This is a genomic window from Pseudomonas sp. FW305-3-2-15-E-TSA4 (assembly GCF_058787295.1).
Map to the genome: position 1 here is coordinate 55,111 of NZ_JBYSZP010000007.1, position 56,491 is coordinate 111,601.

52 protein-coding genes (1 of these 52 cut by a window edge) are annotated in these 56,491 nt (G+C 61.2%); 28 read left to right on the top strand and 24 right to left on the bottom strand.

Features of this window, described 5'->3' with window-relative positions; translation table 11 throughout:
- Positions 1 to 2,314 carry the 3' portion of a DNA polymerase I gene (gene polA / locus AC3WMV_RS11400; RefSeq protein WP_103367996.1) on the top strand. It extends 491 nt beyond the left edge of the window, so only the last 2,314 of its 2,805 coding nucleotides appear in the window; its start codon lies off the left edge, out of view; its stop codon occupies positions 2,312 to 2,314.
- A 283-nt stretch (positions 2,315 to 2,597) separates the two neighbouring features.
- On the opposite strand, the gene yihA is transcribed toward polA, so the two are convergent.
- On the bottom strand, positions 2,598 to 3,242 hold the full coding sequence (gene yihA, locus AC3WMV_RS11405) for a ribosome biogenesis GTP-binding protein YihA/YsxC (RefSeq protein WP_027610238.1): 645 nt from the start codon (positions 3,240 to 3,242) through the stop codon (positions 2,598 to 2,600).
- A 191-nt stretch (positions 3,243 to 3,433) separates the two neighbouring features.
- On the opposite strand from yihA, the gene AC3WMV_RS11410 reads away from it, so the two are divergent.
- From AC3WMV_RS11410 to AC3WMV_RS11440, 7 genes are all read left to right on the top strand, one after another.
- Entirely contained in the window at positions 3,434 to 3,739 is a 306-nt protein-coding gene (locus AC3WMV_RS11410; RefSeq protein ID WP_027610239.1) for a c-type cytochrome, read from the top strand.
- Positions 3,740 to 3,771: 32 nt separating this feature from the next.
- Positions 3,772 to 4,383 carry a c-type cytochrome gene (locus AC3WMV_RS11415; RefSeq protein WP_103367995.1) on the top strand — a complete coding sequence of 204 codons (612 nt, stop codon included), beginning with the start codon at positions 3,772 to 3,774 and terminating at the stop codon, positions 4,381 to 4,383.
- 200 nt (positions 4,384 to 4,583) lie between these two features.
- Positions 4,584 to 5,225 carry a thiol:disulfide interchange protein DsbA/DsbL gene (locus AC3WMV_RS11420; protein ID WP_027610241.1) on the top strand — a complete coding sequence of 214 codons (642 nt, stop codon included), beginning with the start codon at positions 4,584 to 4,586 and terminating at the stop codon, positions 5,223 to 5,225.
- A gap of 14 nt (positions 5,226 to 5,239) precedes the next feature.
- The gene (locus AC3WMV_RS11425; protein WP_027610242.1) at positions 5,240 to 6,118 is read left to right on the top strand and encodes an endonuclease/exonuclease/phosphatase family protein; all 879 of its coding nucleotides are present in this window, start codon (positions 5,240 to 5,242) and stop codon (positions 6,116 to 6,118) included.
- Positions 6,115 to 8,193, top strand: a complete 2,079-nt coding sequence (locus AC3WMV_RS11430) for a GGDEF domain-containing protein (protein ID WP_103367994.1) — start codon at positions 6,115 to 6,117, stop codon at positions 8,191 to 8,193. Before AC3WMV_RS11425 ends, AC3WMV_RS11430 begins: the two co-directional genes overlap by 4 nt.
- 100 nt (positions 8,194 to 8,293) lie before the next feature.
- Entirely contained in the window at positions 8,294 to 9,073 is a 780-nt protein-coding gene (locus AC3WMV_RS11435) for an N-acetylmuramoyl-L-alanine amidase (protein WP_096797610.1), read from the top strand.
- 76 nt (positions 9,074 to 9,149) lie between these two features.
- Positions 9,150 to 10,763, top strand: a complete 1,614-nt coding sequence (locus AC3WMV_RS11440; RefSeq protein WP_027610245.1) for an EAL domain-containing protein — start codon at positions 9,150 to 9,152, stop codon at positions 10,761 to 10,763.
- On the opposite strand, the gene AC3WMV_RS11445 is transcribed toward AC3WMV_RS11440, so the two are convergent.
- Both AC3WMV_RS11445 and algB read right to left on the bottom strand, forming a co-directional pair.
- Positions 10,760 to 12,550 carry a KinB sensor domain-containing domain gene (locus AC3WMV_RS11445; RefSeq protein WP_027610246.1) on the bottom strand — a complete coding sequence of 597 codons (1,791 nt, stop codon included), beginning with the start codon at positions 12,548 to 12,550 and terminating at the stop codon, positions 10,760 to 10,762. The genes AC3WMV_RS11440 and AC3WMV_RS11445 overlap by 4 nt on opposite strands.
- Positions 12,551 to 12,560: 10 nt before the next feature.
- On the bottom strand, positions 12,561 to 13,907 hold the full coding sequence (algB, locus tag AC3WMV_RS11450; RefSeq protein WP_027610247.1) for a sigma-54-dependent response regulator transcription factor AlgB: 1,347 nt from the start codon (positions 13,905 to 13,907) through the stop codon (positions 12,561 to 12,563).
- A 426-nt stretch (positions 13,908 to 14,333) separates the two neighbouring features.
- Between algB and AC3WMV_RS11455 the strand changes: the two genes are divergently transcribed.
- From AC3WMV_RS11455 to AC3WMV_RS11475, 5 genes are all read left to right on the top strand, one after another.
- Positions 14,334 to 14,618, top strand: coding sequence for a hypothetical protein (locus AC3WMV_RS11455; protein WP_047297449.1), 285 nt, complete (start codon positions 14,334 to 14,336; stop codon positions 14,616 to 14,618).
- A 73-nt stretch (positions 14,619 to 14,691) separates the two neighbouring features.
- Positions 14,692 to 14,856 (top strand): DUF1328 domain-containing protein, encoded by a 165-nt coding sequence (locus AC3WMV_RS11460; protein WP_003177151.1) that lies wholly within the window; start codon positions 14,692 to 14,694, stop codon positions 14,854 to 14,856.
- Between the two features lie 2 nt (positions 14,857 to 14,858).
- Complete coding sequence (locus AC3WMV_RS11465; RefSeq protein ID WP_103367993.1) at positions 14,859 to 15,323, top strand: inhibitor of vertebrate lysozyme family protein; 465 nt, start codon at positions 14,859 to 14,861, stop codon at positions 15,321 to 15,323.
- 702 nt (positions 15,324 to 16,025) lie between these two features.
- Entirely contained in the window at positions 16,026 to 17,357 is a 1,332-nt protein-coding gene (gene gltP / locus AC3WMV_RS11470; protein ID WP_103367992.1) for a glutamate/aspartate:proton symporter GltP, read from the top strand.
- A gap of 203 nt (positions 17,358 to 17,560) precedes the next feature.
- Positions 17,561 to 18,790, top strand: a complete 1,230-nt coding sequence (locus AC3WMV_RS11475) for a nucleoside recognition domain-containing protein (protein ID WP_025112290.1) — start codon at positions 17,561 to 17,563, stop codon at positions 18,788 to 18,790.
- Between the two features lie 121 nt (positions 18,791 to 18,911).
- On the opposite strand, the gene AC3WMV_RS11480 is transcribed toward AC3WMV_RS11475, so the two are convergent.
- The 9 genes from AC3WMV_RS11480 to AC3WMV_RS11520 form a co-directional block, all read right to left on the bottom strand.
- Positions 18,912 to 19,538: an ABC-type transport auxiliary lipoprotein family protein gene (locus tag AC3WMV_RS11480; RefSeq protein WP_097090205.1), complete on the bottom strand. Its 627-nt coding sequence runs from the start codon at positions 19,536 to 19,538 to the stop codon at positions 18,912 to 18,914.
- Positions 19,535 to 20,473 (bottom strand): MlaD family protein, encoded by a 939-nt coding sequence (locus AC3WMV_RS11485; RefSeq protein WP_103367991.1) that lies wholly within the window; start codon positions 20,471 to 20,473, stop codon positions 19,535 to 19,537. The genes AC3WMV_RS11480 and AC3WMV_RS11485 overlap by 4 nt, the downstream gene beginning before the upstream one ends.
- Position 20,474: 1 nt before the next feature.
- Positions 20,475 to 21,278, bottom strand: coding sequence for an ABC transporter ATP-binding protein (locus AC3WMV_RS11490; RefSeq protein WP_095139754.1), 804 nt, complete (start codon positions 21,276 to 21,278; stop codon positions 20,475 to 20,477).
- Positions 21,275 to 22,423, bottom strand: coding sequence for an ABC transporter permease (locus AC3WMV_RS11495; RefSeq protein ID WP_103367990.1), 1,149 nt, complete (start codon positions 22,421 to 22,423; stop codon positions 21,275 to 21,277). Before AC3WMV_RS11495 ends, AC3WMV_RS11490 begins: the two co-directional genes overlap by 4 nt.
- A gap of 54 nt (positions 22,424 to 22,477) precedes the next feature.
- On the bottom strand, positions 22,478 to 23,506 hold the full coding sequence (locus AC3WMV_RS11500; protein ID WP_096797617.1) for a DUF5924 family protein: 1,029 nt from the start codon (positions 23,504 to 23,506) through the stop codon (positions 22,478 to 22,480).
- Positions 23,507 to 23,697: 191 nt separating this feature from the next.
- On the bottom strand, positions 23,698 to 25,086 hold the full coding sequence (locus tag AC3WMV_RS11505) for a M16 family metallopeptidase (protein ID WP_027610256.1): 1,389 nt from the start codon (positions 25,084 to 25,086) through the stop codon (positions 23,698 to 23,700).
- A gap of 177 nt (positions 25,087 to 25,263) precedes the next feature.
- Positions 25,264 to 26,922, bottom strand: a complete 1,659-nt coding sequence (locus AC3WMV_RS11510; protein ID WP_096797619.1) for a Na/Pi cotransporter family protein — start codon at positions 26,920 to 26,922, stop codon at positions 25,264 to 25,266.
- A gap of 494 nt (positions 26,923 to 27,416) precedes the next feature.
- Positions 27,417 to 28,184: a TerC family protein gene (locus tag AC3WMV_RS11515; protein WP_003220266.1), complete on the bottom strand. Its 768-nt coding sequence runs from the start codon at positions 28,182 to 28,184 to the stop codon at positions 27,417 to 27,419.
- Between the two features lie 70 nt (positions 28,185 to 28,254).
- The gene (locus tag AC3WMV_RS11520; RefSeq protein WP_007954069.1) at positions 28,255 to 29,562 is read right to left on the bottom strand and encodes a CitMHS family transporter; all 1,308 of its coding nucleotides are present in this window, start codon (positions 29,560 to 29,562) and stop codon (positions 28,255 to 28,257) included.
- A gap of 323 nt (positions 29,563 to 29,885) precedes the next feature.
- On the opposite strand from AC3WMV_RS11520, the gene AC3WMV_RS11525 reads away from it, so the two are divergent.
- A complete protein-coding gene (locus AC3WMV_RS11525; RefSeq protein ID WP_097090211.1) occupies positions 29,886 to 30,287 on the top strand; it encodes a GFA family protein in 402 nt (133 codons plus the stop codon).
- On the opposite strand, the gene AC3WMV_RS11530 is transcribed toward AC3WMV_RS11525, so the two are convergent.
- Positions 30,288 to 30,614, bottom strand: coding sequence for a DOPA 4,5-dioxygenase family protein (locus AC3WMV_RS11530; RefSeq protein ID WP_096797621.1), 327 nt, complete (start codon positions 30,612 to 30,614; stop codon positions 30,288 to 30,290).
- An 83-nt stretch (positions 30,615 to 30,697) separates the two neighbouring features.
- On the opposite strand from AC3WMV_RS11530, the gene AC3WMV_RS11535 reads away from it, so the two are divergent.
- Complete coding sequence (locus AC3WMV_RS11535) at positions 30,698 to 31,363, top strand: NAD(P)-dependent oxidoreductase (RefSeq protein ID WP_096797622.1); 666 nt, start codon at positions 30,698 to 30,700, stop codon at positions 31,361 to 31,363.
- A gap of 46 nt (positions 31,364 to 31,409) precedes the next feature.
- On the opposite strand, the gene AC3WMV_RS11540 is transcribed toward AC3WMV_RS11535, so the two are convergent.
- Positions 31,410 to 32,360 carry a choline sulfate utilization transcriptional regulator gene (locus tag AC3WMV_RS11540; RefSeq protein ID WP_097090213.1) on the bottom strand — a complete coding sequence of 317 codons (951 nt, stop codon included), beginning with the start codon at positions 32,358 to 32,360 and terminating at the stop codon, positions 31,410 to 31,412.
- A gap of 114 nt (positions 32,361 to 32,474) precedes the next feature.
- Here AC3WMV_RS11540 and betC point away from each other — a divergent pair, with 114 nt between their 5' ends.
- From betC to AC3WMV_RS11555, 3 genes are all read left to right on the top strand, one after another.
- Positions 32,475 to 33,989 (top strand): choline-sulfatase, encoded by a 1,515-nt coding sequence (betC, locus tag AC3WMV_RS11545; protein ID WP_103367989.1) that lies wholly within the window; start codon positions 32,475 to 32,477, stop codon positions 33,987 to 33,989.
- 15 nt (positions 33,990 to 34,004) lie between these two features.
- A complete protein-coding gene (gene choX, locus AC3WMV_RS11550) occupies positions 34,005 to 34,925 on the top strand; it encodes a choline ABC transporter substrate-binding protein (RefSeq protein ID WP_103367988.1) in 921 nt (306 codons plus the stop codon).
- 192 nt (positions 34,926 to 35,117) lie between these two features.
- Entirely contained in the window at positions 35,118 to 36,686 is a 1,569-nt protein-coding gene (locus AC3WMV_RS11555) for a SulP family inorganic anion transporter (protein WP_103367987.1), read from the top strand.
- Positions 36,687 to 36,776: 90 nt separating this feature from the next.
- On the opposite strand, the gene aroE is transcribed toward AC3WMV_RS11555, so the two are convergent.
- The gene (gene aroE / locus AC3WMV_RS11560; protein ID WP_098966439.1) at positions 36,777 to 37,598 is read right to left on the bottom strand and encodes a shikimate dehydrogenase; all 822 of its coding nucleotides are present in this window, start codon (positions 37,596 to 37,598) and stop codon (positions 36,777 to 36,779) included.
- Between the two features lie 9 nt (positions 37,599 to 37,607).
- Positions 37,608 to 38,522 (bottom strand): oxygen-dependent coproporphyrinogen oxidase, encoded by a 915-nt coding sequence (hemF, locus tag AC3WMV_RS11565; protein WP_103367986.1) that lies wholly within the window; start codon positions 38,520 to 38,522, stop codon positions 37,608 to 37,610.
- A gap of 163 nt (positions 38,523 to 38,685) precedes the next feature.
- Between hemF and AC3WMV_RS11570 the strand changes: the two genes are divergently transcribed.
- Positions 38,686 to 39,663: a quinone oxidoreductase family protein gene (locus AC3WMV_RS11570; RefSeq protein ID WP_027610268.1), complete on the top strand. Its 978-nt coding sequence runs from the start codon at positions 38,686 to 38,688 to the stop codon at positions 39,661 to 39,663.
- Positions 39,664 to 39,728: 65 nt separating this feature from the next.
- Here AC3WMV_RS11570 and AC3WMV_RS11575 read toward each other — a convergent pair whose 3' ends face one another.
- From AC3WMV_RS11575 to AC3WMV_RS11590, 4 genes are all read right to left on the bottom strand, one after another.
- The gene (locus tag AC3WMV_RS11575; protein ID WP_103367985.1) at positions 39,729 to 40,400 is read right to left on the bottom strand and encodes a GNAT family N-acetyltransferase; all 672 of its coding nucleotides are present in this window, start codon (positions 40,398 to 40,400) and stop codon (positions 39,729 to 39,731) included.
- 239 nt (positions 40,401 to 40,639) lie between these two features.
- Positions 40,640 to 41,197, bottom strand: a complete 558-nt coding sequence (gene tsaC, locus AC3WMV_RS11580; protein ID WP_003220243.1) for an L-threonylcarbamoyladenylate synthase type 1 TsaC — start codon at positions 41,195 to 41,197, stop codon at positions 40,640 to 40,642.
- Positions 41,198 to 41,252: 55 nt separating this feature from the next.
- The gene (dprA, locus tag AC3WMV_RS11585; protein ID WP_103367984.1) at positions 41,253 to 42,350 is read right to left on the bottom strand and encodes a DNA-processing protein DprA; all 1,098 of its coding nucleotides are present in this window, start codon (positions 42,348 to 42,350) and stop codon (positions 41,253 to 41,255) included.
- 82 nt (positions 42,351 to 42,432) lie between these two features.
- The gene (locus AC3WMV_RS11590; RefSeq protein ID WP_103367983.1) at positions 42,433 to 43,458 is read right to left on the bottom strand and encodes a LysM peptidoglycan-binding domain-containing protein; all 1,026 of its coding nucleotides are present in this window, start codon (positions 43,456 to 43,458) and stop codon (positions 42,433 to 42,435) included.
- 159 nt (positions 43,459 to 43,617) lie between these two features.
- Between AC3WMV_RS11590 and def the strand changes: the two genes are divergently transcribed.
- The 5 genes from def to AC3WMV_RS11615 all read left to right on the top strand — a co-directional run bounded on the left by def (position 43,618) and on the right by AC3WMV_RS11615 (position 48,312).
- A complete protein-coding gene (gene def / locus AC3WMV_RS11595; RefSeq protein ID WP_027610272.1) occupies positions 43,618 to 44,124 on the top strand; it encodes a peptide deformylase in 507 nt (168 codons plus the stop codon).
- Between the two features lie 57 nt (positions 44,125 to 44,181).
- Positions 44,182 to 45,141 carry a methionyl-tRNA formyltransferase gene (gene fmt, locus AC3WMV_RS11600; RefSeq protein ID WP_103367982.1) on the top strand — a complete coding sequence of 320 codons (960 nt, stop codon included), beginning with the start codon at positions 44,182 to 44,184 and terminating at the stop codon, positions 45,139 to 45,141.
- Positions 45,138 to 46,448: a 16S rRNA (cytosine(967)-C(5))-methyltransferase RsmB gene (gene rsmB / locus AC3WMV_RS11605; protein ID WP_103367981.1), complete on the top strand. Its 1,311-nt coding sequence runs from the start codon at positions 45,138 to 45,140 to the stop codon at positions 46,446 to 46,448. The genes fmt and rsmB overlap by 4 nt, the downstream gene beginning before the upstream one ends.
- A 22-nt stretch (positions 46,449 to 46,470) precedes the next feature.
- The gene (gene trkA, locus AC3WMV_RS11610; RefSeq protein ID WP_003220233.1) at positions 46,471 to 47,847 is read left to right on the top strand and encodes a Trk system potassium transporter TrkA; all 1,377 of its coding nucleotides are present in this window, start codon (positions 46,471 to 46,473) and stop codon (positions 47,845 to 47,847) included.
- Positions 47,848 to 47,994: 147 nt separating this feature from the next.
- Positions 47,995 to 48,312: a tetratricopeptide repeat protein gene (locus tag AC3WMV_RS11615; RefSeq protein ID WP_103367980.1), complete on the top strand. Its 318-nt coding sequence runs from the start codon at positions 47,995 to 47,997 to the stop codon at positions 48,310 to 48,312.
- Here the strand turns inward: AC3WMV_RS11615 and AC3WMV_RS11620 are convergent.
- The 3 genes from AC3WMV_RS11620 to AC3WMV_RS11630 all read right to left on the bottom strand — a co-directional run bounded on the left by AC3WMV_RS11620 (position 48,309) and on the right by AC3WMV_RS11630 (position 50,141).
- Complete coding sequence (locus tag AC3WMV_RS11620) at positions 48,309 to 48,548, bottom strand: PilZ domain-containing protein (protein ID WP_095139782.1); 240 nt, start codon at positions 48,546 to 48,548, stop codon at positions 48,309 to 48,311. The two genes, AC3WMV_RS11615 and AC3WMV_RS11620, sit on opposite strands and share 4 nt — an antisense overlap.
- A 107-nt stretch (positions 48,549 to 48,655) precedes the next feature.
- On the bottom strand, positions 48,656 to 49,543 hold the full coding sequence (locus AC3WMV_RS11625; RefSeq protein WP_047596996.1) for a lysophospholipid acyltransferase: 888 nt from the start codon (positions 49,541 to 49,543) through the stop codon (positions 48,656 to 48,658).
- A 40-nt stretch (positions 49,544 to 49,583) separates the two neighbouring features.
- Positions 49,584 to 50,141 (bottom strand): DNA-3-methyladenine glycosylase I, encoded by a 558-nt coding sequence (locus AC3WMV_RS11630; protein WP_027610277.1) that lies wholly within the window; start codon positions 50,139 to 50,141, stop codon positions 49,584 to 49,586.
- Between the two features lie 81 nt (positions 50,142 to 50,222).
- Here AC3WMV_RS11630 and glyQ point away from each other — a divergent pair, with 81 nt between their 5' ends.
- The 4 genes from glyQ to AC3WMV_RS11650 all read left to right on the top strand — a co-directional run bounded on the left by glyQ (position 50,223) and on the right by AC3WMV_RS11650 (position 54,633).
- Entirely contained in the window at positions 50,223 to 51,176 is a 954-nt protein-coding gene (gene glyQ, locus AC3WMV_RS11635) for a glycine--tRNA ligase subunit alpha (RefSeq protein WP_003187265.1), read from the top strand.
- Positions 51,173 to 53,227 carry a glycine--tRNA ligase subunit beta gene (gene glyS / locus AC3WMV_RS11640; RefSeq protein ID WP_103367979.1) on the top strand — a complete coding sequence of 685 codons (2,055 nt, stop codon included), beginning with the start codon at positions 51,173 to 51,175 and terminating at the stop codon, positions 53,225 to 53,227. The genes glyQ and glyS overlap by 4 nt, the downstream gene beginning before the upstream one ends.
- Before the next feature lie 4 nt (positions 53,228 to 53,231).
- Positions 53,232 to 53,771 (top strand): D-glycero-beta-D-manno-heptose 1,7-bisphosphate 7-phosphatase, encoded by a 540-nt coding sequence (gmhB, locus tag AC3WMV_RS11645; RefSeq protein WP_177325594.1) that lies wholly within the window; start codon positions 53,232 to 53,234, stop codon positions 53,769 to 53,771.
- An 82-nt stretch (positions 53,772 to 53,853) separates the two neighbouring features.
- Positions 53,854 to 54,633, top strand: a complete 780-nt coding sequence (locus AC3WMV_RS11650) for a lysophospholipid acyltransferase family protein (protein ID WP_103367978.1) — start codon at positions 53,854 to 53,856, stop codon at positions 54,631 to 54,633.
- Between the two features lie 168 nt (positions 54,634 to 54,801).
- Here the strand turns inward: AC3WMV_RS11650 and AC3WMV_RS11655 are convergent, their stop codons facing one another.
- Positions 54,802 to 56,334, bottom strand: coding sequence for a sensor histidine kinase (locus tag AC3WMV_RS11655; RefSeq protein ID WP_103367977.1), 1,533 nt, complete (start codon positions 56,332 to 56,334; stop codon positions 54,802 to 54,804).
- Between the last annotated feature and the right edge of the window lie 157 nt (positions 56,335 to 56,491).

Sequence of the window (56,491 nt, forward strand, 5' to 3'; positions counted from 1 at the left end):
GAAATTCGGGGTCGCACCCGAGCAGATAATCGATTATCTGGCGCTGATGGGCGATTCTTCCGACAACATTCCGGGTGTTCCCGGCATCGGTCCGAAGACCGCCTCCGGCCTGCTGGTCGGCGTCAACGGCGGCCTGACCGAGTTGTACGCGAATCTCGACATCGTCCCGACCCTGCCGATTCGCGGCGCGAAAACCCTGCCGGCCAAGCTCGAAGAGCACAAGGAGATGGCTTTCCTCTCCTATCAACTGGCGACCATCAAAGTCGACGTGCCGCTGGACATCGGCCTCGATGACCTGCAGATGGGCGCGGAAGACCCGGCCAAGCTCTACGAGCTGTACACCCTGCTGGAATTCAAGAGCTGGCTGAATGATCTGGATCGTGACGCCAAGCGCCAGGAACTGAGCGCGGCCGCCGAACCTGCGCCGGCTGGCGATCTGTTCAGCGCCCCCGCAGAAGAAGCCCCTGCCGCTCCGACCGAAGCAGCGTATGAAACCATCCTCGATCAGGCGCGTTTCGATGTCTGGCTGGAGAAACTGAACAACGCCAAGCTGTTCGCCTTCGACACCGAGACCACCGGCATCGACGCGCAACAGGCGCAACTGGTCGGCCTTTCGTTCGCGGTGAAGGCCAACGAAGCGGCGTACATTCCGCTGACCCACTCCTACATCGGCGTGCCGGAGCAGCTGGATCGCGACACGGTGCTGCGTGCGTTGAAGCCGATTCTGGAAGACCCGAACAAACTCAAGGTCGGCCAGCACGCCAAGTTCGACATGAACATTCTGGCCAACTGCGCCATCGGCGGCGATCAGAGCCAGGGCATCAATGTGCGCGGGATCGCCTTCGACACCATGCTTGAGTCCTACGTGCTCAACTCCACCGCCACCCGCCACGACATGGACAGCCTCGCGCAGAAGTACCTGGATCACACCACCGTGAGCTTCCAGGACATCGCCGGCAAAGGCGCCAAGCAGCTGACCTTCGACCAGATCGCCCTGGAGCAGGCCGGCCCGTACGCCGCCGAAGACGCAGACATTACCCTGCGCCTGCACCAGACCCTGTTCGACAAACTCAGCGCGATCCCGAGCCTGGCCAGCGTGCTGACCGACATCGAGATTCCGCTGGTGCCGGTGCTGGCGCGCATCGAACGTCAGGGCGCGTTCGTCGATGCAGAACTGCTCGGCATCCAGAGCATTGAGCTGGGCAACAAGATGGTCGCGCTGGAGCGTGAAGCGTTCGAGATCGCCGGCGAAGAATTCAACCTCGGCTCGCCGAAGCAGCTGGGCGTGATCCTCTACGAAAAGCTCGGCCTGCCGGTGCTGAAGAAAACCGCCAAGGGCCAGCCATCGACCGCCGAGGAAGTGCTGGCGAAACTGGCCGAGGACGATCACCGCTTGCCAAAAGTGCTGATGGAACACCGTTCCATGAGCAAGCTGAAAAGCACCTACACCGATCGCCTGCCGGAGCAGATCAACCCGCGCACCGGGCGTATCCACACCTCGTACCACCAGGCCGTGGCATCGACCGGGCGCTTGTCCTCCAGCGATCCGAACCTGCAGAACATTCCGGTGCGTACCGCTGAAGGCCGCCGCATCCGTCAGGCGTTCGTCGCGCCCAAAGGCTACAAACTGCTGGCGGCGGACTATTCGCAGATCGAACTGCGGATCATGGCCCACTTGTCCAAGGACGAAGGCCTGATGAATGCCTTCCGCAACAATCTGGACGTGCACACCGCAACCGCCGCTGAAGTGTTCAAGGTCGAGCTGAGCGACGTGACTTCCGACCAGCGCCGTGGCGCCAAGGCGATCAACTTCGGCCTGATCTACGGCATGGGCGCGCAGAAACTCGGCAAGGACATCGGCGTCGACACCAAGACCGCCAAGGCCTACATCGACACCTACTTCGCCCGTTATCCGGGTGTGCGCGAATACATGGAGCGCACCCGCAAGCAGGCCGCCGACCAAGGCTATGTAGAGACCTTCTTCGGTCGTCGCCTATATCTGCCGGAAATCAACTCGAACAAGCCGCAGGAACGCGCTGCCGCCGAACGCACGGCGATCAACGCGCCGATGCAAGGCACCGCCGCCGACATCATCAAGAAAGCCATGGTGGCGGTGGATAACTGGCTGGCATCGTCCGGGCTGGACGCCAGAGTCATCCTGCAGGTGCACGACGAACTGGTACTGGAGGTTCGCGAGGATCTGGTCGATCAGGTGAGTCAGGAAATCCGCCTGCACATGAGCGAAGCGGCGAAACTGGACGTGCCGTTGCTGGTGGAAGTTGGCGTCGGCAACAACTGGGATGAGGCGCACTGAGGCGTCTAGGCCGGGCGTTTGCCGCGACACACTGTCGCGGAAAACGGCCGAAAAGCGCTTATTTCGAATCGCGCTTGCGGTTATTCCAAAGCTTTTGAAAAAAAATCTGAACTAATCTGACAACTCACTACTCAGAGATACTGAATGGCTGGTGAAGCCCTTCGATGCTCCTATGTTGTGTTAAGTGTTGGCAGATATCTGAACCCCGCCCTAGCGGTTCGGAACTTGAACCCCGGAACTTCTCCCTCCCCATATGAAGTCCGGGGCTTTTTTTGCCTGCGATTTACTCAGCAGGCAATTCGGCACCTTTATCGGCCAGTTCCATCCAGCCTGCCAACACAGTGTAGGCCTCTTCCAGGCCCATGCGTTTTGGCGCCGAGAACAGCTGGATTGTCACCAGATCGCCCCAGCCCTTGCGGATTTCCGCCTGCACCTTCAGCAGCGTGTTCTTGGCAGCGCCGTAGGTCAGTTTGTCGGCCTTGGTTAGCAGAATATGCATCGGCATGCCGGCCGCAACGGCCCAGTCGAGCATCAGCAGGTCGAAGTCGGTCATTGGATGACGGATGTCCATCATCAGAATCAAACCCTTCAAACTCTCCCGGCCACCGAGGTACGCCTCGAGGTGACGCTGCCAGTGTTGCTTGAGCGGGATCGGTACTTTTGCATAACCGTAGCCCGGCAGGTCGACCAGACGCCGTTCATCGTCTAGCTTGAAGAAGTTCAACAGCTGTGTGCGACCCGGGGTTTTCGAGGTACGCGCCAGACTGGCGTGAGTCAGGGTGTTCAGTGCGCTGGATTTACCGGCGTTGGAACGACCGGCGAACGCCACTTCGAAGCCTTCGTCGTCAGGGCATTGATCGACTTTGGCGGCACTGAGCATGAACGTGGACTGTTGGCACAGGCCGAGGATGGGATTCTTGAGTTGCATGGGATTTCCGATGTGGGCGGCGCCGGGATTGGGCGCGGAACGCGGTGTCGCTTCCGTTTCAGTGACGCCAGTATATAATGCCGCAGATTTTGTGTGTGCTTTGTCCCAGCGAAGGATGAAGTTCATGAGAGCCAAAGACCTTGATTGCGCATCAGAACGCAGAACGCTCTCAACCCTGAAAAGGTCGTTTTATGACGAAATGGCTGCTGGCTGCCGGAGTCCTGATACCGCTTTGCGGCGCACAGGCTACACAGGAACCGGAAGCCGTGTACAACCGTGTTTGTGGTGCCTGTCATTCCGGCCAACTACCCATGGCGCCCGCAAGAGGCGATCAGGCAGCTTGGACGCCGAGGTTGGCGAAAGGTATGGAGACGCTGGTGCAACACGTGACCCAGGGTTTCAAGGCGATGCCGCCGCGTGGTTTGTGCATGGACTGCAGTGCCGAGGATTACCAGGCCATCATCCTTTGGATGAGCGAGAGTAAACCCGGTCCATAACTCTTAACCCTTAGCCGTAGTTGGATTAGCTGATGAACAAATTGATCGTGAGTCTGCTGTTGACCGTGGGAATTTCAGGCTTCGCCCATGCTGCCGGTGATGCCGCCGCCGGCCAGGCGAAAGCTGCCGTCTGCGGAGCCTGCCATGGCCCGGACGGGAACAGCATGGCGCCAAACTTCCCGAAACTGGCCGGTCAGGGTGAACGCTACCTCGACAAGCAGTTGCACGATATCAAGTCGGGCAAGCGCCAGGTTCTGGAAATGACCGGCCTGCTGACCAACCTGAGCGATCAGGATCTGGCTGACATTGCAGCCTACTTCGCCAGCCAGAAAGGCAGCGTCGGTGCCGCCGATCCAAAGATCGTCGCCCGTGGTGAGGCGCTGTTCCGTGGCGGCAACCTGGAAAAAGGCCTGCCAGCCTGCACCGGCTGCCATTCGCCGAACGGTGCCGGTAACGCTGCTGCAGGTTTCCCTCACCTGGGTGGCCAACATGCTCAATACATCACCAAACAGCTGACCGACTTCCGCAAGGAAGAAGGTGGTCGCGCCAACGACGGCGACGCGATGACCATGCGCACCATCGCGCGCAAACTGAGCGACGAAGACATTGCCGCAGTCTCCAGCTACATCCAGGGCCTGCACTAACCGCCCTGAATCGAGCGTTAACGCTGATGGACATCTCCTGCAACGTTAACGCTCGATTAATCCGTCGCAGCAAGTATAAAAAGGGTGGCTTTGGCCGCCCTTTTTTGTGGCCGCTGCCGTTACACTACAGAACTCATGCCCGCCAGGATCTGTCTGAAAACAGGTCGCGCGAGGCGACCAAAATTGTCCAGGAGTAAAGCATGCGTAATCTGATCATCAGCGCCGCTCTCGTCGCTGCCAGCCTGTTCGGCGTGACCGCCCAGGCCGCCGAAGCACCCGCTGCCCCTTATGTCGAACTGGCCAACCCGGTGCCAGTGGCAGAGCCTGGCAAGATCGAAGTCGTGGAGCTGTTCTGGTACGGCTGCCCACATTGCTACGCGTTCGAGCCGGTGATCAATCCCTGGGTTGAAAAACTGCCGTCCGACGTCAACTTCGTACGCATTCCTGCCATGTTCGGCGGCCCGTGGGATGCTCACGGCCAAATGTTCCTGACCCTGGAAGCAATGGGCGTCGAGCACAAGGTTCACGCTGCGGTTTTCGAAGCAATTCAGAAACAACACAAGAAGCTGACCGACAAGAACGACATGGCTGACTTCCTCGCCACACAGGGCGTGGACAAGGACAAGTTCCTCGCCACCTTTGACTCGTTCGCGATCAAAGGTCAGATCGTCAAAGCGCGTGAGCTGGCCAAGAAGTATGAAATCACTGGCGTGCCAACCATGATCGTCAACGGCAAGTACCGCTTCGACATCGGCTCTGCCGGTGGTGCCGAACAAGCCCTGAAACTGGCTGATCAACTGGTCGCCAAAGAGCGAGCGGCCAACAAGGCAGCCGCCAACTAAGCGCGGTAACCGCCATGCGCCGCTGGGGCACCGAACGCAGCGTTGGCCTGCATGATCCGCAGGTCAACGAGCATCACCTGGAGTCCACGGGCCTGCCCGCAGACCATCGTCTGCGCTTGCTCAGTTTCAATATCCAGGTCGGCATCAGCACCGAGCGCTATCGGCATTATCTGACCCGCAGCTGGCAGCACCTGCTGCCGCACACCGGGCGCTCAGGCAATCTGCAGAAGATCGGTGACCTGCTTGGCGACTTCGATCTGGTCGCCCTGCAGGAAGCCGATGGCGGCAGTCTGCGCTCAGGCTACGTCAATCAAGTCGAACACCTGGCCCACCTCGGCGCCTTCCCCTACTGGTATCAACAACTCAATCGCAACCTCGGCCGACTGGCCCAGCACAGCAATGGCGTGCTCAGTCGCCTGAAGCCGTGGGCGATCGAAGATCATCCGCTGCCCGGCCCCAAAGGTCGCGGCGCGATCCTGCTGCGCTTCGGCGAAGGTCCGGAGGCGCTGGTGGTGGTGATGATGCATCTGGCGCTCGGCGCAAGGGTACGCAGCCTGCAACTGGCCTATATTCGTGACCTGATCAGTGGCTACAAGCACCAGATATTGATGGGCGACATGAACACCCATGCCAGTGATCTGCTACAACAGTCACCGTTACGCGATCTCGGCCTGCTGGCCCCGCAGATGCAAGCCACATTTCCCAGTTGGCGGCCACAGCGATGCCTTGATCATATTTTGCTCAGCCCGACCCTGACCCTGGAAAAGGTCGAAGTGCTGGCCCAACCCATTTCCGATCACCTGCCGGTCGCGGTAGAGATTCGTCTGCCGGGTTCGCTCACGGCCGATGCATTGCCCGCGTTGAGTCCTGCCCCTCGCGGAACCCCTGAATGAGCGACGACGCCCAGCGCTGGAAAGAGAAGTACCTCAAAAGCATCGAACAACAGGACAAGCTCGAACGTCGCTGGGCCGCCCGGCTCGACTTGCTGCGCCGCGGTCTGGTGCGCAGCACGCTGGCCGCTGAAGGCACCGACAAGGTCGTTGATCAGTGCATGAAAGAGATGCGCGACGTGGTGCGCACCGACGACATGGACGCCGGCCTCGCCGCCCTGCTGCCGCGCCTGGAAAAAGCCGTGCTCGATTCCGAGCAACGTCGCGAAACCCGAATCGATCAGGTCAGCACCGCGCTTACCGCGCTGGTCACCCAGCTACAAGCGCTGCCGCTGCCCCGGGAAGTCGCCCAGCCGCTGAAGAAATTCGCCAAGCAACTCGACAGCCGGGTCGGCCAGGCGCGGGAAATGCCGCTGCTGCTGAGCGAACTCAGCGGTTTGCAGGGCAAGGCGTTGAGCCAGCTGGAAACGCCGCCCGAGCCCGACCGCCCGGGCTTTTTGCAGCGCCTGTTTGGCAGCCGCGACAGTGAAGGGGTGCCAGAGTCTTCGGATCAGCCTCAGGCGCCGACGCCGACGCCGACGCCGGCCAACGCTGAACCTGCATCTGAGCCGGTACCCGCGCCAACCGCAGCGGTCGAGCCGATTCCGGCAGCACCCGTCACCGTAGCGGCCATCGCGCAACCACCAGAGGCCGAGCTTAAGCAAACGCCAGCAGTGCAGCCCGAGTCCGAATCACCTGTGTTCGCGTTCGTGTCTCCGGTCATTGCTGCCGAGCCGATCAGCGAACCCGTTGCTGCACCTGCACTACCAGCGGCCGAACCTGAAGCCGAACGGCCGACCACCCCGATCACGGCGCCAGCACCTGCTGCCGCGTTCAACCCCGACGAGTTGATCCACCCGGGCGACATCCCGGCACCGTTGCTCCTCGATAGTCTGCCCCTGCCCGAACCGATTGCCCAGGCTTTGGCCGCCATCGATCCGGAGCAACCCGAGCAGGACATTCTGTACGCCCTGCCCGATTCCCCGGAGCCGTCTTACAGTTCAGTGGCCAAACACATCGAAGACACGCTGATCGGGCTGCTCGACGACCTGACCCTGCCCGAGCGCCATCGCCCGCAGGCTGAGGCGATGCGCGACCGGTTGAAAAATGGCCTGAACTGGTACGAACTGCTGCCGATTCTCGACGATCTGGCGACCTTGATGCTGGCGATCACCGACAGCGGCCAGCACGAATTCGAAGCCTATCTGCAGCAACTCAACGAGCGCCTCGAAGCGTTCCAGAGCAACCTGCAGGCCGCCAGCGATGGCCACGCCGACAACAGCTCGGCGGCGCGGGCGATGGACACGCAGATCCGCGAGCAGGTCGATGGTTTGCAGACCAGCATGCAGGAAGCGGCCGATCTGGATGACCTCAAGCAAGTGCTGGAGAACCATCTGGAAGGCCTGCTCGGCACCATGGATCAACACCAGAAACAACGCGACGCCCGCGAGCAGGAAGTGGCGGCACGCCTCAAGGGTCTGGCCGAGCGTGTGGCGCACATGGAGCAGGAAGCCCTGGGCTTTCGCGAACACCTGGAAGAACAGCGGCAGAAAGCCCTGATCGATCCGCTGACCGGCCTGCCCAACCGCGCCGCCTGGAGCGAACGCCTGGAACACGAGATCAAGCAGTGGCAGCAACACGGCAACACCTTGAGTCTGGCGATGCTCGACCTCGATCATTTCAAGCGCATCAACGACAACTACGGCCATCTGGCCGGCGACAAGGTGCTGAAGATCATCGCCACAGTGCTGCGCAAACGCCTGCGCGCAGCGGATTTCATTGCCCGTTTTGGTGGTGAGGAATTCGTTCTGCTGCTGCCGGCGACCACGCCTGCGGTGGGCGCCAAACTGCTGGAGACCCTGCGCGCGGCGATCGAAGCCTGCCCGTTTCACTTCAAGGGCGAACGGGTGACGATCACCATCTCCATGGGCCTGGCGTCGTTCAGGATGGGAGAACACAGCGATCTGGTGCTCAAAAGAGCCGATCAGGCGTTGTACCGCGCAAAAAACGGCGGGCGCAACCGGGTCGAGCTGGGCTGAGCAATTGTTCCATTTTGTTTAATTCAGCCCGCCGGCCGTCGAGACCCGAGGCAGTACGTTACACTGTTGCATTACTGTCTTGCGTGTACTGCCTTCTGCCATGAAATTTTTTGCCCTCCTCGCGTCGCTGCTCGTTCTGGCCGGTTGTGCCAGCGGCCCGCGTTACGACACCAGCCATCCTTCGGCCAATCACGACAGCCGCGTGCAGTTCGTGATCGTGCATTACACCTCGGCGTCCCTCGCGCGTTCGCTGCAACTGCTGACCCACGGCGAAGTCAGCAGCCACTACCTGATCGGCGACGACAAGGGCGGCACCATCTACAAGCTGATGGATGAAAACCAGCGCGCCTGGCACGCCGGGGAAAGCCAATGGCAGGGCCGCACCTGGCTCAACTCCAGCTCGATCGGTATCGAGATCGTCAATCCGGGCTTCAAGGACACGCCGACCGGGCGCCTGTGGTTCCCTTATAGCGAAGCGCAGATTCAGTCGCTGATTGTTCTGCTCAAGGACATCAGTCAGCGCCAGGGCATCAGCCCGCGCCATATCATCGGCCACAGCGACATCGCGCCCCTGCGCAAACTCGACCCCGGCCCACTGTTCCCATGGAAACGTCTGGCCGCTGAAGGCTTGGGCGTATGGCCTAATGAACAAGCGGTGGCGCGGCAGCAGGTACAGTTCAACGCCGAACTGCCGAGCATTAGCTGGTTCCAGGAACAACTGGCGCGCGTCGGTTACGACACTCCGCAAACCGGCGAGCTGGATGTGGCGACGCGCCACGTGCTCGCAGCGTTCCAGATGCACTTCCGCCCTTCCCGTTTCGACGGTTTGCCGGACGCGCAAACAGCCGCGTTGTTACTGGTACTCAATCAGACAAAATAATGACGCCCGCCCGACGGTCAGGGCGAAATCGAAATCAGCAGCTATAACTCATTGGTAATTCTTCGGATATTCCATGATGGTTGCTACCCGAGCGACGCTGCGTAGCTGGTTTTATCGCCCGTGGTTTTTGGCGATGATCGCGGCTGTCCTCAGTGCAAGCCTGCTGATCGCCGGCGGAATGTTCGTCGCCATGCGCCAGATCGAGCAGAACGAAAGCCAGGAGATGAACGCCCAGGGCGAGCGTTTTCTGGCTCGCCTCGAGCAACTGTTCGGGCAGTTGCGCGAAAGTCTCGACGACCTCCAGGCGCAGCCGTTGCGCAGTTGCGATGAGGAAATGATCGCCACCCTGCAACAGGTCACGTTCAACTATCGCTTCGTCTATGAAGCGGCCTACATGGACGGCTCGCGGATCTGCTCCAACCGCCCCCGGCAGGAGGGACTGTCGGTCGTCCGCGCGCCGGACATCAAGGGCCCGACTTACAGCTACTGGCTCAACACCACCACCGAACCCGATGAAAACCGCGCGGCGCTGATGCTCGGGCGCGGCAACTTCCGTGTGGCGACATCGCGCGGGCATTTGACCGACATGGTCGACCTGCCACCGGACAGCAGCCTGCTGGTGGTACTCGATCATGGCAGGCGAGCGATTCCGGTACTCGGCACCGCACAGACCTGGCCACCGAGCGAAACCTGGCCACCGAAGAGCCGCGAAGCCCTGCAAGTCACCCAGTCACGGCTGATCTACCGCATGCCAACCAACAATCCGGAATACCAATTGGTGCTGATCACTCCGCGCAGTGGCATGCACATTCCCACCGTCTGGTGGTGGATGGTGCCGGCCTGCCTGCTGCTGGGGGCGTTTGCCGGTTTCTTCGTGTTTCTGCTGGTGCGCCAGCGCCAGTCACTGGACGCCGAACTCCAGGGCGCGATACGACGGGGCGAGCTACAAGTGCTGTATCAACCGATATTCGACCTCGACAGCCGCAATTGCGTGGGCGCCGAAGCCCTGCTGCGCTGGCGCCGCCCGGACGGCACCCTGACCAGCCCCGACCTGTTCATTCCATTGGCAGAAAACACCGGGCAGATACGGCAGATGACCGATTTCGTCCTGCAACGGCTGCTGGAACAACTGGGACCAGTGCTGCGCGCCAATCCGCAGCTGTACATCTCGGTCAACCTCGCAGCATGCGACGTAATGGTGCCGCGCATCGGCCAGGTCATGGCCAGGCTGTTGACCCTGCACCGGGTTGCGGCGCGGCAGATCGCCTTCGAAGTCACCGAGCGCGGGCTGATCGATGTGGTGGTGGCGCGGGAGAACCTGCAAGCCTTGCGCGATGTCGGCCATCAAGTGTTGATCGACGATTTCGGTACCGGTTATTGCAGCCTCGCCTACCTGCAAACGTTGCCGGTGGACTGCCTGAAAATCGACAAGGCCTTCATCGACGCACTCGGTCATGACGCGGCCAGCAGTGGCGTTGCTCCGCACATCATTCACATGGCGCAGGCACTGGATCTGAAGGTGATTGCCGAGGGCATCGAGCACGAAGCGCAAGCCGTGTTTCTCAGCAGCGAGGGGGTCAAGTTCGGTCAGGGCTGGCTGTTCGCCCAGGCCTTGAGTGCGGTGCAGTTCATTGAACTGATCACCCGTGGACGGCGCCTTGCCGGACGCCGGCTGGATGACGAAGCCTAGACCGCCAGCGCCATGTAGAACTGCGTGCCCTGCCCCGGCCGCGAATAGACGCCCATGCGCCCGCCATGCAACTGCACAATTTCCTTGCACAAAGCTAAACCGAGCCCGGCGCCGCCCTTCTTGCGCCCGACCTGCACGAACGGTTCGAAAATCCGCCCTTGCTGCCCGTAGGCAATGCCTTCTCCGTTGTCTTCGACGCTGATAATCACCCGCTCGCCATGTCGGCGCGCTTGCAGGCGGATCTGCCCGTCGCGGGCAGTGTGGCGCAGAGCATTATCGATCAGGTTATCCAGTACCCGGTCCAGTTGCGCCTGATCGGCCTGCAGGCGCGGCAACGGCCCCTGCACTTCGACGTTCAAGGCAATGCCTTTGGCCGCCGCCGCATCCGCAAAGCGCGATTGCGCCTGCGCCAGCAAGTCTTCGATGGAGCACGGCGCCAGGGTGAGCTTCTGTAAACCGTTCTGATAACGCGAAAAGTTGAGCAAGTCATTGATCAACTGCATCAGGCGCTGCATCTCTTCATTGACCGTGTCGAGCAAGTCCGCCTCGCGTGACTCCGGGGGAAACTTCGCCCGCTCGCGAAACAGCCCGAACGCCATGTGCATGCCGGTGACCGGCGTGCGCAGCTCATGGGAGGCACGCAGCACAAACTCGCTGCGTACGCGCTCGAAGGCGCGCTGCTCGGTGACGTCATGCAGCACCATCACCGCGCCAAGAATATGCCCCTGGGTGTGGCTGACCGGCGTCAGGCTGTAAGTCAGCAGACGTGATTCGCCATCGACCTCGATGCTCAAATCTTCCGGAGCACGCTCAAGGGTGCCGCCGCGCAACACCAGTTGCAGTTGTGCGTCGAGTTCCGGGCGCTCCAGCGCTGTGCCCAAACCCTGACCGAGTCGATCACTGTCCCAGCCCAACTGGCGCTGGGCCACTGGATTGAGGTGCTCCAGATGCCCTTCGCGATCAATCATCAGCAAGCCGTCGTCGATGCTGTCGAGCACCGCTTGCAAGCGTTGCTGACCGGCCAGCAGCTCGTCGACGTTGGTCGCCTGATGCTCGCGCAGCGCCTCGGCCATCAGCCCGAAGCGCTTGGTCAGCTGGTTCATTTCCATCGCCGAGGAAATCGGCAGCGTCACCTCGAAATTGCCTTGGCCGATGTTGTCCGCCGCTTGCGCCAGCGCCTCGATCGGTGCGCCGAAACGCCGGGCAATCGCATGCGCGGTGACAAAGCCGATGATCAGCACCGCCAGTCCCACCAACCCTAGCAGGCCGGAGACCAGCAGCGCCCTTTCCCGGGCGTCATGCTGCACGGCGTTGATGTTGTCCAGCGCATGCTTGTGCTCGGCAATCAAACCGTTGCGCAAGATGTTGAAGCGTTCTCTGAGGTCGCTGTTGCCGCTGAGCACATTGCCCGGATTACGCGACAGCTCGAACGCCTGGAGAAAACTCAGATAGTCGGCCTTGGCCTGGGTAAACCCGTACTGGCGGCCATCGCCGTCGGCCTCCTGCGAAATGCCTTCATCCAGCAATTGCAGGTAATGCTGCTTTGACGCTTCGAACGCGGCGGGATCGGGTTTTTCGGCCAGCATCAGCACCAACTGGTCGCCGAGGGTCTGACGCAACTTGAGCCCCAGGTCGAGGGTCACGAAGTTGCTGCGGATCGTTGCTTCCTGAGTACCGGCCATCTGCATCACGCTGACCAGCCCGAGCAACAGCCCGAGCAAGGCGACCGTGATCAGCGCAGAAATGCTCAGGAACAAGCGAGTGCGCAACTTCATCGCCAGCTTCATCGTCGGGCGCTCACAGGTTGTACTGCTTGCGCTTGCGATACAGGGTCGACGCGTCGATGCCCAGGGTTTTCGCCGCCTGATCCAGCGTGCCTGCCGTCGCCAGCACCGCGCCGATGTGGGCTTTTTCCAGTTCATCGAGGCTCAGCGCGGCGCCGACTCGAGGTGCGTTGTTCGCCGGCTGCTCGGCCATGCCGAGGTGGCTGATTTCCACGCGTTCCTGCGGGCAGATGATGCTCGCCCGCTCCACCACGTTACGCAGCTCACGAATATTGCCCGGCCAGCGATAACCCAGCAGCGCCTCTCGCGCCTCGTCACTGAAGCCCCGGGCCGGGCGCGCGTACTCTTTGACGAAGCGCGCGAGGAAGCGGTCGGCCAGGGTCAGGATGTCTTCGGCACGCTCGCGCAGCGGCGGCAAATGCAGGGTGATGACGTTGAGGCGATACAACAGGTCTTCACGGAAGCGCCCGTCGCGCACCATGTCTTCAAGGTTGAGGTTGGTCGCGGCGAGAATCCGCACATCGGCACGACGGGTCACTGGGTCCCCTACCCGCTCGTATTCCTTGTCCTGAATAAAACGCAGCAACTTGGGTTGCAAAGTCAGCGGAAAATCGCCGATCTCGTCGAGAAACAGCGTGCCACCGTCCGCCTGATTGACTCGACCAAGCGTACTTTCGCTGGCGCCGGTAAACGCACCACGACTGTGGCCGAACAGCTCGCTTTCCATGAGCTCGGCGGTCAACGACGGGCAGTTGATGGTCACGCAGGATTTCTTCTCGCGCTTGCTCCAACCATGAATGGCCCGGGCCAGTTCCCCTTTACCCGTGCCGGATTCGCCGAGGATGAGGATGTTGGCGTCGGTACCGGCAACCTGCCGCGCAGTTTCCAGCACGACTTTCATCGCCGGGCTGTGAGAGTCGAGGCCGTCCTTGGGTTTGCGGATCTCGCCTTCAAGGGCTTCCAGACGCGCCGAGAGCTGGCGCACTTCCAGTTGCTTGGCGGTAGCCAGACGCAACTGGTCGGGGCTGCACGGTTTGACCAGATAGTCGGCGGCGCCCGCCTGAATCGCGTCCACCGCGGTATCGACAGCCGAGTGCGCGGTGACGATCACCACGCGCATCCATGGCGCCTGAACGCGCATCTGCGCCAGTACATCGAGACCGTTGTCTTCACCCAGACGCAAATCAAGGAAGCACAGGTCGAATACCTGGCGTTGCAACAGTGCATCAGCCTGAGCCGCGCTGTTGGCGGTGGCCACCGTATAACCTTCGTCTTCGAGGCAGTAACGAAAGGTTCGCAGGATGGCGGACTCGTCGTCCACCAGCAGAATGCGGCCTTGATGCTCAGTGGCAGATTCCATTTTTCCTACGCTCCATAGTGATTGATCTTGGGTTAGTCCCGGAAAAATCGGGCAAGTTGCATGGTTGATTCTGAACGATGCGAGCCATGGGAGGGTAGCTCTCTCCTGCCTTGACGGCCAATCCGTTGATTTTGTTGAGTTTTTAAACAATCACCGATTTACAGAGGGTTCCCTGCGTACTTTTCTGACATCCGCGACGTGCTCTCAATTCCATAAGAATGAAATCTCCTACGAAATAATCATGCATTTCGCACGACCGTAGATGCCCCATCGTGCAGGATGCGTCCGTCGCTGAATTTCACTCACTCACAAACCATTGATTTTATTGAATATTTTTCAAATAAAAAACTGGCATGCAGCCTGCAATACCTCATTCAGCCCGGGCAGATTCCACTGCCCCAACCGAATAAGAGTGAGGAACCCAGGATGACTCGCCAACGTGCCGCCCAAGTGCGTATCTCGCCACTGCATATCCAGCAAGGCCTGTTTGGCGTACTTGCGCTGTTGATCACCCTGATCGCCTGCCAGCAATACCTGAGCTGGGAAAACAGCCAGAAGCCTGAGCCGCTGATCTCGATTCAACACAGCACGCAGACGCACTTCAGCGCCGTCAGCAGCAGTCAGGCCGAAAGCGCCTCGATGCGCATGATGGATGTCGATCAGCCACAGCCGCTGGATCAACTGCCACGTGAAGAGCGCTGGGTTTTCTGACGAAACCGAAGAATTCGGGCGCATCGCGCCGGAACACGCAATATCCCTAAATAGAGAAGTAAGGAGAATCACCATGTTGAGCTGGGCAATTACATTCTTGATCATTGCCATCATCGCCGCCGTACTGGGCTTCGGTGGTATCGCGGGCACCGCCACGGGTATCGCCAAGATTCTCTTTGTCGTGTTCCTGGTGATGTTTATCGCTTCCTTCTTCTTTGGCCGTCGCGGCCGAGGTTAACGATGATTGCTTTAAAGACACTGGCAGCCGCCCTGCTTCTGGGCGGTAGTGCCATGGCGATGGCGGCCAATGATGGCCAGGCGCGGGTCAACGAGCTGCTCAGCTCCGACCCGCAATACCGTGAAACCTGGCAAGGCGTTGTGAAGCACGAAGAGCGCCTGCCGGAATGGGTGATGAACCTGTCCGGTACGCCAGACCAGCAGATGAATGCCGTGACTGAAGACGGCGACAAGTACTTGGTCGGCCCGCTCTGTGAATCCGCAGACAAGTGCCTCAACCACCGCTTGATCGTGGCTTTCAGCTTCGACAAGAAAGATGCATATGCCATGCTCGTCGATGTTCCCGAAGGACTGCCGGCCGACAAGTCGCCAACGCGACATGCCACCTACCGCTTCCTCGGCAAACCGGATGAGGGTATGCAGAACCTGTTGATGGAAACGCTGAAGAAAGACCCGAAGTGGTATTGATTCGAACATGAGGGCAGCGCCCCGCTGCCCTTTATTGCGCCTACCCGAGGAAGGCTGGCGCATGACCAAGGGGCCGGGACGTTCTGACTGTTGCAGGGTCGGAGTGACCTACGGGTACAGGGAGTGCCTGCGCGAGGGCCGGGTCAGGGTAAAAGCTGCGACGCAGGTTCGCCGACCCTCAGTGGTTCGACGGACTTGCGCTGAGCTTTATCCGATGCAAAAACATTGATCCAGAGCGTCCTGCTCATCTTTTTATGCCTCACACTGCGCGCGAAAACATTACGCGGTGTTTCCTGGCGACCGTATATCGAGAAAGAGTCCCTTTAAACAGTGGGACATCTAGTCTGCAAACGTGGGCTTTTTCTTAAGATTTCCGTCGAAATTTCTCGTTTAAAAAATAACCAATCTACGCTGCAATGGCCGGTTCACGGCACTTATGCCGGCTGAAATGTCGTAATCGAACCGGTTGGGACGCCAGTTTCAATTAAAAAAGCTCATGCCGATTCGGCATAGGGTAGGCGTTTACGGCATTAGACGGCGCAACCTTGCATCGGAATAGTTGCGCCTTTTTTCGCCTGCCGAAGAGCCGTAAATACGCGCTTCGGGGCACCTTATACGGAGGCAGATGCACAGACTTTTCCGCTGACAGAGCGTTCCAGTTCCTGCATGTGCCTGAGTCAAACGCAAGTAAGGGTAAAGATAATGAAGAAGGCAAAACTCAGCCTCGCCTGGCAGATCCTCATCGGTCTGGTTTTAGGGATTGCAATTGGTGCGTTGCTCAACCACTTCAGTGCCGAAAAAGCCTGGTGGATCAGCAACGTCCTGCAACCGGCAGGCGATATCTTTATCCGTCTGATCAAGATGATCGTGATCCCGATCGTCATCTCCTCCCTGATCGTCGGCATCGCCGGCGTGGGCGACGCCAAGAAACTCGGGCGTATCGGTCTGAAGACCATCATCTACTTCGAAATCGTCACCACCATCGCGATCATCGTCGGCCTGCTGCTGGCCAACCTGTTCCACCCGGGCGCCGGCATCGACATGAGCACCCTGGGCACGGTGGATATCTCCAAGTACCAGGCGACCGCCGCCGAAGTGCAGCATGAACACGCGTTCATCGAGACCATCCTCAACCTGATCCCGTCGAACATCTTCGCGGCCATGGCGCGTGGCGAAATGCTGCCGATCATCTTCTTCTCCGTGCTGTTCGGTCTCGGTCTGTCGAGCCTGCAGTCGGACCTGCGCGAGCCGCTGGTGAAGATGTTCCAGGGCGTCTCGGAAAGCATGTTCAAAGTCACCCACATGATCATGAACTACGCGCCGATCGGCGTGTTCGCCCTGATCGCGGTGACCGTGGCCAACTTCGGTTTTGCCTCGCTGCTGCCGCTGGCCAAACTGGTGATCCTGGTTTACGTCGCCATCGCCTTCTTCGCCTTCGTGGTGCTGGGCCTGATCGCCAAGCTGTTCGGCTTCTCGGTGATCAAGCTGATGCGCATCTTCAAGGATGAGCTGGTCCTGGCTTACTCCACCGCCTCCTCGGAAACCGTGCTGCCACGGGTGATCGAGAAGATGGAAGCCTACGGCGCACCGAAAGCCATTTGCAGCTTCGTGGTACCGACCGGCTATTCGTTCAACCTCGACGGCTCGACCCTGTACCAGTCGATCGCCGCGATCTTCATTGCCCAGCTGTACGGCATCGATCTGTCGATCAGCCAGCAATTGCTGCTGGTGCTGACCCTGATGGTCACCTCCAAAGGCATCGCCGGCGTACCGGGCGTGTCCTTCGTGGTGCTGCTGGCGACGCTGGGCAGTGTCGGTATCCCGCTGGAAGGCCTGGCGTTCATCGCCGGTGTCGACCGCATCATGGACATGGCGCGTACCGCACTGAACGTGATCGGCAACGCCCTGGCAGTGCTGGTTATCGCGCGTTGGGAAGGCATGTACGACGACGCCAAGGGCGAGCGCTACTGGAACTCCCTGCCGCACTGGCGCAGCAAGGAAAAACTGCCGGCTGGCGAGATCTCCAAGCCATAATGCAAACACCCTTGTGGGAGCGGGCTTGCTCGCGAAGAGGCCGGTACATTCGACATCTCAGTTGATTGACACACCGCTTTCGCGAGCAAGCCCGCTCCCACATTGGATCGGCGCATACAGAAGACAAACCCCGGAGCAATCCGGGGTTTGTCGTTTCTGGCGACCCCGCTATCATTCGCCGCATCTTCCGGGGGATTTGACTGATGCTTAATGGCCTGTGGCTTGGCTTCTTCGTCGTGGCGGCAATATCTGCGCTGGTGCAGTGGCTGGTCGGTGGCAACGCCGGGATTTTCGCGGCGATGGTGGAAAGCATTTTCGCCATGGCCAAACTCTCGGTCGAGGTCATGGTGCTGCTGTTCGGCACGCTGACCCTGTGGCTGGGCTTTCTGCGCATCGCCGAGAAGGCCGGGATCGTCGAGTGGCTGGCAAAGGTCCTCGGCCCGCTGTTCCTGCGGCTGATGCCGGAAGTCCCGGCCGGTCACCCGGCGCTCGGTCTGATTACCCTGAACTTCGCCGCCAACGGCCTGGGCCTGGACAACGCCGCCACGCCGATCGGCCTCAAGGCCATGAAGGCGCTGCAGGAGCTCAACCCCAGCGCGACCATCGCCAGCAACGCGCAGATCCTGTTTCTGGTGCTCAACGCCTCATCGCTGACCCTGCTGCCAGTGACAATCTTCATGTATCGCGCCCAGCAAGGCGCACCAGACCCGACTCTGGTGTTTCTGCCGATTCTGCTGGCGACCAGTTGCTCGACCATCGTCGGCTTCCTCTCGGTGGCGTTCATGCAGCGCCTGCGCATCTGGGACCCGGTGGTGCTGGCCTATCTGATTCCCGGCGCACTGATCCTCGGCGGCTTCATGGCGCTGCTGGCGACGATGTCGGCCACGGCACTGGCCGGGCTGTCGTCGATCCTTGGCAACCTCACGCTGTTCGGCCTGATCATGCTGTTCCTGGTAATCGGCGCGTTACGCAAGGTCAAGGTTTACGAAGCGTTCGTCGAGGGCGCGAAGGAGGGCTTCGACGTCGCCAAGAACCTGCTGCCGTATCTGGTGGCGATGCTCTGCGCAATTGGTGTGCTGCGTGCCTCGGGAGCGCTGGACTTTGGTCTGGACGGTATTCGGCATCTGGTGCAGTGGGCCGGGTGGGATACGCGTTTTGTCGATGCGTTGCCGACGGCGATGGTCAAACCGTTTTCCGGCAGCGCCGCACGGGCGATGCTGATCGAGACCATGAAGACCTCCGGCGTCGACAGCTTCCCGTCACTGGTGGCGGCGACGATTCAGGGCAGCACCGAGACCACGTTCTATGTGCTGGCAGTGTATTTCGGCGCGGTGGGGATTCAGCGCGCAAGGCACGCCGTTGGATGCGCGCTACTGGCTGAATTGGCCGGCGTACTCGGCGCCATCGGCGTCTGCTACTGGTTCTTCGGTTAACCACGAATCCCCATTGTGGGAGCGGGCTTGCTCGCGAAAGCGGCGGGTCAGTCGACCTGTATATTGACTGACACACCGCCTTCGCGAGCAAGCCCGCTCCCACAGAGGTTATGTGTAAGGTTCAAGGTCTGGGTTGTTGGGCGAATTGCTGGCCTTGCTGAACAGCCCAGGCGACAACCTTGGCCGTCAGCCGATCACTGGCCTGTCCAAACCCGGCCACCACCGCTGGCACCTGCACATCGTTCAACGGCTGACGCTCTTCGAAGCGGCGGCTGGCGAGAATCTTCTGATCATAGCCGCGCACCAGCAGCGCATCGACGCGCACCACGACGCTGGCCTGATTGCCCTGATACTCGGTCTGAAACGCCTGCAAACTGCCGCCCAGTTCCAGATCCGCAGCGAAGTTGCTGTCATCGGTACTGAGCAGTGTCACCCGACCATCGCGGGCAAAGCCATCGAGCAGCCGATTACGCACCAGCACCGGCGCCGGATCGCTCCAGCGCGACGCCTTGTAGCTGCTGATCACGTCGCCCTGTGGAATCACCGCGATGTTCGGCCGGTTCAGCGCTTCGCTGGCCTGCAACTTGTTCAGGCGCAGCGACCAGTGCTGGGTCGCCGCCAAACTGGCTGAGGCGGGCGCTTGCGCGGCGGGCAGGCGATAGACGTCCGAAGGTTCAGCCTTGGGCAGGATCGAGCAGGCACTGGTCAAAGCGAGGCTGGCGAGGAGAGCGAAATGAATCAGCTTCATGGGGTGAATTCCTTGTTCTTGTCACTGCCCAGCAGGTAGCCGCTGGGGTTGGCCTCAAGGCGTTGCGAAATGCCGCGCAGCGAAGTCAGGGTTTCGCGCAGTTCGCGGATCGCCGGCGCCAGGCCATTGAGGCCCTGCATACCGTTGTCGAGGGAGTTCTGATTCTTGCTCAGCAGGCCGTTGATGGTGGCGCTGCTTTGCTCCAGCGACTTCATCGCCTGCTCGGCACTGCCCAGCGCCTGCTTGCCCTGATCGTTGAGCAGGCCGTTGGCGTTGCGCATCAACGCCGAGGTTTGTTCGAGCATGCTGCCGGCCTGCTTGCCGACGCTCGCCAGTTGCTGCATGGCCTGGCGCAGGTCGCCGCGCTGATCGTTGATCGAACCGGTGGTCTGCTCCAGATGCGCCAGCGTGTTGCTGACGCGCTCGACGTTCTCCGGGGAGAACATCTGGTTAGCGTTGCTCAGCAGCGCGGTGATGCCGGTCATCAGGTCGTTGCTGTCGTTGAGCAGGCGGGAAATCGGCGAGGGCGCCGCGACGATGGTCGGCAGCTCGCCGTCATGCCCACGCAGCTTCGGACTTTCTGGAGTGCCGCCGCTGAGCTGGATGATCGAAGTGCCGGTGATCCCGGCCAGCGCCAGTTTGGCCTGGGTGTCTTCCTTGACCGGGGTGTCACCGCCCAGACGAATCCGCGCCAGCACTCGGCGTGGGTCTTTCGGGTCGAGACGCAGGCTGACCACGTCACCAACCTTGATCCCGCTGTACTGCACCGGGCTGCCCTTGGACAGGCCGCTGACCGCCTCGTTGAAGACCACTTCATAATCCTTGAACTCGCTGTCGACGCTGGACTTGGCCAGCCACAGGCCGAAGAGCAGGGCGCCTGCAACCACTATCACCGAGAACAGGCCGATCAACACATGATGGGCTCGGGTTTCCATGTCAGACCTCGTTGAGCAATTTGGCGGCGTCCAGCGCCGAGCGGCCACGCGGGCCGTGGAAGTATTCGTGAATCCACGCGTCATCGGTTTCCGACACCACATCGATAGGGCCGGCCACCAGCACCTTCTTCTGCGCCAGCACCGCCACCCGGTCGGTGATGGTGTAGAGCGTGTCGAGGTCGTGGGTCACCAGAAACACACTCAGGCCCAGCGCATCGCGCAGGGTCAGGATCAGTTGATCGAACTGCGCCGCGCCAATCGGATCGAGGCCGGCGGTGGGTTCGTCGAGAAACAGGATGTCCGGGTCCAGCGCCAGAGCCCGCGCCAGCGCAGCGCGCTTGATCATCCCGCCGGACAGCGAGGCCGGGTATTTGTCCGCCGCCGACAGCGGCAGCCCGGCCAGCGCCAGCTTCACCGCCGCCAGATGCTCGGCGTCGTGGCGGCTCAGGCCGGCGTGTTCGATCAGCGGCAGGGCGACGTTCTCGGTCACCGTCAGCGAGGAGAACAGCGCACCTTTCTGGAACAGCACGCCGAAACGCCGCTCGACCAGCGAACGCTCATGCTCGGACAGGCTCGGCAGGTTTTGCCCGAACACCTTCACGTTGCCTTCGCTGGGCCGGCGCAGACCGACAATGCTGCGCAACAGTACCGATTTACCGCTGCCGGAGCCGCCGACCACGGCGAGGATTTCGCCCTTGTACAAATCCAGATCGAGATTCTCGTGCACGCTCTGGCTGCCAAAGCGATTGCACAGGCCACGGACTTCGATCACCGCCTCCGAGGGCGCGCGGGGTAGACGACTCACCAGCCCATCTCCATGAAAAACAGCGCAGCCACCGCATCGAGCACGATCACCACGAAAATCGACTGCACCACGGCAGACGTAGTGTGGGCGCCGACCGATTCGGCGCTGCCGCTGACCTTGAAGCCTTCCAGACAACCGATCGTGGCGATCAGGAAGGCAAAGATCGGCGCTTTCACCAGGCCGACCAGAAAGTGCTGAATGCCGATGTCGCTCTGCAGCAGCGAGAGGAACATTGCCGGCGAGATCCCCAGCGACACCGCGCACACCACGCCACCGCCGATGCTCCCGCAGAGCATCGCCAGAAACGTCAGCATCGGCAGCGCCACCAGCATCGCCAGCACGCGCGGCACCACCAGCAGCTCCATCGGGTCGAGGCCGAGGGTGCGGATCGCGTCGATCTCCTCGTTGGCCTTCATCGAACCGATCTGCGCGGTGAAAGCACTGGCAGTGCGGCCGGCCATCAGGATCGCCGTGAGCAACACGCCGAACTCACGCAGGAAAGAGAAGCCCACCAGGTCCACAGTAAAGATCGTCGCGCCGAAACTGGCCAGCACCGTGGCGCCGAGAAACGCCACCACTGCGCCGACCAGAAAAGTCAGCAGCGCCACGATCGGCGCGGCGTCGAGACCGGTCTGTTCGATGTGGGCGACGACGGGGGTGATGCGCCAGCGCTTGGGGCGCAACAGGTTGCGGGCGATGGTTTCGAGGATCAGGCCGATGAAACCCAGCACTTGCAGGGTGTCCTGCCAGACCGTTTCCACGGCGCGCCCGATGCGGGTCAGCAGTTGCACGCTGACACTGACTTCCGGCTCTTTGACCGGCACACAGAAATCAGTCAGCGAGCGATACACAGTCTGCAGCAGCGCGCGGTCAGCCTGGGAAATCGTGCAGTCGGGGTGTTCGGCGGATTTGCCCAGACGCTCGGAACCGAGCAGCTCCACCAGCAACGAAGCGCCAGCGGTGTCGAGCGCACCGAGGCTGTTGAGGTCGACCACGGTATTGGCGTCGTACTGGCCGCGGAGTTTTTCGGTCAGGTGCTTGAGGTCGGCGTAATGGGCAAGCGTCCAGTCCCCGGAAACCCGCAGGCGGGCAGGGCTGATTGACGTGTCCAGCTGGGCATTACCGCTCATTGAGCTGCTGATCATAAGCTCCGTGCTTGTCCGGCTATTAAGCGAACTAACGTAATAGCACGAACCGGATTACTTTTCTTTGATCGCTGTGCTGTCTGTCACTTCGAAACGCAACACGCCGATCACCTGACCATCTTCAGTCAGCACCCGCACCTGCCACTTGCCCGCCGGGTTGCCGGGGAAGTTCTGCTTGTGCGTCCACGCCCGGTAACCCTCCTTACGCCCGCCGTGGATATCGAGAGCGATGCGGTCGACCTCTTTGCCGTCGAACTGCCACACGTGGTAGATCCGCTCATCCAGCCCGCGCGGCGCGTTGATTGCGGTGTAGGCGTAGAGACCGCCGTTGCGGATCTGCTCGGCGCTGACCTGTTCGAGGCTGTCGCCCGGGGTGCGATCCTGCAACTGGGTGCTGATCGCCACGTCGGTCATCCACAGCGTCGCCGGCGGCACCCACGAGCGCAGCGTCCAGCCGACCGCGCCAATGCCGAAGGTGATGCACAGAATGGCCAACGCGTTGCGCACGGTGCGGATCGGGAAGATCGACGCCAGACTCGGGAACGACAACACCACCGCCGTGCCCAGCGCCCATTTGAAACTCTGCGCGGTGGTCAGGTGCATGATCACCGGCAGCGCGGTGAGCAGGGCGGCGAACAGGGTCAGGGTGTGCAACGCGAGAAAAGCCCAGCGCCGTGGCGCCAGCCATTTGTAATAGAGCGGATCGACAATCGAGATCAGCGCGGCGATGCACAGCAGGCCGGTGAAGATCAGTTGACCGCTGTTCCAGGTGGTGGTGATGAAGAAGAACGGCAGGACGAAAAACAGGCTTTCCTGATGGATCATCTGCGTCGCGTAACGCAGCAGCGGCTGGGGGATCTCCCGCTTGAAGATGCGCGTGAACAGGCCGGTCAGGGTGTTTTCCAGCATCAGCCAGATCCAGCTCAGCAGCATGATGATGGTGATCCAGCTCGCCAGTCCCTGTTGGCGATCGACCAGAATGAAACTGCCGACCCCGGAGATGAAACCGCCAAGCGCAATCACCCCGGGATAGCGCTTCATCAGCTCGAGAATGCGCTGGATCAGGAGGGGGATTTTCTGCATGGTGGCGGTTCACGACTGGATAGGGAAAAACCTCGACAGAGTACCGTCCGCCGGGCAACGTGGCGAGGCTCCCGGTCAGTAAAATCAGCACGGATCCCTGTGGGAGCGGGCTTGCTCGCGAAGGGGCCGTGTCAGTCGACATCATTGCTGAATGACACACCGCATTCGCGAGCAAGCCCGCTCCCACAGGTTCAGTGTTTGGCTGGCTTACGACGGTGCAACCGCCAGCCAATCAGCACCAGCAAGACCACGCCCAGGCCACCGGCAATCAGCCACAACACTTCATCATCACTGAGCAACGGCTTCTCGATCCGCAGATATCCCGGCTGCAACAGCAATTCACGCATGGCCTTGTTCGCCGTCTCCAGCGTCACGCCTTGCAGCTCTCGGGCCGGGTTGGCAAAGCGCCCGTCCTCGTAATCACCCAGCGCGCTCCAGTAGTAATCCGCCATGGCACTGTTGCCCTGTACCGCCCAGGCCTGATGGGCGATGGCGGCTTGTTTGATCCGGGCGAAGGTGTCCGGGTCGAGGCCGTTTTTCAGCAGGTCGGCCTTGAGGTCTTCCAGCACCTGTTGGGCTTCGGCGAGGTCATCGCGATCCACGTCAGCGTTGAGGCTCATGAAGCCGACCCCGCCAAACACTTCGCGCTCGGCCCATGGCCCGTAGGACAGGCCGTGATTCAGGCGAATCTGCCGGTACAGCGCCCAGTCGAGGTAGTCCTTGAGGATGTCGAAGGTCTCGTCGTACTGATCGTCGAGCATCGGCTCCGGCACCAGCCAGTGCAACTTGGCGCTGTCGCCGATGAAGCCACGGGTGAGGGTGCGTTCATGGGCGGCGCTGGTGCGGATGTCCGGCAGCTCACGGTGCTCCGCCGGGTCCACCGCTTCGAGCGCGCCCCAGGTGCGTTCCAGATAGGCCGGCAGCAGTTTGTCGAGCTCACCGACGACGATCAGGGTCATGTTGTTCGGCGCGTACCAGGTCTTGCGCACCTTCTCCAGTTGCTTCTGGGTCAGGTGACCGACCTCGGCCCGTTGCGGGCATTTCAAGCCAAGCTCAACCGCCAGTTGATTGCTCGCGGTGTGGCCCAGATCCTGACGGTCGAGAAAGCGTTGCAGGCGGGTGTAGTGGCCGCCGTCCTCGCGCTCGACTACGCGCTTGGCAGCGTTGATCGCGTTGTCGTCGATGCGGGTCTGGGTCAAAAGGTCGAGCAACAGGTCGAGGACCTTGCGCTGATTCTTTGCCGGGGCTTCGATGACGAACGTGGTGTCGGCGTTGCTGGTGAACGCGTTCCACTCACCGCCCAGCGCCTGCATGCGCTCCTCGAGGCCGCCTTCGCCGGTGGCATCGACGCCGCTGAACAGCAGGTGCTCAAGCAGGTGCGGCAGCTCTTTTTCATCGCAGTCGAAATCGTCGAGACCGACGCCCACCACCAGACGAATCGCCACATGCCCGCGCTCGGTGCCGGGCTTGAGCAACAGCTGCAAACCGTTGGGCAGCGCGTAGCCTTCGACCTGAAAGCGATCAACGGCGAAGGCGGGCAGGGAACCGAGCAACAGACAGGCGAACAACAGGCAACGCATAACAGGCTTCCATACGGCTGATTTGGAGATCCGTGTCGTCAGTCAGGGCCCCATCGCTGGCAAGCCAGCTCCCACAAGGATTTGCGGCGCTCACAAAACCCTGTGGGAGCTGGCTTGCCAGCGATGGCGTCCGTGAAGCTGAACTCTGAGTTACTGACTGACCCCAGCCCCAGACGTTCAAGGCGAATGCGTAATGTCGGCAATATCATCCGCTTCCAGCGCCCCGGTATCCGCCGTTTCCAGCACCACGTAAGCACTGCTGCAAAACAGCGAATTCAAGCGCTTCATATCCGCAATCAGCTCCAGATGCAGCGAACTGGTTTCCAGACTCTGCACGATCTTACGTTGCAAACGGCTGACATGGGCATGGGCCAGACGCCGTTCCTGCGCGCGAAAGCGACGTTTCTCGCGCAACAGCTGACGGGCGCTCTCCTTGTCGCCGCTGAGGAACACTGACAGGCCCAGGCGCAGGTTGGCGATCAGTTGCTGATGCAGCCCGGCCAGGTCCTCCAGACCCTCTTCGGAAAACGACCGACGCTGCGAAGTCTTCTGCTGCTGCACTTTGCGCAGCATGCGTTCGATCAGGTCGCTGGCCAGTTTCAGGTTGATCGCCAGCTCGATGGTCTCAGCCCAGCGCCGACTGTCCTGTTCGCCGAGATCCTCGCGGGGCATTTGCGCCAGATACAGCTTGATCGCGCTGTACAGCGCTTCGACGTCATCGGTCAGTCGGCGCATTTCCTGGGTAATGGCGGTCTGCTTGCCGCGCAGCACATCGAGCATCGCGTCGAGCATGTTGTCGATCAGGTCGCCCATGCGCAGGGTCTCGCGGGCGGCGTTGGCCAACGCCAGGCTCGGGGTGACCAGCGCCGTCGCATCGAGATGCCGCGGCTTGGCGGTGCCGTTGACCTCCGGGCGCTCCGGCAGCAGCCAGGCACACAGCCGTGCCATCGGCGAAACACTGGGCAGCAGGATCAGGCAGCGCGCGGTGTTGTAGAGCAAGTGGAAGCCGATGACCATTTCCTGCGGGCTGAAATCCAGGCCGTCCATCCAGTGCACCAGCGGGTCAAGCACCGGGATGATCAGCAGCAGGCCGATCAGTTTGTACAGCAGGCTGCCCAGCGCCACTTGCCGCCCGGCCGCGTTCTGCATGCTGGTGCTCATGAACGCCAGCACGCCGCTGCCGATGTTGGCGCCGATCACCAGACCGATCGCCACCGGCAGGCTGATCACGCTGGCACCGGCCAGCGTCGCGGTCAGGAGCACGGCGGCGAGGCTGGAATAGGAAATCATCGCGAACAACGCACCAACCAGGGCGTCGAGGAGGATGTCGCCGGTCAGCGAAGCAAAGATCACCTTCACCCCTTGGGCGTGGGTAATCGGTGCGGCGGCCTCCACGATCAGTTGCAGCGCGAGAATGATCAGCCCCAGACCGATGCTGACCCGGCCCATCTGCCCGAGCCGCGTCTGTTTGCGCGACAGAAAGAAAATCACCCCGAGGAAAATCAGCAGCGGCGACAGCCACGACAGGTCGAACGTCAGCACCCGCGCCATCAGCGCGGTACCGACGTCGGCGCCAAGCATGGTCGCCAGCGCCGGGGTCAGCGCCATCAAGCCCTGACCAACGAAGGAGGTGACGAGCATGGCCGTGGCGTTGCTGCTCTGCACCATCGCAGTCACGACGATGCCGGCGACGAACGCGAGCCAGCGTTTGGACATGTTCTGGCCGATCACATGGCGCAGATTGGTGCCGTACACCCGCAGGATGCCGGTTCGGACGATGTGCGTGCCCCAGATCAGCAGGGCCACTGCAGAAAGCAGATTGAGCAGGGTGAGCATGCAGACCCCCTGTAGTAGCAGCGCCCCAGAGGGGCAAGTTGACGGTACCGCGCGGTTTCTACGTTTTGATACTTAAGCTGTAGTTGGCTAACGGACTGGGCGCCAGCATTGCACAGCTAAAGTGCGGATTGAAACAAAAGTGTCATGAAAATGGCCTTATCCACCTGACTTGAAAACCCCGATTTCCCTGTGGGAGCGGGCTTGCTCGCGAAAGCGGTGGGCCAGTCAACATTTCTATCGACTGATACGACGCCTTCGCGAGCAAGCCCGCTCCCACAGGTTTTTGTGTCAGAGCTTGAGGGGATTAAACGCAGCGAACTGGCGGTGAACCGGGTGCTGCACAACCTCGTCCCCCCGCCTGAATGCAGAAACAACTGTGGGAGCGAGCCTGCTCGCGAAAGCGCTGGGTCAGCCAACATTGTTGTCGACTGACACTCCGTCTTCGCGAGCAGGCTCGCTCCCACAGGGGTGTTGCGTGATTCAGGACTACCGGGTTATTGCCCCGGAACATCCTTGCGCAGTTTCACCGGATCCTGCTGCTGTTTCTTCCGGGCCATCGCGCCGCGCAGTTTGATGTTGATCGCTTCCACCGCCAGCGAGAACGCCATGGCGAAGTAGACGTAGCCTTTCGGCACATGCACGTCGAACGACTCGGCGATCAGTACGGTACCGACCACCAGCAGGAACGACAGCGCCAGCATCTTCAGCGACGGGTGCTTGTCGATGAACTCGCTGATCTTGCCCGAGGCCGCCATCATCACCAGCACGGCGACGACGATTGCCGCGACCATCACCGGCACATGGGAGACCATGCCGACGGCAGTGATTACCGAGTCCAGCGAGAACACGATGTCGATGATCGCGATCTGAATGATCGTGTAAAGGAAGTTGCCGCCCTTGCCCGAAGGCTCGTCGCCTGTTTCGTCTTCGCCTTCCAGCGCGTGGTACATCTCCTGCGAGCTCTTCCACAGCAGGAACAGGCCACCGAAGAACAGGATCAGGTCGCGCCCGGAAATACCCTGGCCGAACACCACGAACAGGTCGGCGGTGAGGCGCATGACCCAGGTGATCGACAGCAGCAACAGGATCCGCGTGATCATCGCCAGGCCCAGGCCGAAGATCCGCGTGCGTTGCTGCATGTGCTTGGGCATGCGGCTGACCAGGATCGAAATCATGATGATGTTATCGATGCCCAGAACGATTTCCAGGGCGGTCAGGGTAAAGAAGGCAACCCAGATTTCGGGGTTGGTCAGCCAATCCATGTGTATTCCTTTGAGCGAGTGTTAAACCATGACGCCAGCAAGCAGCTGGCGTCATGGTGAGTGAATGCCGTTACAACGTGCTGAACAGCGGGAACGTCCCCAGCAGCAAGGCGGCCACCAGTATGCACAGGCAGACCAGCACTGCCCACTTCAGGGTGAAACGCTGGTGGTCACCGAACTCGATACCGGCCAGCGCCACCAGCAGGTACGTCGACGGCACCAGCGGGCTGAGCAAGTGGACGGGCTGACCGACGATCGAGGCACGGGCCATTTCCACTGCGGTGATGCCGTAATGGCTGGCCGCTTCGGAGAGCACCGGCAACACGCCGTAGTAGAACGCGTCGTTCGACATGAAGAATGTGAACGGCATGCTCACCAGCGCCGTGATCACCGCCAGGTACGGGCCGAGGAAATCCGGAATCACTGCCAGCAGACTTTTCGACATGGCGTCGACCATGCCGGTTCCGGACAGGATACCGGTGAAGATACCCGCAGCGAAAATCAGACTGACCACCGACAGCACGCTGCCGGCATGGGCCGCAACGCGGTCCTTCTGCATTTGCAGGCATGGGTAGTTGACGATCATCGCGATACTGAACGCCACCATGAACAACACCGGCAGCGGCAGCAGGCCGGCGATCAGGGTGCACATCAGCGCCAGGGTCAGCAGGCCGTTGAACCAGATCAGCTTCGGACGGCGGGCATCGGGGAACTGCGACACGCTGATTTCACTGTGATCAATCTCGTCGCCGATCAGGTGCAGCTCACCCAGACGCGCACGCTCACGTTTGCCGTAGAAGTAGGCAATGATCAGGATCGCCACCACACCGGCGGCCATGGCCGGGATCATCGGTACGAAGATGTCCGACGGGTCGACATGCAGCGCACTGGCGGCACGGGCGGTCGGGCCGCCCCACGGGGTCATGTTCATCACGCCACCGGCGAGGATGATCAGACCGGCCATGATCCGCGGGCTCATGCCGATGCGGCTGTACAGCGGCAGCATGGCGGCCACGCAGATCATGTAAGTGGTCGCGCCGTCTCCATCAAGGGAAACGACGAGCGCCAGCACGGCGGTACCGACCGAAACTTTCAGCGGGTCGCCCTTGACCAGTTTGAGGATCTTGCGCACGGCCGGGTCGAACAGGCCGGAGTCGATCATCAGGGCGAAGTACAGAATGGCGAACATCAGCATCACGCCGGTCGGCGCAAGCTTGGTAATGCCTTCGAGCATCATCGGGCCGATCTTCGGCGCGAAACCACCGAACAGGGCGAACAGGATCGGGATGATGATCAGGGCGATCAGCGCAGACAGGCGCTTGGTCATGATCAGGAACATGAACGTGATGACCATGGCGAAGCCAAGGAAAGTCAGCATGGGATTACTCCAGGCGTAGCGCGGCTAATTGAGTGAGCGGATCGGAAGGGATCAGCGCAGAACGGGAAGCACGAGACGTACGGGCGGAGTTTCAGCGAGAAGGCGGGCTACAGAGGACATCAGAATCACCATTGTTGTTGTTAATTGGGCCTGACATGCGAGCGATCACACGCGTTGGCCAACCGGTCTGTTGCCGGTAGTGGCGGCGATCCTAATCGGGCAACCTTTCAGCTACCTTTCGCTGACGAAAGCTTCAGGCGAATGGCCAACCGGCTGTCGGATGCGGCTAGAGTCAATCATTTCGGGGACGGGAGGGCACGGACATGGAAGAAGTGCACAGTGGTGGCTGCCACTGCGGACAGATTCGCTATCAGTTCAGCGGGCCGTTGCACGACATTGCCCACTGCCACTGCTCGATCTGCCGCAAAGTCAGCGGTGGGATTGTCACCACGTGGATTACCGTGGCGGCGGCCAGCTTCCAGTGGCTGAGCGGCACGCCATCGCGCTATGACTCGTCGAGCAGTTGCGCGCGGTATTTCTGTTCGCACTGTGGCGCGCAACTGGCGCTGGCGACATTGCTCAGCCCTGAGAGCATTGATGTGACCATCGCCACGCTGGATCACCCGGAGCGGGCGCCGGCCGAGCGGCATATCTGGACCGACAGCCAATTGCCCTGGCTGCATCTGGACGAGCATCTGCCGGGCGAGCCTGAAGAAACGCTTTGATCAGAAAATAGACAGATCCAGCGGACGTATCGCGCCCATCCAGATCGCATGCTCGGTGTGATCGAGCAAGTCATCGCCAGTGTCGGGGTGCAAAAACACCACCAGCCCCTTGCGATTGAGCGCCAGCCACGGCAACACCTCACCGATCAGCTCCGGGCCGAAAGCCAACTGGCAGCTCCAGTCTGGATGCGGGCCGACCGGGCGCTCATGGACGCGCCCCATCTTCAGAGGAAACAACTGCGCCGCCTGTTCACACAAAGCGCGCGCCTGATCAATTGAGTCAGCGTCGAAATAGACGTGGGCGTGATAGCCATTGATTGCGTGCATCTGAAAGCCTCTGAATCGGTTCGAACCCTCGGCGCAGGCTGCGTGTCACACGCCATACGAGGGACAACAAAAAGGAATCAGCCATGAAAAATGCCGAAACCCCGACGGTGAAAGTGGTGCTCTATGGTGCCATGGCCAGCCTGGGCGGTGCGTTGATGGCTGAATTGCTGCGACGGCAGCACGAAGTCATCGCGATTCTCGACGATTTGAACGTACTCGCACCACGTCCGGGCCTGCGCACCAAAAGCGGCGATCTGTTCGATGCCGAGCGGGTCAAGCAGAGCGTAGCGGGCAGCTCGGCAGTGATCTGCTTGTTGGACGCACCGGGTCTGCCGTTCAACAGCGACCATGTGGAAAGGTCCGTGGTGCTCGGCCCGGTGGAACAGGTTTTAGCGGTCGATGCGCTAGTCGACGGCTTGCAAGCGGCCAACGTGTCACGGTTGTTTCTGGTGGGGAATTTTGCCGTGCTCGACGAGCCAGATCTGGACGACGGGCTGCAACGCCACGCCGCCGAAGAAATCCGCGAAGCCCTGCAAAGCAGCCCATTGCAGTGGACACTGGTGAATGCGCCGCACGGGGTGGCGGGGCTGACCATTGAGCATTTCAGTCAGGTGGGCGGCAATCTTGAGCCGGGGCTGGCGGAGCCGCTGGAACGGCTGAACCGGGTCGCGGTGGGGATTGCCGATGAGCTGCGGCTGAACCTGCATGTGGGGCAGCATGTGAATTTTGTCGCGACGTCGGGTACGTAAAAGATCGCAGCCTGCGGCAGCTCCTACAGGGAGTTGTTTTTGATGTTCAAACCGCAATCGACGGCAATGCCACTCCGGCGAGGGACTCGGCACTGCTCGCCTGCTCGGCCATCAACCAGTCGACAAACTGTTGAATCAACGCCCCCCGGCGTTTGCGTTGCGGCAACACCACGTAATAACCCAGGCGCGACAACGTGGTCTCGGCGACAGGCCGACAGAGCAAGCCCTGGGTCAGCAAGTTATCCACAAGGTGCCGCCAGCCGATGGCCACACCCTGGCCGCCAATCGCCGCTTGAATCAGCAGCGTGTAATTGTCGAAACGCAATTGCCCCGGCGCCGGCGGCGTGTTGATGCCCAGTTCGCGAAACAGACCGCTCCAGTCAAACCAGTTGCTGCTGTTTTCCCCGCGCAAGTGCAGCAATGGAAACTCCAGCAACGTCTGAGCAGGCAAGGGCAGGGTGCGGCCCTTGAGCAGTTGCGGGCTGCACACTGGAAACACTTCTTCGCTGAACAGCCAATGGCTCTCGCCCTGTTTAAATCGGCCGTCACCAAACAGCACCGCCACGTCGATGTCGGTGCGTAGCATGTTGTGGTTGCGCTCGCTGGTGACCAGGCTGACATCGACGTTCGGGTTGGCTTCATGAAAGCGGTGCAGGCGCGGCATCAGCCAGTAGGCGGCGAAAGCGAAATCGGTGGCGACTTGCAATACTTCATGTTGCTGTTGCGTACTGATCGCGCTCAACCCTGCGTCGATATGCTGCAAACCGAGCTTAATCTGCTCGAAAAGAATCGCCCCGCCCTCGGTCAGTTCAATGCCGCGGTATATCCGGTCAAACAACCGCGCGCCCAGCTGTTCTTCCAGACGCTTGATCTGCTGGCTGATCGCCGGCTGCGTAGTGCCCAGCTCCACCGCGGCGGCGGTAAAACTGCGATGGCGTGCAGCCGCTTCGAAGGCGCGTAACAGGTCGAGAGATAAGTTGCCGAGGGCGTCATACATAAGCTGTGCTTATCCTAGTCATTGTCCGGCGCAGGCTTTACCGGACGGGGCATGGACTCCATGCTCGATCGCAGCAATGTCGCATAAATATTCACTATGGAATGCCGCGATCACATGAAGCGCAAGAACATTCTTTTCATCATGGCCGATCAAATGGCCGCGCCAATGTTGCCAATCTACGGCCCGTCGCCAATCAAACTGCCGAATCTTTCGCGCCTCGCCGCTCAGGGCGTGGTGTTCGATGCCGCTTACTGCAACAGTCCGCTGTGCGCGCCGTCGCGTTTCACTCTGGTCAGCGGCCAGTTACCGAGCAAGATCGGCGCCTACGACAACGCCGCCGATTTCCCTGCCGATATTCCGACCTACGCCCACTACCTGCGTCGCCTCGGTTACCGCACCGCGCTGTCGGGCAAGATGCATTTCTGCGGCCCGGATCAGTTGCACGGTTATGAAGAGCGCCTGACCAGCGACATCTACCCGGCCGACTACGGCTGGGCGGTGAACTGGGACGAGCCGGACGTGCGCCCGAGCTGGTATCACAACATGTCGTCGGTGCTGCAGGCCGGGCCGTGCGTGCGCACCAACCAGCTCGACTTCGATGAAGAGGTGGTGTTCAAGGCCCAGCAATACCTGTTCGATCACATTCGCGAGGACGGCGATCAGCCGTTCTGCCTGACCGTTTCGATGACTCACCCACACGACCCGTACACGATTCCCAAGGCATTTTGGGATTTGTACGACGATAGCGACATCCCGTTGCCGACAACCCCCGATCAACACTCCCTCGATCCGCACTCACAACGCCTGCTCAAGGTCTACGACCTGTGGGACAAGCCGCTGCCTGTGGATAAGATCCGCGATGCACGGCATGCCTACTTCGGTGCTTGCAGCTATATCGACGCCAACGTTGGCAAACTTCTGCAAACCCTCGAAGAAACCGGGCTGATCGATGACACCATCATCGTGTTCTCCGGCGACCACGGTGACATGCTCGGCGAGAAAGGCCTCTGGTACAAAATGCACTGGTTCGAGATGGCTGCACGGGTGCCGCTGCTGATCAGTGCGCCGGGGCAGTTCGCTACTGGCCGGGTTAGCGCGGCAGTGTCCACCGCCGACCTGTTGCCGACCTTCGTTGAACTGGCCGGCGGCAGCCTGGAGCCGAACTTGCCGCTGGACGGCCGCTCGCTGCTGACGCACCTGCAAGGGCAGGGCGGGCACGACGAAGTGTTCGGCGAGTACATGGCAGAGGGCACGGTCAGCCCGCTGATGATGATCCGTCGCGGCGCCTACAAATTTATCTACAGTGAAAGCGACCCGTGCCTACTCTTCGACGTGCACAACGACCCGCGTGAACTCGAAGAACTCAGCCAGTCGCCGCAACATCGCCAGCTGTTCGACGATTTTATCGCCGAAGCGCGGGCCAAGTGGGACATCCCGGCGATTCACCGCGAGGTGCTCGCCAGCCAGCGTCGCCGTCGTTTTGTCGCCGATGCCCTGACCATCGGCAAGCTGAAGAGCTGGGATCACCAGCCGCTGGTGGATGCCAGTCAGCAATACATGCGCAACCACATCGACCTCGACGATCTGGAACGCAAGGCCCGTTATCCACAACCCTGCCAAAACCAATAATGTAAGGGGAAGTCCATGCGCAAGTTATCCACAGCACTGACGATTGGCCTGCTGGCTCTGGCCAGCGCCTCGGCATTTGCCGAGCAAAGCTGCGAAACGGTGAAAATGGCCGACCCGGGCTGGAGCGACATCGCCGCGACCAACGCCATCACCGGGTTTCTGCTGGACGGCATGGGCTACAAGGCCAAGGTCGACACCCTCGCGGTGCCGATCACCTTCGGCGGTTTGAAGGACGGTCAGGTGGATGTGTTCCTCGGCAACTGGATGCCGGCGCAGCAGGGCTTCTACGACAAGTTCGTCGCCACCGGTGACGTCACGCAATTGGCGAAGAATCTCGACGGCACCGAGTTCACCCTGGCCGTCCCGGATTATGTGTGGGATGCCGGTGTGCATGACTTTGCCGACCTGAACAAATACGCCGACAAGTTCGACAAGAAAATCTACGGCATCGGCTCCGGTGCGCCAGCGAACATCTCGCTGCAGGAAATCATCAAGAAAAACGACTTCGACCTCGGCCAGTGGAAGCTGATCGAATCCAGCGAACAGGCGATGCTCGCCGAAGTCTCGCGGGCAGTGAAGAAACAGAAATTCGTCACCTTCCTCGGCTGGACCCCACACCCGATGAACGTGCAGCTGAAGATGCATTACCTCAAGGGCGGCGAGAAGTATTTCGGCGACACCGGCAGCGTCTACACCCTGACCCGCAAAGGCTACGCCGAGGCCTGCCCGAACGTGGGCAAGTTGCTGACCAACCTGACGTTCACTCAGGACATGGAGAACAGCATCATGGCTGAGGTGGTGAACAAGAAAGTCAGCAATGCCGAGGCGGTGAAGGCATGGATCAAAGCCAATCCGGCGGTGCTGGACAAGTGGCTGGATGGGGTGAAGACCGTGGATGGCAAGGATGCGTTGCCTGCGGTGAAGGCCAAACTCTAACGCATTCTTGTGGCGAGGGAGCTCGCTCCCGCTGGAGTGCGCAGCGCTCCCAATCGGACTGACTGGGTTTTCGCAGACAAACCGAGTGGTCTGGTTTGCGACTGCTTCGCAGTCGAGCGGGAGCAAGCTCCCTCGCCACAGTGATTGGCGCGTCCTGATAACCTTGCATAAACCCACACACCGCGAGGACCCATGGCCCTGCCAAGTCGCCATTCACTCTTTCCCTTCCTGACCTGGCTGCCCCGGCAAACCCGCGCCAGCGTCGGCCGGGATCTGGTCGTTGGCCTGAGCGGTGCGATTCTCGCGTTGCCGCAGTCGATCGCCTACGCACTGATCGCCGGCCTGCCACCTGAATACGGCCTCTATGCGGCGATCATCCCGGTGCTGATCGCCTGCCTGTGGGGGTCGTCGTGGCATCTGATCTGCGGCCCGACTGCAGCAATTTCGATTGTGCTCTACGCCAGCGTCAGTCCTTTGGCCGTTCCCGCATCCCAGGACTACATCACGCTGATCCTGCTGCTGAGCTTCCTGGCGGGGATTTTCCAGTGGCTGCTCGGCCTGCTGCGCTTCGGTGCACTGGTGAATTTCGTCTCGCACTCGGTGGTGCTCGGCTTCACCCTCGGCGCGGCGGTGGTGATTGCCATCGGCCAGTTGCCGAATCTGCTGGGGCTGGATCTGCCGGCGAAAGCCACGGCGCTGGCCAGTCTGATGGACCTGCTGCAACAGCTGCGGGCTGTGGATAACCCATCACTGGTGTTGGGTGTGGCCACGGTGCTGGTCGGTTTTGTCCTCAGACAACTGCTGCCGCGCTGGCCGACTCTGTTGATAACGCTGGTGCTGGGCAGCGCAGTGGTGTGGTTATGGCCGGCGATGTTCGGCCACGTGCATCTGGTCAGCGCCTTTGTCGGACGCCTGCCACCGTTCAGTGCGCTGCCGCTGGATCTCGATCTGGTGCTGCGCTTGCTGCCGAGCGCGGTGGCGGTAGGCATGCTCGGTCTGGTCACTAGCCTGTCGATTGCCCGTTCGATTGCTGCACGTTCGCAGCAGTTGCTTGATGCCAACCAGGAAGTCCGCGCACAGGGCTTGTCGAATATTGTCGGGGCGTTCTTTTCCGGATCGCTCTCCGCCGGTTCGTTCACCCGCTCAGGCCTGAGTTACGAGGCGGGCGCCTGTTCGCCGCTGGCCGGGGTGTTTTCGGCGATCTGGGTCGCGCTGTTCGCGATTTTCGGCGCCGGGCTGATTTCACACATTCCGATTCCGGCGATGGCCGGGAGCATTCTACTGATCGCCTGGGGGCTGGTGGATCATCGCGGGATTCGTTCGTTGCTGCGGGTCAGCCGGGCCGAGTTCGTGGTCATGGCGCTGACCTGCCTCGCCACGCTGCTACTGGAACTGCAGACCGCGATCTATGCCGGGGTGCTGGCGTCGCTGTTCTTCTACCTCAAGCGCACTTCGCAACCGCGAGTGCAGCATTCGCGCGAAGGTGAGGAGGACGTGCTGCGGGTCGGCGGCTCGATCTTCTTCGGCGCCAGCCATTACCTGCAAGTGCGCCTGCAACGGCTGCACGGTACGCGGGTGGTGATCGAGGCGCAGCAGATCAACTTCATCGATTATTCGGGGGTGGAGATGCTGCATCAGGAGGCGCGGCGCCTGCTGCGTCAGGATCGCAGCCTGACCCTGCGCCGGGCGCGGCCGCAGGTGGTGGAGGAGTTGCGGAAGCTCGAAGGGCCGGAAAAGTGTCCAATCCGGTTTGAGGATTGATCCAGGATCGGCGGTGCGGCCATTCGCGAGCAAGCCCGCTCCCACATTTGATCGCATTCCAATGTGGGAGCGGGCTTGCTCGCGAAGCTTTTAAAGGGCCAACTGGCGGCGTAGTTCCGCCAGTACCGGCGCCGTATCCGGACGCACCCCGCGCCACAGGAAAAACGCCTCGGCCGCCTGTTCAGCCAGCATCCCCAGACCATCCATCGATACCGCCGCGCCATGCTCGCTGGCCCAACGGCAGAATGCGGTCGGCTCTTTGCCGTACATCATGTCGTAGCACAGGGTCTGGCCCGGCTCGATCAGGCTCGCGGCAATCGGCGGCACGTCGCCGGTGAGGCTGGCGGAAGTGGCGTTGATGATCACGTCCACCGGCTCCTGCAACCAGTCGAAACCACTGGCCGACACCGGCCCCAGATCACAGAACAGCTCGGCCAGCAGCTCGGCCTTGTCCACCGTGCGGTTGGCGATAATCACCGACGCCGGCTTCTCCGCCAGCAACGGCTCCAGCGCACCACGCACCGCGCCACCAGCGCCGAGCAGCAGAATGCGTTTGCCGGTCAGGCTGAAACCGGCATTCACCGTCAGGTCGCGCACCAGACCGGCGCCGTCGGTGTTGTCGCCGAGCAGCGAACCGTCGACCAGTTTGCTCAAGGTGTTCACCGCACCAGCGCGCTGCGCGCGAGCGGTCAGGCTGTTCGCCAGGCGATAGGCCTCTTCCTTGAACGGCACCGTGACGTTGGCGCCGCGACCGTCCTGGAAGAACGCCATGGCGCAGGCACTGAAGTCGTCAAGCGGCGCCAGCAGGGTGCTGTAGTCGAGGCGCTGACCGGTCTGCTCGGCGAACAGTTTGTGAATCATCGGCGACTTGCTGTGGCCGATCGGGTTACCGAAAACGACGTAACGATCCATCAGCAGTCCTCAGGCCTCGGCCAGCCAGTCGCGGTCTTGCAGGAAGTAGTCGGTCAGGCGCGCTTCTTCGCTGCCGGGTTCGGCCTTGAAGTCATAGGCCCAGCGCACTTGCGGCGGCAACGACATGAGGATCGACTCGGTACGCCCGCCCGATTGCAGGCCGAACAGGGTGCCTCGGTCGTAGACCAGGTTGAACTCGACGTAGCGGCCACGGCGGAATTCCTGGAATTCACGCTGTTTCGCAGTGAACACATCATTCTTGCGGCGCTGCACGATGGGCAGGTAAGCGTCGATGTAGGCATCACCGATGGCGCGCATGAAGGCGAAACTGGTGTCGAAGTCCCACTCGTTCAGGTCATCGAAAAACAGACCACCGATGCCACGCGGTTCATGGCGATGCTTGATGTGGAAATAGGTGTCGCACCAGGCCTTGTAACGCGGATAGACGTCCGCACCGAACGGCGCGCAGGCCTGCTCGGCGACGCGGTGCCAGTGGATGCAGTCTTCTTCATTGCCGTAATAGGGGGTCAGGTCGAAGCCGCCGCCGAACCACCAGACCGGCTCTTCACCTTCCTTCTCGGCGATGAAAAAGCGCACGTTGGCGTGGGACGTCGGCACATGCGGGTTGTGCGGGTGAATCACCAGCGACACGCCGAGGGCTTCGAAACCGCGACCGGCCAGTTCCGGGCGATGGGCGCTGGCCGACGGCGGCAGCCCGCTGCCGAACACGTGGGAAAAGTTGACGCCGCCCTTTTCGATCACCGTACCGTTTTCGATCACGCGGGTACGACCGCCACCACCGGCAGGCCGGGTCCAGGCGTCTTCGACGAAACGCGTGCCGCCGTCCTCGGTTTCCAGCGCGGCACAGATGCGGTCTTGCAAATCGAGCAGATAGGCCTTTACGGCGTCGGTGCGGGTCGTCATGGCTTCACCTTGAATCGGGCATAACTACGCGGGCGCCCCGCAGGCAGGGGGCGGCGCAAATGGGCGCGTAGCATAACACCGCAAACCTGCGCGCCGCAGTTGACGAAGATCAAGCAGGGGAGTTGGATAGGGGGCTTACAAACGACCCAAGGAGAGCAGGCAGATGGCAAAGCGTATCCAGTTCCGCGCCCACGGCGGTCCCGAAGTGCTCGAGTTTGTTGACTACGAACCCGCCGCGCCCGGCCCGAATCAGGTGCGGGTGGCGAACAAGGCGATCGGCCTGAACTTCATCGATACCTATTTCCGCAGCGGTCTGTATGCCCCGCCAGCCTTGCCGTCCGGGCTCGGCGCAGAAGGCGCCGGCATCGTCGATGCGGTGGGCAGCGACGTCACCCGGTTCAAGGTCGGTGATCGCGTGGCATATGGCAGCGGCCCGCTGGGTGCCTACAGCCAGTTGCACACCCTGCCCGAAGCCAATCTGGTGAAGCTGCCGGACGAAATCAGCTTCGAGACCGCAGCCGGGGTCATGCTCAAGGGCCTCACCGTGCAGTACCTGCTGCGCCAGACCTATGAACTCAAGGGTGGCGAAACCATTCTGTTCCACGCCGCTGCCGGGGGTGTCGGTTCATTGGCCTGCCAATGGGCCAAGGCACTGGGCGTCAAGCTGATCGGCACGGTCAGCTCGAAGGAAAAAGCCGAACTGGCCAAAGCCAACGGCGCTTGGGCAACCATCGATTACAGCCACGAAAACGTGGCACAGCGGGTGCTGGAGCTGACTGACGGCAAGAAAGTCCCGGTGGTGTACGACGGCGTCGGCAAAGACACCTGGCTGACCTCGCTCGACAGTGTGTCGCCGCGTGGGCTGGTGGTGAGTTTCGGCAACGCCTCCGGTGCGGTGGACGGGGTGAATCTGGGGATTCTTTCGGCCAAGGGCTCGCTGTACGTGACCCGCCCGACCCTGGCGACCTACGCCAACAACGCCGAGAACCTGCAGCGCATGGCCGACGAGCTGTTCGAGATGATCATCAGCGGCAAGCTCAAGGTGAGCATCAGCCAGCGCTATCCACTGGCTGATGCGGCGAAGGCGCAGACCGAATTGTCGGCCCGGCGTACCACCGGCTCGACCATCCTGCTGCCCTGACAAACCTTCGACGTCTTGCCAGTCAGGGTTGCGAACCCACGGCTGGCAAGTCAGTTCGAACGCGTTCAACACCTCGGCAGATGACACTCCAACGGTTTCTGCACCACGTGGCCAACCGCCGGATCAGGCGGTTGGACCGCCGCGAGAATTTGCCGCCACTCGGCTGACAGCACCCAGTAATCGCCGCGTGCGCGCTGGTCGATATGCAGGGCATTGGAAGCGATCGGCATCAGGCCGAAGCGCTGGTAGAAGCGCAGCTGTTGCGATCTGCACAACGCGGTTACCCCGTTATAACCGCGTTTAATGGCCCACTCGGTAGCGGCCGCCAGCAGACCGTTGACCGCAATGGGCAACTGATTGGGTGTGTACGACATCAATCGACTGAATTCGACATGGCGCGACAGCGCTACTGTGGGAGAAACGTGTTGCTGCGCCAGCGATACCCACTCGAACGGTGCCGGAGTCGCTCTCAATACCGCCAACAGTTGATCGTGCCGATACAGCAGGAAATGGGTACTGCGCGACTTTATCGCCAGTCTGGTTTCGAGCATCCGCGCCCGTGAAGTCAGCATGTAATGCTGCAACCGAAGCCGAAATTGCCGATCGATAAACCGGTCGAAGTCCTGAGTATCCGCCCCTGCCTCAAGCATCACGATGCGACAACCCTCATGGTGACTCTTCAACGTTACCTGAAGCGCCTGCAGGTAATCCGTGAGTTGCAAATTGGTAGTGTCCATTCTTTCTCCGCAGACCTTAACTTATCGAAGTGTTTCGAGTGCAGGGAAAGGATGGTTGCTTTTACCGATTCCGCCACGCCAGAAAGTCTGATAATCAAGTGGGAAAAGCCAATGAATCCGGGGACTTGGCGACTTTTCCGACAGGGAAACCGGCGTCATTGCAGGATAATTCGCAGGCAGGCGTAGTCTTCCTCGCCATCAAGGCGAGGAAGACTCACGGTATAGGTTTTCGCGCAGGGTCAGTCGGGACGAATGACCTTGCCGGTTGCCAGATCGCGGATCACGCTGGGGTTCTTGCGCCCACCCAGCTGCCCGCCAAGGATCAGGTCGATCTGCCCACGGAAATACTGCTCGACGCGCAACCGCGTGCGCGCCGCCGGCCGACCCTGCGGGTTGGCCGAGGTGGAAATCAGCGGCCCGACCATCGAGCACAGATCCCGCACCTGCGGGTGATCGCTGACCCGCAGCGCCACCGTGTCATGCACGCCCGTCACCCATTCCGGCAACAGGTTCTGATGCGGCACCAGCCAGGTGTTCGGCCCCGGCCAGGTGCTGGCCATGCGGTCGAGCCACTCTTGCGGGAAGTCTTCGAACAGGAAGTCGAACTGGCGGATGTTGTCGGCGACCAGGATCAGGCCCTTGTCCACCGAACGGTTCTTGATCGCCAGCAGACGATCCACTGCCTCTTCGTTCCACGGGTCGCAACCCAGCCCCCAGACGGCTTCGGTTGGATAGGCAATCACCGCCCCGGCGCGAATCTCTCGTGCGGCTTGTTGCACACGCCAACTGTTGACCATGAAAAAACTCTCCGAAAACAGGTTTTGCGCAGTTTACCGATCTTCCCTGTAAAACCTAGCGTGTCCTCGCCAGCCAGCGACCGTTTTCACACACTGCGCGGCCGTCCATTTCCAGCTCGGTGAGCGCCGCGAGGACTTTGGGCAACGCCCAGCCGCTGCTTTCGACCAAGGCTTCGCTGGTGTGCGGCGCGGCGTGCAGCAGATCAAGCAAGGGATGCGCGGAATCCGGCGGGTCTGTGGATAACGGCAAATGCTGCCAGCCGCGCAGGGCTTCGAGAATGTGTTCGATGGTTTCCACCAGCACCGCGCCGTCGCGGATCAACTGATGGCAACCGCGTGCGCCGGGGTGATGGATCGAGCCGGGAATCGCATACACCTCGCGGCCCTGTTCCGCCGCCAGCCGAGCGGTGATCAGTGAACCGCTGGCGACACTCGCCTCGACCACCAGCACACCGAGAGACAAACCGCTGATGATCCGGTTGCGCCTGGGGAAGTTGCTCGCCGTCGGGCCGGCGTCCAGTGGAAACTCCGAAAGCACGGCGCTGCCCGAGGCAATCATCGCGTCGGCGAGTCGGCGATTGCGCTGTGGATAAAACTTTTCCAGGCCGGTGCCGAGTACGCCGACGGTTTGCCCGCCGACGTCCAGAGCCGCTTGATGCGCAGCCGCATCGATACCCAGCGCCAAGCCACTGGTGATGACGAAACCGGCCCCGGCGAGGCTGCGGGAGAACGCTGCGGCGGTGTCCATTCCCGGACGTGAAGCACTGCGACTGCCGACCATCGCCAGTTGCGGTTTTTCCAGAATCAGCGGATCACCGGCGACGAACAACAGCGGTGGCGGGTCAGGGATCTGCGCCAGCAGCGCCGGATAATCCGCCTGGTCCAACATCAATAGATGCTGGCCGGGCCGCTCTAGCCAGCGCAATGCATGGCTGGCGCCGTCGCGCACTTCAGGGTTGCGCCGGGCCTCGGCCGACGCCGTCGGCAACCCCAGCGCACGCCAGGCACTGGCCGGCGCGCTCAGGGCTTTTGACGCCGAGCCGAAGGCTTCAAGCAGTTTGGCAAAACGTTTCGGGCCGATTTCCGGCAAGCGGTGCAGGCGCAAACGCGCTTCCAGTTCCGCAGGGGAAACCGGCGTACAGGCAGACAGCATCGTGGATCATCCTTGATCGTTATAAGTCCCGAACCATTCGGAACAAGCTGTGGATAACTCTGTTGGTAACTTGTTAAGCCTGCTAAGGATTTCGCACCTTGTCGAGCACCGCCAGCGAGCGCGATGCGTTGAGTACGAGGCCGTAACTGAGCTTGTCGTAGGTGCGGAACACCATCAGCAGACCGGCCCGTTCATCGGGAATTTTGAGCGGCTGGCCGGTGACCCGGTCGCGCACGGTTTCCCCGGTTTTCATCACCACCAGCACATTGCCTTCGGCCAGACCGTCGCGCTTGCCTTTGTTCAGGGTGACCACGTCCATCACGCCGATCTGCGTGACGCCGCGCGGCACGTCGATGATCAGGCCGTTGATGTCGGTGCTCGGGGCGCTGGGCATAAAGGTGGAATTGATCGAGCGCTCTTCGCCGCTGAACAGACGATCGCCCAGACGTACTTCCTGGGTGGTGCGTTGCAGGGCGAGGGTGGCGACGTCGCCTTCGGTGGCGACGATTTCACCGCCACCGATATCGTCGGCGTTGATCCCGAGAAACTCCTTGGTCTGCGGGTCGGTGTAGACCTTGCCCTGGCGGAAGATGCCGTACACCGGTTGATTCGGATCGAAGTGGCCCCGGGCGAAGATCCGGTCGCCAGTGCCACTCAACACGCGCTCGGCATCGCCGGCGACGATATAAGGCGCCTTGTCGAAGTCCTCGACCTTGTCGACGATGCGGTTGCTCAGCAGGAAACTGTTGATTGATTTCAGCGGAATGCTCGGAATCGCCTCGGCCACCGGGCTGGTGCGAATGCGCGGCGACAGCTTGATGGTGCCCCGTGACTCGCCGCGATTGAGGGTCAGCTGCGGCTGGCCGTTGACGAAACTGAGCGTCAGCGTGTCGCCGGGGTAGATCAGGTTGGGGTTTTCGATTTGCGGATTGGCCCGCCACAGCTGTGGCCATTGCCAGGGCTCGCGCAGGTATTTGCCGGAAATGTCCCAGAGGGTGTCTCCCGAAACCACCGTGTATTGCTGTGGAAAACCATCCCTGAGTTGCACTTGCCCTTGCGCAGCCGCGGCCGAAGCCAGAAGCAGCAGGGCGAGTAGTGTTTTCCTCATGCAGCGAATCCCTTTATCATGTGCGTTCGCGTGAACCGTCAGAGCCCCCGTGGCTCGCTACTGCAAATTGCATTAGCTACGCTTCACAACGGTAGCCTGCATCTTCGGACCTGCCAGGCCATCGACCCGACTTTACTCAATACGTGCAGCAATCAGCCTATGGCCATTTTAAACATCCTCGAATTTCCGGACCCGCGTCTGCGTACTATCGCCAAGCCTGTGGCAGTAGTGGACGACGAAGTGCGTCAGTTGGTCGATGACATGTTTGAAACAATGTATGAAGCGCCGGGCATCGGCCTCGCCGCGACCCAGGTCAACGTGCACAAACGTATCGTCGTGATGGACCTTTCCGAAGACCGCACCGAACCCCGGGTGTTCATCAACCCCGAGTTCGAATCGCTGACTGACGAGATGGATCAGTACCAGGAAGGCTGCCTGTCGGTGCCGGGTTTCTACGAAAACGTCGACCGCCCGCAGAAGGTCAAAATCAAGGCGCTGGACCGCGATGGCCAGCCTTACGAACTGATCGCCGAAGGTCTGCTCGCGGTGTGCATCCAGCACGAATGCGACCATCTCAACGGCAAGTTGTTCGTCGATTACCTGTCCACGCTCAAACGCGACCGGATCAAGAAGAAACTGGAAAAGCTGCATCGCCAGAACGCTTGATGCCCTCCTTCAAAGGCTTGCTGCGGCAAGCCTTTTTCTTTTTATGAGACGCCCTTCATGACTGAGCCACTGCGCATCGTTTTTGCCGGTACCCCGGAATTTGCCGCCGAACACCTCAAGGCCCTGCTGAACAGCCCTTACGAGATCGTTGCGGTCTACACCCAACCGGATCGTCCGGCCGGTCGCGGGCAAAAACTGATGCCGAGCCCGGTCAAACAGTTGGCCCTGGAAAATAATATCCAGGTGTTGCAGCCGCCGACCCTGCGCAACGCCGATGCTCAGGCTGAACTCGCCGCGCTGAAACCGGACTTGCTGGTGGTGGTCGCCTACGGCCTGATCCTGCCGCAAGCGGTGTTGGATATTCCGCGTCTGGGCTGCATCAACAGCCACGCCTCGCTGCTGCCACGCTGGCGCGGTGCGGCGCCGATCCAGCGCGCCGTGGAACACGGTGATGCCGAAAGCGGCGTGACTGTGATGCGCATGGAAGCCGGCCTCGACACCGGGCCAATGCTGCTCAAGGTCGTGACCCCGATCAGCGCCGATGACACCGGTGGCACGCTGCACGACCGCCTCGCCGAAATGGGCCCGCCCGCCGTGGTCCAGGCAATTGCCGGTCTGGCCGCCGGAACCCTCGAAGGCGAAGTGCAGAACGACGAGCTCGCCACCTACGCCCACAAACTGAACAAGGACGAAGCGCGTCTCGACTGGAGCCGTCCCGCGGTTGAACTGGAGCGTCTGGTACGCGCCTTCAATCCATGGCCGATTACCCACAGCACCCTCAACGGTGAAGCGCTGAAAGTGCTGGCCGCGACCCTGGCTGACGGCAAAGGCGCACCGGGTGAAATCCTCAGCGCCAGCAAGGACGGCCTGATCGTGGCCTGCGGTGAGCAGGCGTTGTGCCTGACCCGTCTGCAACTGCCCGGCGGCAAGGCGCTGAACTTCAGCGACCTGTTCAACAGCCGCCGCGAGAAATTCGCCGTCGGCACCGTGCTCGGCGCCGTGGTGGACGCGCAATGAACCCGCGTCTGGCCGCCGCCAAGGCACTCGCCGCCGTGCTCAGTGGCAAGGCGTCGTTGAACAGCTCCCTGCCAACGCAACTGGACAAGGTCGAGGACCGTGATCGCGGTTTCACCCAGGATCTGGCGTTCGGCACCGCGCGCTGGCAGCCACGGCTGTCGGCACTGGCGGAAAAACTTTTGCAGAAGCCGTTCAAGGCTGCCGACGCCGATGTCGAGGCGCTGCTGCTGGTCGGTCTCTATCAACTGCTCTACACCCGCGTGCCGCCGCACGCGGCCATCGGCGAAACCGTCGGTTGCGCCGACAAGCTGAAAAAGCCGTGGGCCAAGGGTTTGCTCAACGCCGTGCTGCGCAATGCCCAGCGCGAAAGCGAGACGATTTTCGCCGAGCTGGAGCGCGATCCGGTGGTACGCACCGCCCACCCGCGCTGGCTGCAAAAATCCCTGAAAGCCTTCTGGCCGGAGCAATGGGAAGCGATCTGCGCGGCGAATAACGCGCACCCGCCGATGATCCTGCGGGTCAACCGCCGCTATCACAGCCGCGACGCCTACCTCGGCTTGCTCAGCGAGGCCGGCATCGCCGCCACGCCGTGCGTTTACAGCCGCGACGGCATCGTCCTCGACGCCGCCGCCGATGTGCGCAGCCTGCCGGGTTTTGCCGAAGGCTGGATCAGCGTGCAGGACGAAGCCGCGCAACTGGCCGCCGATCTGCTCGATCTGGCCCCGGGCCAACGGGTGCTCGATGCGTGTTGCGCGCCGGGCGGCAAGACCTGCCACATCCTCGAAGCCGAACCGGCGCTGGCCGGTGTGGTGGCGGTGGATCTGGAAGCCAAGCGTCTGGTGCGGGTGAAGGAAAACCTTGAGCGGCTGGGGCTGAGCGCCGAACTGATCGCTGCCGACGGTCGCGATACCGCCGCGTGGTGGGACGGCAAGCCGTTCCAGCGCATCCTGCTCGACGCGCCATGCTCGGCCACCGGCGTGATCCGCCGCCACCCGGACATCAAGCTGACCCGTCAGCCGGACGACATCGTTGCCCTCGCGCAACTGCAAGGCGAACTGCTCGACGCCCTGTGGAAAACCCTCGAAGTCGGCGGCATCCTGCTCTACGCCACTTGCTCGACCTTGCCGACCGAGAACACCGAAGTCATCGCCGCGTTCCTTGAGCGCACGCCCGGTGCCCGCGAACTCGACCTGGCCACCACGGCCGGGATCAAACAGCCCCATGGTCGCCAATTGCTGGCCCAGCAGGGAGGGCATGACGGGTTCTACTACGCCAAGCTGATCAAGATCGCTGCCGCGCGCGGCTAAACGGATTCAACGGAGTGACTGGATGAAAATCATCATCCTCGGTGCGGGACAGGTCGGCGGTTCGCTGGCTGAACACCTGGCGAGCGAAGCCAACGACATCACCGTGGTCGACACCGATGGCGAACGCCTGCGCGACCTCGGCGACCGTCTCGACATCCGCACCATTCAGGGCCGCGGCTCGCTGCCGTCGGTGCTGCGTCAGGCCGGCGCCGACGATGCCGATATGCTGGTGGCGGTGACCAACAGCGACGAGACCAACATGGTCGCCTGCCAGGTCGCGCACACCCTGTTCCACACCCCGACCAAAATCGCCCGGGTGCGCGAAGCGTCTTATCTGAACCGCGAAGAACAGCTGTTCCAGAACGAAGCGATTCCGGTCGACGTGCTGATCAGCCCCGAGCAGGTGGTGACCAACTACATCAAGCGTCTGATCCAGCATCCGGGCGCGCTGCAAGTGATCGACTTCGCCGAAGGCCAGGCGCAACTGGTGGCGGTGCGCGCCTATTACGGCGGGCCGCTGGTGGGTCAGCAATTGCGCCAGTTGCGCGAGCACATGCCGAATGTCGAGACGCGTGTCGCGGCGATTTTCCGCCGCGACCGGCCGATCCTGCCGCAAGGCGATACGGTGATTGAGGCCGATGACGAAGTCTTCTTCATCGCCGCCCGTGAGAATATTCGCGCGGTGATGAGCGAAATGCGCCGTCTCGACGAAACCTACAAGCGCATCGTGATTGCCGGTGGCGGGCAGATCGGCGAGCGTCTGGCCGAGGCCATCGAAAGCCGCTACCAGGTGAAGATTATCGAGATGAACCCGGCGCGCTGCCGCTATCTCTCCGACACCCTCGACAGCACCGTGGTGCTGCAGGGCAGCGCCTCGGACCGTGATCTGCTGCTGGAAGAGAACATCGCCGACGCCGACATCTTCCTCGCCCTGACCAACGATGACGAAGCCAACATCATGTCGTCCCTGTTGGCCAAACGCCTGGGCGCGAAGAAGGTGATGACGATCATCAACAACCCGGCTTACGTCGACCTGATCCAGGGCGGCGACATCGACATCGCCATCAGCCCGCAACTGGCGACCATCGGCACCTTGCTGGCCCACGTACGCCGTGGCGATATCGTCAGCGTGCACTCATTGCGCCGGGGCGCGGCGGAGGCCATCGAGGCGATTGCCCACGGCGATGCGAAGTCGAGCAAGGTCATCGGCCGGCCGATCGAAAAAATCGGCCTGCCGCCGGGCAGCACGATTGGCGCGATCATCCGCAACGAAGAAGTGATCATCGCCCACGACGATACGGTGATCGAAACCGGCGACCATGTGATTCTGTTCCTTGTGGATAAAAAGCATATTCGCGATGTGGAGAAGCTGTTTCATGTGGGTTTGAGCTTCTTCTGAGTTTTGCGCTGACGGCACTGGCCCCTTCGCGAGCAGGCTCGCTCCCACATTTGGAATGCGTTTCCCCTGTGGGAGCGAGCCTGCTCGCGAAAGCGGTGTAACTGACACCGATCAACACCTGACACTCCACAGAAAAGGAACCCACCGATGCTCGAATCCTTGGAAAAAATGCTCGCCAAGGGTGTGGATAACTCATTGCTGCGCTTTGGCCTGGGCAAGGGTTATCTGGATTTGGGAGAGAACGCCAAGGCAGCCGAGCATTTCCAGCGCTGTGTCGGTTTCGATCCGAAGTATTCGGCGGCGTGGAAGCTATTGGGCAAGGCGCAACTCGCACTGGGCGATCACGCCGCCGCACGTCAGGCGTGGGAACAGGGTCTGGAAGCCGCCCGCGCCCATGGCGACAAGCAGGCCGAAAAGGAAATGACGGTGTTTCTGAAGAAACTCGACCGACAGGCAATAGGCTAGAGATAACGCAGGCCGATGCCCTCGGCATCCACCGTCACCACTTCCATTCGCACCCGTGGCGCGCCGGTGGGTAAACCCTGCACCTGACCATAAACCACAGCGCCTTTGGGCAGTGAAGCCAAGCGCGGATGCTGCACATACACGCCGGTAGCCGACAGGTTGCGCGTCTGCCCGAGGCATTCGCCGAAGCTGTCGTGGGTGATCTTGATGCGGAAGGATTTGCGCTGTTCGGACATCTTGTTGCGCCCTTTGATGAACGGTTGTGGATAACTGAAGGAGCACGATCAAAAGATCGCAGCCTGCGGCAGCTCTTACAGTTTATCCACAGAGTGTGCCAACTTGTTCAGTACCAGCGCGCTTCGCCCGGCGGACGTTTCTTGAAGCGCTTCATGCTCCACATGTACTGGCTCGGATACGCCGCGACATAACGCTCGACCACTTTGCTCATAGCCGCGCAGGACTCCTCGGTATCGGTGCTGTACATGGCTTCTGGCGCCGCTTCGAGGATCACTTTGTAGCCCGAACCGTCCGGCAGGCGCAGAGCGTGGAGGAACACCCCGACCGCTTTGCCGCCGGCGAGCATGTTCGGCACGAATTTGCTGGTCAGCGCCTGGGTGGCGAAGAACGGCACGAAGATCCCCGCGGATTCGGCCGGTTCCGGGTCAGCCGGAATGCCCACTGCACCACCTTTGCGCACTTCCTTGATGACGCTGAGGATGCCTTCCTTGGTGGAGGCAGCGACTTTATTGCCCAGTTGCACGCGTTGCTTGCGCAGCAATTCATCCACAGCCTTGAGCTTTGGCGGGCGGTAGAAAATGATCGGTTTGCACTGGCTGCAATAGAAGTGGTTCAGCACTTCCCAGTTGCCCAGGTGGCTGGTGATGCCGACCACGCCTTTGCCCGAGGCCAGCGCATCCTTGAGGATGTCGAGGCCTTCGACTTCGCGCACCAGATCGATGGAACGCTGGGCCGGCCAGATCCAGGCGCAGGCACTTTCGGTCAGGGACTTGCCGATGTCTTTGAGGCTCTGGCCGACCAGGCGCTCGCGCTCGGCTGGGTCCATCTGTGGAAAACATTTGGAAAGGTTGATCCGCACCACGTCGCGGGAACGGTTGGGGGTTTTCCACATGATCCAGCCGATCGCCGAACCCACGGCCTGCACGGCCCGCCATGGCAGCAGGGCAAACAGCCGCAGAGCGCCTACCAGCAAGGCGCCTTTAAACTTTTCCACAGGTCACTCCTGATTTTGTGCTGTGCGCGAGGCGGCCATTCTAACCGCCGTTGACCAGCTGCGCGTAGCGGTCGCAGTCCTGAGTGTGATCCATGACCATGCCCGAAGCCTGCATCAGTGCGTAGCAAATGGTTGGGCCAACGAAGGTGAAGCCGGCCTTTTTCAGGGCTTTGCTCATCGCCAGCGCTTCGGGGGTGATCGCCGGGACTTCGCTGCGATCCTTGAAATGATTGATGATCGGTCGATCGCCGACGAACGACCAGAGGAAGGCCACCGGATCCTCCAGCGCCAGCCAGGCCTGGGCATTGCGTCGGGCGGCATTGAGTTTGAGGCGGTTGCGGATGATCCCCGGATCGAGCATCAGTTCATCGATTTCGGCGTCGCTCATCTGTGCCACACGCTGCACGTCGAAGCCGTACAACACCTCGCGGTAGCGCTCGCGTTTACGCAGCACGGTGATCCACGACAGCCCGGCCTGGAACCCTTCGAGCAAAAGCAACTCGAACAAACCCTGCGCATCGCGTAGCGGCGTGCCCCACTCCTGATCGTGATAAGCCATGTACAGCGGATCTTCGGTACACCAAAAGCAGCGTGGCATAAGGCTCCAGGGGGTGGAGGTGCGACTGAATCGGGTATACTCCCGCTCTTTAAATCGCAGCCCAAGAAACAGGTGAATTTCGTGAGCCAGCCTACGCCAGCCGTGCGTACCTTCCAAGACTTGATCCTCGCGCTCCAGCAATACTGGGCCGAGCAAGGTTGTGTGGTACTTCAGCCCTACGATATGGAAGTAGGCGCCGGCACTTTCCACACCGCGACCTTCCTGCGCGCCATCGGCCCGGAAACCTGGAACGCCGCGTACGTGCAGCCAAGCCGCCGTCCGACTGACGGCCGCTACGGGGAAAACCCGAACCGTCTGCAGCACTACTATCAGTTCCAGGTGGTTCTGAAGCCGAACCCGGACAACTTCCAGGAACTGTACCTGGGCTCGCTCAAGCATGTCGGCCTGGACCCGCTGGTCCACGACATCCGCTTCGTCGAAGACAATTGGGAATCGCCAACCCTCGGCGCCTGGGGTCTGGGCTGGGAAGTCTGGCTCAACGGCATGGAAGTGACCCAGTTCACTTATTTCCAGCAGGCCGGCGGCATCGAGTGCTACCCGGTGACCGGCGAGATCACTTACGGTCTGGAGCGTCTGGCCATGTACCTGCAGGGCGTGGACTCGGTCTACGACCTGGTCTGGGCTGACGGTCCGTTCGGCAAGGTGACCTACGGCGACGTGTTCCACCAGAACGAAGTGGAGCAGTCCACCTACAACTTCGAACACGCCAACGTCGACAAACTGTTCGAACTGTTCGACTTCTATGAAAGCGAAGCCAAGCGCCTGATCGAGCTCGACCAGCCGCTGCCGTTGCCAAGCTACGAAATGGTCCTGAAGGCCTCGCACACCTTCAACCTGCTGGACGCGCGCCGGGCGATCTCGGTGACCGCGCGTCAGCAATACATCCTGCGCGTACGCACCCTGGCGCGTTCCGTTGCACAAGCCTATCTGCTGGCTCGCGCCAAGCTGGGCTTCCCGATGGCGACCCCGGACCTGCGTGATGAAGTACTGGCCAAGCTGGAGGCTGCACAATGAGTGCGCAAGATTTTCTGGTTGAACTGGGCACCGAAGAACTGCCGCCAAAAGCCCTGAACACCCTGGCTGAAGCGTTCCTCGCCGGTATCGACAAGGGCCTGCAAGCTGCCGGCCTGAGCTACGAAAGCAAAACGGTCTATGCCGCGCCGCGCCGTCTGGCGGTGCTGATCACGGCGCTGGCGACCCAGCAACCGGATCGCAGCATCAACCTGGATGGCCCGCCACGTCAGGCCGCCTTCGACGCTGAAGGCAACCCGACTCAGGCAGCCCTGGGCTTCGCCAAGAAGTGCGGCGTCGAGCTGAGCGAAATCGACCAGAGCGGCCCGAAACTGCGTTACAGCCAGAACATCGCCGGCAAGCCAACCGCAAGCCTGCTGCCGACCATCGTCGAAGATTCGCTGAACGACCTGCCGATCCCGAAACGCATGCGTTGGGGTGCGCGCAAGGAAGAGTTCGTGCGTCCGACCCAGTGGCTGGTGATGCTGCTCGGTGACCAGGTCATCGACTGCACCATCCTCGCGCAGAAGGCTGGCCGCGACTCCCGTGGTCACCGTTTCCATCACCCGGAAAGCGTGCGCATCGGTTCGCCGTCGAGCTACCTAGCCGACCTGCGTGCCGCCTACGTGCTGGCCGATGCCAACGAGCGTCGCGAGATCATCAGCAAGCGCACCGAAGAACTGGCGACCCGTCAGGAAGGCACCGCGATCGTGCCGCCGGCGCTGCTCGATGAAGTGACCGCGCTGGTCGAATGGCCGGTGCCGCTGGTGTGCTCGTTCGAGGAACGCTTCCTCGACGTGCCGCAGGAAGCACTGATCACCACCATGCAGGACAACCAGAAGTACTTCTGCCTGCTGGATGCCGACGGCAAGTTGCTGCCACGGTTCATCACCGTCGCCAACATCGAAAGCAAAGATCCACAGCAGATCATCGCCGGTAACGAGAAAGTGGTTCGCCCACGCCTGACCGACGCCGAGTTCTTCTTCAAGCAAGACAAGAAGCAGAAACTCGAAGCCTTCAATGATCGCCTGAAGAACGTGGTGTTCCAGGAAAAACTCGGCAGCGTCTACGACAAGGCCGAGCGCGTTTCGAAACTCGCGGCCTACATCGCCGCGCGGATCGGCGGCAACGCTTCCTGGGCGGCCCGTGCCGGCCTGCTGTCGAAGTGCGACCTGGCCACCGAAATGGTCGGCGAGTTTCCGGAGATGCAAGGTGTCGCCGGTTACTACTACGCGCTCAATGACGGCGAGCCGGAAGATGTCGCGCTGGCGCTGAACGAGCAGTACATGCCACGCGGTGCCGGTGCTGAACTGCCGGCGACCTTGACCGGTGCCGCTGTCGCGATCGCCGACAAGCTCGACACCCTGGTCGGCATCTTCGGTATCGGCATGCTGCCGACCGGCAGCAAAGACCCGTATGCCCTGCGCCGTGCGGCCCTCGGCGTGCTGCGCATCCTGATCGAGAAACAACTGGATCTGGACCTGAACGACGCCGTGGCTTTCGCCGTGGCTGCGTTCGGTACCAAGGTCAAGGCTGCCGGTCTGAACGACGCGGTGCTGGAATTCATCTTCGACCGTCTGCGTGCGCGTTACGAAGACGAGGGCGTCGATGTCGCCACTTACCTGTCGGTACGTGCCCTGAAGCCGGGTTCAGCGCTGGACTTCGACCAGCGTGTGCAAGCGGTTCAGGCCTTCCGCAAACTGCCGGAAGCGGCAGCGCTGGCGGCGGTCAACAAGCGTGTATCGAACCTGTTGAGCAAGGTTGAAGGCTCGGTGCCGACCGTGGTCGAAGCCAAATACTTCGACAACGCCAACGAGTTCTCGCTGTACTCGGCGATCCAGCAAGCGGATCAGGCGGTGCAGCCAATGGCCGCAGCGCGTCAGTACAACGAATCGCTGGCGCGTCTGGCGGCATTGCGCGAGCCGGTGGATGCGTTCTTCGACGCGGTGATGGTCAATGCCGAAGACGCCAAGGTCCGGGCCAACCGCTACGCGCTGCTCGCGCGTCTGCGTGGCCTGTTCCTCGGGGTTGCCGACATTTCGCTGCTGGGTTGAGGAATTGCTGTTGAAACTGCTGATTCTCGATCGGGATGGAGTGATCAATTACGACTCCGACGCTTACATCAAGTCGGTGGAGGAGTGGATTCCACTGCCCGGCTCGATCGAGGCGATTGCGCAGTTGAGCAAGGCCGGCTGGACGGTGGCGGTCGCTACCAACCAGTCGGGCATTGCTCGCGGCTATTACGACCTTGCCACCCTCGACGCCATGCACGCGCGTCTGCGCACGCTCGTGGCAGAGCAGGGCGGTGAAGTCGGGCTGATCGTGTACTGCCCGCATGGTCCGGACGAGGGTTGCGATTGCCGCAAGCCGAAGCCGGGGATGTTGCAAACCATCGCGGCGCATTACAACGTGGCGCTGACGAATGTCTGGTTCGTCGGCGACAGCCTTGGTGACCTGGAGGCCGCCAAAGCCGTCGATTCACAGCCCGTTTTGGTAAAGACCGGGAAAGGCGAAAAAACTCTGGGCAAGACCCTTCCGGTCGGCACCCTGATTTTTGACGATCTGGCGGCGATTGCCGCAGAACTTATCCACAACTAGAGTGCTTCTGAAGTTCCTGACCAGGGATTGATCGGGAGTGCGCTTGAACAGTCGGGCATCGCCCGTAACGGTAAACGTCGCCATGTCGATACTGCAGGCCATCAGAATTTTTCTCTTTTACCTGCTGCTGGGCACTACTGCCTTGCTGTGGTGCAGCCTGAGCTTTTTTATCGCGCCCTTTCTGCCGTTCAAGGCGCGTTATCGTTTCATCAACGTGTACTGGTGCCGTTGCGCCTTGTGGTTGACCAAGGTGTTTCTCGGCATTCGTTACGAGATCAAAGGCGCGGAAAATGTGCCGGATCGGCCCTGCGTGATTCAGTCGAACCACCAGAGCACCTGGGAGACGTTCTTTCTCTCTGCTTATTTCTCGCCCTTGAGCCAGGTGCTCAAGCGTGAATTGCTCTACGTACCGTTCTTCGGTTGGGCCATGGCCATGCTGCGGCCGATCGCGATTGACCGCGACAACCCGAAAGCGGCGCTCAAACAAGTCGCGGCCAAGGGCGATGAACTGCTCAAGGACAACGTCTGGGTCTTGATCTTCCCTGAAGGCACCCGCGTTCCCCACGGCACTGTCGGCAAGTTCTCGCGCAGTGGCAGCGCGTTGGCGGTAAATGCGGCGCTTCCGGTGCTGCCGATTGCACACAATGCCGGCAAATTCTGGCCGAAAATCGGCTGGGGCAAGACGCCGGGCGTGATCACCGTGGTCATCGGTGAGCCGATGTATGCCGAAGGCACTGGTCCGCGCGCCATCGCCGAGCTGAACGACCGGGTACAGGCCTGGAACGAACAGACCCAGCGCGAAATGGGTTCGCTGCCACCAGCACCGCAGGCGCCTGCCGCGAATGATCAGGTGGCTGTCTGAGATTTTGTGGATAACCTGTGTACGGTTTTGTTGAAAAAGCCTGAATATTGTAAGTAACCGATTGATTTACTTATATATTTCTCAAGCTCATAAAACACCGTAAAAGGTGCATAAGTTTTTTTCGGAAGTAAAAAAACCGGCTGATATAGCCGGTTTTTTTGTGCCTGTTCACTCGCAGATCAGCGGTAACTGCAGCCGGAACGTGGTGCCTTGATCGACGATACTGTGGCACTCGATGTTACCGCCATGATGGTCGACTACTGCCTTGACCATCGACAGCCCCAACCCGACGCCATCAATCCCCTGCGCCGACGAAAAGCGCCGGTACTGGGTGAACAGATCCGGCAGCTCCTCGGCGGCAATGCCTTTGCCCTGATCGGTCAATTCACAGCATAGCCACTCACCCTGGCAACTGACGTTCAACTTGATCGTGGTACCGACCGGGCTGTACTTGATCGCGTTCTCCAGCAGGTTGAACAAGGCGCGGGTCAGCAGGCCCTGGTCAGCGTTGATCAGACGCTCCTGGGATTGTTCGTCCATCGTGTGCAGCAGTTTGATGCTTTTCTGCTGAGCAATGGGCAGCGCCTGATCCAGTACGTCCAGCACCAGCATCGCGAACAGACTGGGCTGGAACTGATAAGCCTCGGACTCGGCTCGCGCCAGCAGAACAAAACCGTCAGTCAGATCGAGCGCCCGGCGTACCTGGCGCTCGATCTGCTCGAACAGCGGTGAATCCGCGCCGGCTTGATGGCGATGTACATCGAGCAGGGCCAAAATCGCCGAATGCGGGGCGCGCAGATCGTGGGAAAGGAACCGCAGCAAAACCCCACGCTGTTCTTCTGCGGCGCGTTCGGCGCTCAGATCGGTGAGGCTCAGCAGCCAGCCGATGGGAGTATCGCCATCCACCGGCAGCAAAGCCGCCCGTTCCAGACGCAAACTGCGTTCCTTGTGATCGCGAAACTCCAGCAGCGTCAGGTCCGACAGCGCCGGGCGTGGTTCTGTGGACAATTCCGGATAACCGAGGCGGGCCAGTTGCTCGAGAACATAGTCACCGACCAGCGGGTCATCGAACAATACCCGGGCCTTGCGGTTTCCCAGCAGAATCTGCCCCTTGGGATCGCTGATCAGCGTCGCCACCGGCAGGTATTCCAGACCGTCGGCAATGAAACGCCGGGTATCGCGGGTGCGGCTCATGGCTTGCTCCAGTGCCATGATCTGGCCCTGCAGCTGATCAGCGCAGGTGAATTGCGCACGGCGCCGCTCGGGAAATACTTTCGGCTCGCGGTCCAGTCGGGCCAGCTCCCAGCCAAAATACGTCAGCACCACACTCAGGCGCCGCCAGTTCCAGATCAGGTAGCCGAACAACATGCCCAGCGCCGCTGGAGTCGGTGACCACCAGTGTCGAACTTCCGCCAGCCCGGCGCTAGCCAGCAGCACACAAGCCACACCGCACGATGTCACCCAGATCGCCCAGCGCGGGCGCCACAGCAGCAATCCGAGTACGCAGGCTACCAGCCCTACCGAAAGCAACGCGCTCCACATCGGTACCACGTCGTGCAGATTGATCTGCGCGCGATACGACAACAAGGCAGTCAGCGGCAACAGCACTAGACTTATCCACAACCACTCACGCACCAGCCGTCGAAACAGACGCTGGACCTGACTTGGCTCGCGGCTTTCACGCCGACGCGGGCTATTCATGACAAACAGGGCAGGGGACAGTGAATGGTTTCATGGGCCACAGGTCTGAGGATGTAGATCCGAAGAATCATAGCGGACGTCGACCGATGGTGGACTGCTTACTTTTACCGCACAGGCCGAGCCTTCAGGGTTGCCGGCCACTGCTCAAGCAACAAGG

Bases quoted from the DNA above. Each gene is read 5' to 3' on its own strand.
- AC3WMV_RS11510 (WP_096797619.1), bottom strand. From the start codon at position 26,922: ATGCTCACCCTGCTCAATCTGCTTTCTGCAGTGGCCCTGCTGATCTGG.
- AC3WMV_RS11480 (WP_097090205.1), bottom strand. From the start codon at position 19,538: ATGAAGCTGATTCATTTCGCTCTCCTCGCCAGCCTCGCTTTGACCAGT.
- AC3WMV_RS11555 (WP_103367987.1), top strand. From the start codon at position 35,118: ATGGCCCTGCCAAGTCGCCATTCACTCTTTCCCTTCCTGACCTGGCTG.
- AC3WMV_RS11615 (WP_103367980.1), top strand. From the start codon at position 47,995: ATGCTCGAATCCTTGGAAAAAATGCTCGCCAAGGGTGTGGATAACTCA.
- AC3WMV_RS11655 (WP_103367977.1), bottom strand. From the start codon at position 56,334: ATGAATAGCCCGCGTCGGCGTGAAAGCCGCGAGCCAAGTCAGGTCCAG.
- def (WP_027610272.1), top strand. From the start codon at position 43,618: ATGGCCATTTTAAACATCCTCGAATTTCCGGACCCGCGTCTGCGTACT.
- yihA (WP_027610238.1), bottom strand. From the start codon at position 3,242: ATGCAACTCAAGAATCCCATCCTCGGCCTGTGCCAACAGTCCACGTTC.
- AC3WMV_RS11430 (WP_103367994.1), top strand. From the start codon at position 6,115: ATGAGCGACGACGCCCAGCGCTGGAAAGAGAAGTACCTCAAAAGCATC.
- AC3WMV_RS11570 (WP_027610268.1), top strand. From the start codon at position 38,686: ATGGCAAAGCGTATCCAGTTCCGCGCCCACGGCGGTCCCGAAGTGCTC.
- AC3WMV_RS11520 (WP_007954069.1), bottom strand. From the start codon at position 29,562: ATGCTGACTTTCCTTGGCTTCGCCATGGTCATCACGTTCATGTTCCTG.
- choX (WP_103367988.1), top strand. From the start codon at position 34,005: ATGCGCAAGTTATCCACAGCACTGACGATTGGCCTGCTGGCTCTGGCC.
- AC3WMV_RS11500 (WP_096797617.1), bottom strand. From the start codon at position 23,506: ATGCAGAAAATCCCCCTCCTGATCCAGCGCATTCTCGAGCTGATGAAG.
- AC3WMV_RS11525 (WP_097090211.1), top strand. From the start codon at position 29,886: ATGGAAGAAGTGCACAGTGGTGGCTGCCACTGCGGACAGATTCGCTAT.
- rsmB (WP_103367981.1), top strand. From the start codon at position 45,138: ATGAACCCGCGTCTGGCCGCCGCCAAGGCACTCGCCGCCGTGCTCAGT.
- AC3WMV_RS11410 (WP_027610239.1), top strand. From the start codon at position 3,434: ATGACGAAATGGCTGCTGGCTGCCGGAGTCCTGATACCGCTTTGCGGC.
- AC3WMV_RS11495 (WP_103367990.1), bottom strand. From the start codon at position 22,423: ATGATCAGCAGCTCAATGAGCGGTAATGCCCAGCTGGACACGTCAATC.
- hemF (WP_103367986.1), bottom strand. From the start codon at position 38,522: ATGACGACCCGCACCGACGCCGTAAAGGCCTATCTGCTCGATTTGCAA.
- AC3WMV_RS11515 (WP_003220266.1), bottom strand. From the start codon at position 28,184: ATGGATTGGCTGACCAACCCCGAAATCTGGGTTGCCTTCTTTACCCTG.
- fmt (WP_103367982.1), top strand. From the start codon at position 44,182: ATGACTGAGCCACTGCGCATCGTTTTTGCCGGTACCCCGGAATTTGCC.
- glyS (WP_103367979.1), top strand. From the start codon at position 51,173: ATGAGTGCGCAAGATTTTCTGGTTGAACTGGGCACCGAAGAACTGCCG.
- AC3WMV_RS11485 (WP_103367991.1), bottom strand. From the start codon at position 20,473: ATGGAAACCCGAGCCCATCATGTGTTGATCGGCCTGTTCTCGGTGATA.
- tsaC (WP_003220243.1), bottom strand. From the start codon at position 41,197: ATGGTCAACAGTTGGCGTGTGCAACAAGCCGCACGAGAGATTCGCGCC.
- AC3WMV_RS11540 (WP_097090213.1), bottom strand. From the start codon at position 32,360: ATGTATGACGCCCTCGGCAACTTATCTCTCGACCTGTTACGCGCCTTC.
- AC3WMV_RS11425 (WP_027610242.1), top strand. From the start codon at position 5,240: ATGCGCCGCTGGGGCACCGAACGCAGCGTTGGCCTGCATGATCCGCAG.
- AC3WMV_RS11420 (WP_027610241.1), top strand. From the start codon at position 4,584: ATGCGTAATCTGATCATCAGCGCCGCTCTCGTCGCTGCCAGCCTGTTC.
- AC3WMV_RS11415 (WP_103367995.1), top strand. From the start codon at position 3,772: ATGAACAAATTGATCGTGAGTCTGCTGTTGACCGTGGGAATTTCAGGC.
- algB (WP_027610247.1), bottom strand. From the start codon at position 13,907: ATGGAATCTGCCACTGAGCATCAAGGCCGCATTCTGCTGGTGGACGAC.
- AC3WMV_RS11455 (WP_047297449.1), top strand. From the start codon at position 14,334: ATGACTCGCCAACGTGCCGCCCAAGTGCGTATCTCGCCACTGCATATC.
- AC3WMV_RS11650 (WP_103367978.1), top strand. From the start codon at position 53,854: ATGTCGATACTGCAGGCCATCAGAATTTTTCTCTTTTACCTGCTGCTG.
- betC (WP_103367989.1), top strand. From the start codon at position 32,475: ATGAAGCGCAAGAACATTCTTTTCATCATGGCCGATCAAATGGCCGCG.
- AC3WMV_RS11465 (WP_103367993.1), top strand. From the start codon at position 14,859: ATGATTGCTTTAAAGACACTGGCAGCCGCCCTGCTTCTGGGCGGTAGT.
- AC3WMV_RS11460 (WP_003177151.1), top strand. From the start codon at position 14,692: ATGTTGAGCTGGGCAATTACATTCTTGATCATTGCCATCATCGCCGCC.
- AC3WMV_RS11435 (WP_096797610.1), top strand. From the start codon at position 8,294: ATGAAATTTTTTGCCCTCCTCGCGTCGCTGCTCGTTCTGGCCGGTTGT.
- AC3WMV_RS11630 (WP_027610277.1), bottom strand. From the start codon at position 50,141: ATGCCACGCTGCTTTTGGTGTACCGAAGATCCGCTGTACATGGCTTAT.
- AC3WMV_RS11440 (WP_027610245.1), top strand. From the start codon at position 9,150: ATGGTTGCTACCCGAGCGACGCTGCGTAGCTGGTTTTATCGCCCGTGG.
- aroE (WP_098966439.1), bottom strand. From the start codon at position 37,598: ATGGATCGTTACGTCGTTTTCGGTAACCCGATCGGCCACAGCAAGTCG.
- AC3WMV_RS11530 (WP_096797621.1), bottom strand. From the start codon at position 30,614: ATGCACGCAATCAATGGCTATCACGCCCACGTCTATTTCGACGCTGAC.
- AC3WMV_RS11620 (WP_095139782.1), bottom strand. From the start codon at position 48,548: ATGTCCGAACAGCGCAAATCCTTCCGCATCAAGATCACCCACGACAGC.
- AC3WMV_RS11475 (WP_025112290.1), top strand. From the start codon at position 17,561: ATGCTTAATGGCCTGTGGCTTGGCTTCTTCGTCGTGGCGGCAATATCT.
- AC3WMV_RS11505 (WP_027610256.1), bottom strand. From the start codon at position 25,086: ATGCGTTGCCTGTTGTTCGCCTGTCTGTTGCTCGGTTCCCTGCCCGCC.
- gltP (WP_103367992.1), top strand. From the start codon at position 16,026: ATGAAGAAGGCAAAACTCAGCCTCGCCTGGCAGATCCTCATCGGTCTG.
- AC3WMV_RS11445 (WP_027610246.1), bottom strand. From the start codon at position 12,550: ATGAAGCTGGCGATGAAGTTGCGCACTCGCTTGTTCCTGAGCATTTCT.
- AC3WMV_RS11535 (WP_096797622.1), top strand. From the start codon at position 30,698: ATGAAAAATGCCGAAACCCCGACGGTGAAAGTGGTGCTCTATGGTGCC.
- trkA (WP_003220233.1), top strand. From the start codon at position 46,471: ATGAAAATCATCATCCTCGGTGCGGGACAGGTCGGCGGTTCGCTGGCT.
- dprA (WP_103367984.1), bottom strand. From the start codon at position 42,350: ATGCTGTCTGCCTGTACGCCGGTTTCCCCTGCGGAACTGGAAGCGCGT.
- AC3WMV_RS11575 (WP_103367985.1), bottom strand. From the start codon at position 40,400: ATGGACACTACCAATTTGCAACTCACGGATTACCTGCAGGCGCTTCAG.
- AC3WMV_RS11590 (WP_103367983.1), bottom strand. From the start codon at position 43,458: ATGAGGAAAACACTACTCGCCCTGCTGCTTCTGGCTTCGGCCGCGGCT.